59 protein-coding genes, 1 other RNA gene and 1 pseudogene (2 of these 61 cut by a window edge) are annotated in these 56,381 nt (G+C 52.5%); 13 read left to right on the top strand and 48 right to left on the bottom strand.

Annotation, left to right across the window (positions count from 1 at the left end):
- From B5E77_RS10970 to B5E77_RS10980, 3 genes are all read right to left on the bottom strand, one after another.
- A protein-coding gene (locus tag B5E77_RS10970) for a PEP/pyruvate-binding domain-containing protein (RefSeq protein ID WP_087165485.1) crosses the window boundary here: on the bottom strand, positions 1-2,392 show its 5' portion. Its footprint begins 158 nt before the window's first position; the window shows 2,392 of its 2,550 coding nt (coding positions 1-2,392); the start codon lies at positions 2,390-2,392; its stop codon lies off the left edge, out of view.
- Between the two features lie 313 nt (positions 2,393-2,705).
- Positions 2,706-5,264, bottom strand: a complete 2,559-nt coding sequence (locus tag B5E77_RS10975) for a heavy metal translocating P-type ATPase (RefSeq protein ID WP_087165419.1) — start codon at positions 5,262-5,264, stop codon at positions 2,706-2,708.
- Positions 5,265-5,302: 38 nt separating this feature from the next.
- Positions 5,303-5,611 carry a metal-sensing transcriptional repressor gene (locus B5E77_RS10980; protein WP_087165420.1) on the bottom strand — a complete coding sequence of 103 codons (309 nt, stop codon included), beginning with the start codon at positions 5,609-5,611 and terminating at the stop codon, positions 5,303-5,305.
- Positions 5,612-5,924: 313 nt separating this feature from the next.
- Between B5E77_RS10980 and B5E77_RS10985 the strand changes: the two genes are divergently transcribed.
- The 5 genes from B5E77_RS10985 to B5E77_RS11005 all read left to right on the top strand — a co-directional run bounded on the left by B5E77_RS10985 (position 5,925) and on the right by B5E77_RS11005 (position 9,727).
- Positions 5,925-6,485 carry an RNA polymerase sigma factor gene (locus B5E77_RS10985; protein ID WP_087165421.1) on the top strand — a complete coding sequence of 187 codons (561 nt, stop codon included), beginning with the start codon at positions 5,925-5,927 and terminating at the stop codon, positions 6,483-6,485.
- Positions 6,482-7,813, top strand: coding sequence for a hypothetical protein (locus tag B5E77_RS10990; protein WP_087165422.1), 1,332 nt, complete (start codon positions 6,482-6,484; stop codon positions 7,811-7,813). Before B5E77_RS10985 ends, B5E77_RS10990 begins: the two co-directional genes overlap by 4 nt.
- Positions 7,814-8,108: 295 nt before the next feature.
- Positions 8,109-8,378 (top strand): CD3324 family protein, encoded by a 270-nt coding sequence (locus tag B5E77_RS10995; RefSeq protein WP_204248046.1) that lies wholly within the window; start codon positions 8,109-8,111, stop codon positions 8,376-8,378.
- Positions 8,379-8,513: 135 nt separating this feature from the next.
- Positions 8,514-8,816, top strand: a complete 303-nt coding sequence (locus tag B5E77_RS17790) for a hypothetical protein (RefSeq protein ID WP_330394682.1) — start codon at positions 8,514-8,516, stop codon at positions 8,814-8,816.
- 284 nt (positions 8,817-9,100) lie between these two features.
- Positions 9,101-9,727 (top strand): CatB-related O-acetyltransferase, encoded by a 627-nt coding sequence (locus B5E77_RS11005; protein WP_087165424.1) that lies wholly within the window; start codon positions 9,101-9,103, stop codon positions 9,725-9,727.
- A 122-nt stretch (positions 9,728-9,849) separates the two neighbouring features.
- Here the strand turns inward: B5E77_RS11005 and ffs are convergent.
- The 17 genes from ffs to B5E77_RS11085 form a co-directional block, all read right to left on the bottom strand.
- An RNA gene (gene ffs, locus B5E77_RS11010) (signal recognition particle sRNA large type) lies at positions 9,850-10,112 on the bottom strand.
- Between the two features lie 56 nt (positions 10,113-10,168).
- A complete protein-coding gene (tadA, locus tag B5E77_RS11015; protein WP_087165425.1) occupies positions 10,169-10,654 on the bottom strand; it encodes a tRNA adenosine(34) deaminase TadA in 486 nt (161 codons plus the stop codon).
- 45 nt (positions 10,655-10,699) lie between these two features.
- The gene (locus B5E77_RS11020) at positions 10,700-11,800 is read right to left on the bottom strand and encodes a DUF6128 domain-containing protein (RefSeq protein WP_087165426.1); all 1,101 of its coding nucleotides are present in this window, start codon (positions 11,798-11,800) and stop codon (positions 10,700-10,702) included.
- 100 nt (positions 11,801-11,900) lie between these two features.
- Positions 11,901-12,788 (bottom strand): 16S rRNA (adenine(1518)-N(6)/adenine(1519)-N(6))-dimethyltransferase RsmA, encoded by an 888-nt coding sequence (gene rsmA, locus B5E77_RS11025; protein ID WP_087165427.1) that lies wholly within the window; start codon positions 12,786-12,788, stop codon positions 11,901-11,903.
- A complete protein-coding gene (locus tag B5E77_RS11030) occupies positions 12,785-13,561 on the bottom strand; it encodes a TatD family hydrolase (protein ID WP_087165428.1) in 777 nt (258 codons plus the stop codon). The genes rsmA and B5E77_RS11030 overlap by 4 nt, the downstream gene beginning before the upstream one ends.
- An 82-nt stretch (positions 13,562-13,643) precedes the next feature.
- On the bottom strand, positions 13,644-14,705 hold the full coding sequence (locus tag B5E77_RS11035) for a DUF6382 domain-containing protein (protein WP_087165429.1): 1,062 nt from the start codon (positions 14,703-14,705) through the stop codon (positions 13,644-13,646).
- Positions 14,702-15,172, bottom strand: a complete 471-nt coding sequence (locus B5E77_RS11040) for a TadE/TadG family type IV pilus assembly protein (protein ID WP_087165430.1) — start codon at positions 15,170-15,172, stop codon at positions 14,702-14,704. Before B5E77_RS11040 ends, B5E77_RS11035 begins: the two co-directional genes overlap by 4 nt.
- Entirely contained in the window at positions 15,163-15,582 is a 420-nt protein-coding gene (locus B5E77_RS11045; RefSeq protein ID WP_087165431.1) for a prepilin peptidase, read from the bottom strand. Before B5E77_RS11045 ends, B5E77_RS11040 begins: the two co-directional genes overlap by 10 nt.
- Positions 15,583-15,585: 3 nt before the next feature.
- Positions 15,586-16,329, bottom strand: coding sequence for a hypothetical protein (locus tag B5E77_RS11050; RefSeq protein WP_087165432.1), 744 nt, complete (start codon positions 16,327-16,329; stop codon positions 15,586-15,588).
- Positions 16,330-16,545: 216 nt separating this feature from the next.
- Positions 16,546-17,949, bottom strand: coding sequence for a DUF5702 domain-containing protein (locus B5E77_RS11055; RefSeq protein WP_087165433.1), 1,404 nt, complete (start codon positions 17,947-17,949; stop codon positions 16,546-16,548).
- 6 nt (positions 17,950-17,955) lie between these two features.
- Complete coding sequence (locus tag B5E77_RS11060) at positions 17,956-18,126, bottom strand: Flp1 family type IVb pilin (protein WP_087165434.1); 171 nt, start codon at positions 18,124-18,126, stop codon at positions 17,956-17,958.
- Between the two features lie 60 nt (positions 18,127-18,186).
- Positions 18,187-19,605, bottom strand: a complete 1,419-nt coding sequence (locus tag B5E77_RS11065) for a secretion protein F (RefSeq protein WP_143468624.1) — start codon at positions 19,603-19,605, stop codon at positions 18,187-18,189.
- A gap of 23 nt (positions 19,606-19,628) precedes the next feature.
- Positions 19,629-20,366, bottom strand: a complete 738-nt coding sequence (locus B5E77_RS11070; protein ID WP_087165436.1) for a type II secretion system F family protein — start codon at positions 20,364-20,366, stop codon at positions 19,629-19,631.
- A gap of 1 nt (position 20,367) precedes the next feature.
- Positions 20,368-21,594, bottom strand: coding sequence for a CpaF family protein (locus B5E77_RS11075; RefSeq protein WP_087165437.1), 1,227 nt, complete (start codon positions 21,592-21,594; stop codon positions 20,368-20,370).
- Entirely contained in the window at positions 21,591-22,556 is a 966-nt protein-coding gene (locus B5E77_RS11080) for a hypothetical protein (RefSeq protein ID WP_087165438.1), read from the bottom strand. The genes B5E77_RS11075 and B5E77_RS11080 overlap by 4 nt, the downstream gene beginning before the upstream one ends.
- A complete protein-coding gene (locus tag B5E77_RS17405; RefSeq protein ID WP_275532763.1) occupies positions 22,553-22,687 on the bottom strand; it encodes a hypothetical protein in 135 nt (44 codons plus the stop codon). Before B5E77_RS17405 ends, B5E77_RS11080 begins: the two co-directional genes overlap by 4 nt.
- Positions 22,688-22,852: 165 nt before the next feature.
- Entirely contained in the window at positions 22,853-23,044 is a 192-nt protein-coding gene (locus tag B5E77_RS11085; RefSeq protein WP_087165439.1) for a pro-sigmaK processing inhibitor BofA family protein, read from the bottom strand.
- A gap of 134 nt (positions 23,045-23,178) precedes the next feature.
- Between B5E77_RS11085 and B5E77_RS11090 the strand changes: the two genes are divergently transcribed.
- Positions 23,179-23,424 (top strand): YaaL family protein, encoded by a 246-nt coding sequence (locus tag B5E77_RS11090; RefSeq protein WP_087165440.1) that lies wholly within the window; start codon positions 23,179-23,181, stop codon positions 23,422-23,424.
- A gap of 229 nt (positions 23,425-23,653) precedes the next feature.
- Here B5E77_RS11090 and metG read toward each other — a convergent pair whose 3' ends face one another.
- Together metG and B5E77_RS11105 are read right to left on the bottom strand one after the other, a co-directional pair.
- Positions 23,654-25,660, bottom strand: coding sequence for a methionine--tRNA ligase (metG, locus tag B5E77_RS11095; protein WP_087165441.1), 2,007 nt, complete (start codon positions 25,658-25,660; stop codon positions 23,654-23,656).
- 523 nt (positions 25,661-26,183) lie between these two features.
- A complete protein-coding gene (locus B5E77_RS11105) occupies positions 26,184-27,119 on the bottom strand; it encodes a hypothetical protein (protein WP_087165443.1) in 936 nt (311 codons plus the stop codon).
- Positions 27,120-27,368: 249 nt separating this feature from the next.
- Between B5E77_RS11105 and B5E77_RS17020 the strand changes: the two genes are divergently transcribed.
- Positions 27,369-27,644, top strand: a complete 276-nt coding sequence (locus B5E77_RS17020; protein WP_087165444.1) for a hypothetical protein — start codon at positions 27,369-27,371, stop codon at positions 27,642-27,644.
- A gap of 205 nt (positions 27,645-27,849) precedes the next feature.
- Positions 27,850-28,089 carry a hypothetical protein gene (locus B5E77_RS16815; RefSeq protein ID WP_143468625.1) on the top strand — a complete coding sequence of 80 codons (240 nt, stop codon included), beginning with the start codon at positions 27,850-27,852 and terminating at the stop codon, positions 28,087-28,089.
- 92 nt (positions 28,090-28,181) lie between these two features.
- On the opposite strand, the gene B5E77_RS17795 is transcribed toward B5E77_RS16815, so the two are convergent.
- The 5 genes from B5E77_RS17795 to B5E77_RS11135 all read right to left on the bottom strand — a co-directional run bounded on the left by B5E77_RS17795 (position 28,182) and on the right by B5E77_RS11135 (position 33,529).
- On the bottom strand, positions 28,182-28,388 hold the full coding sequence (locus B5E77_RS17795; RefSeq protein ID WP_442911332.1) for a transposon-transfer assisting family protein: 207 nt from the start codon (positions 28,386-28,388) through the stop codon (positions 28,182-28,184).
- A 55-nt stretch (positions 28,389-28,443) separates the two neighbouring features.
- A complete protein-coding gene (locus B5E77_RS11120; RefSeq protein WP_087165445.1) occupies positions 28,444-31,101 on the bottom strand; it encodes an ABC transporter permease in 2,658 nt (885 codons plus the stop codon).
- Between the two features lie 13 nt (positions 31,102-31,114).
- Complete coding sequence (locus tag B5E77_RS11125) at positions 31,115-31,783, bottom strand: ABC transporter ATP-binding protein (RefSeq protein WP_087165446.1); 669 nt, start codon at positions 31,781-31,783, stop codon at positions 31,115-31,117.
- 106 nt (positions 31,784-31,889) lie between these two features.
- Positions 31,890-32,870, bottom strand: a complete 981-nt coding sequence (locus B5E77_RS11130) for a sensor histidine kinase (RefSeq protein ID WP_087165447.1) — start codon at positions 32,868-32,870, stop codon at positions 31,890-31,892.
- Positions 32,867-33,529, bottom strand: a complete 663-nt coding sequence (locus B5E77_RS11135; protein WP_087165448.1) for a response regulator transcription factor — start codon at positions 33,527-33,529, stop codon at positions 32,867-32,869. Before B5E77_RS11135 ends, B5E77_RS11130 begins: the two co-directional genes overlap by 4 nt.
- Before the next feature lie 320 nt (positions 33,530-33,849).
- On the opposite strand from B5E77_RS11135, the gene B5E77_RS11140 reads away from it, so the two are divergent.
- Entirely contained in the window at positions 33,850-34,434 is a 585-nt protein-coding gene (locus B5E77_RS11140; protein WP_087165449.1) for a 50S ribosomal protein L25, read from the top strand.
- 240 nt (positions 34,435-34,674) lie between these two features.
- Here the strand turns inward: B5E77_RS11140 and B5E77_RS11145 are convergent, their stop codons facing one another.
- The 3 genes from B5E77_RS11145 to B5E77_RS11155 are packed head-to-tail and all read right to left on the bottom strand — an operon-like array spanning position 34,675 to position 36,998.
- The gene (locus B5E77_RS11145) at positions 34,675-35,388 is read right to left on the bottom strand and encodes an ABC transporter permease (RefSeq protein ID WP_087165450.1); all 714 of its coding nucleotides are present in this window, start codon (positions 35,386-35,388) and stop codon (positions 34,675-34,677) included.
- On the bottom strand, positions 35,389-36,201 hold the full coding sequence (locus B5E77_RS11150) for an ABC transporter ATP-binding protein (protein WP_087165451.1): 813 nt from the start codon (positions 36,199-36,201) through the stop codon (positions 35,389-35,391).
- Positions 36,198-36,998: a MerR family transcriptional regulator gene (locus B5E77_RS11155; RefSeq protein WP_087165452.1), complete on the bottom strand. Its 801-nt coding sequence runs from the start codon at positions 36,996-36,998 to the stop codon at positions 36,198-36,200. Before B5E77_RS11155 ends, B5E77_RS11150 begins: the two co-directional genes overlap by 4 nt.
- Positions 36,999-37,127: 129 nt before the next feature.
- Here B5E77_RS11155 and B5E77_RS11160 point away from each other — a divergent pair, with 129 nt between their 5' ends.
- A complete protein-coding gene (locus B5E77_RS11160) occupies positions 37,128-38,912 on the top strand; it encodes a DUF885 domain-containing protein (RefSeq protein WP_162609687.1) in 1,785 nt (594 codons plus the stop codon).
- 114 nt (positions 38,913-39,026) lie between these two features.
- On the opposite strand, the gene B5E77_RS11165 is transcribed toward B5E77_RS11160, so the two are convergent.
- Positions 39,027-39,557, bottom strand: coding sequence for a spore maturation protein (locus B5E77_RS11165; RefSeq protein ID WP_087165486.1), 531 nt, complete (start codon positions 39,555-39,557; stop codon positions 39,027-39,029).
- Positions 39,557-40,186 carry a nucleoside recognition protein gene (locus B5E77_RS11170; protein ID WP_087165454.1) on the bottom strand — a complete coding sequence of 210 codons (630 nt, stop codon included), beginning with the start codon at positions 40,184-40,186 and terminating at the stop codon, positions 39,557-39,559. The genes B5E77_RS11165 and B5E77_RS11170 overlap by 1 nt, the downstream gene beginning before the upstream one ends.
- A gap of 267 nt (positions 40,187-40,453) precedes the next feature.
- On the opposite strand from B5E77_RS11170, the gene B5E77_RS11175 reads away from it, so the two are divergent.
- The gene (locus tag B5E77_RS11175) at positions 40,454-40,708 is read left to right on the top strand and encodes an AbrB/MazE/SpoVT family DNA-binding domain-containing protein (RefSeq protein ID WP_087165455.1); all 255 of its coding nucleotides are present in this window, start codon (positions 40,454-40,456) and stop codon (positions 40,706-40,708) included.
- A 56-nt stretch (positions 40,709-40,764) separates the two neighbouring features.
- Here B5E77_RS11175 and rsmI read toward each other — a convergent pair whose 3' ends face one another.
- The 9 genes from rsmI to B5E77_RS11220 form a co-directional block, all read right to left on the bottom strand.
- The gene (gene rsmI, locus B5E77_RS11180; protein ID WP_087165456.1) at positions 40,765-41,619 is read right to left on the bottom strand and encodes a 16S rRNA (cytidine(1402)-2'-O)-methyltransferase; all 855 of its coding nucleotides are present in this window, start codon (positions 41,617-41,619) and stop codon (positions 40,765-40,767) included.
- Between the two features lie 4 nt (positions 41,620-41,623).
- Positions 41,624-42,964, bottom strand: coding sequence for a putative glycoside hydrolase (locus tag B5E77_RS11185; RefSeq protein ID WP_087165457.1), 1,341 nt, complete (start codon positions 42,962-42,964; stop codon positions 41,624-41,626).
- A gap of 27 nt (positions 42,965-42,991) precedes the next feature.
- Positions 42,992-43,729, bottom strand: a complete 738-nt coding sequence (locus B5E77_RS11190; RefSeq protein WP_087165458.1) for a tRNA1(Val) (adenine(37)-N6)-methyltransferase — start codon at positions 43,727-43,729, stop codon at positions 42,992-42,994.
- Positions 43,719-44,630, bottom strand: coding sequence for a PSP1 domain-containing protein (locus tag B5E77_RS11195; RefSeq protein WP_087165459.1), 912 nt, complete (start codon positions 44,628-44,630; stop codon positions 43,719-43,721). The genes B5E77_RS11190 and B5E77_RS11195 overlap by 11 nt, the downstream gene beginning before the upstream one ends.
- A gap of 1 nt (position 44,631) precedes the next feature.
- Complete coding sequence (locus B5E77_RS11200; protein WP_087165460.1) at positions 44,632-45,621, bottom strand: DNA polymerase III subunit; 990 nt, start codon at positions 45,619-45,621, stop codon at positions 44,632-44,634.
- A 113-nt stretch (positions 45,622-45,734) separates the two neighbouring features.
- Positions 45,735-46,322: a guanylate kinase gene (locus tag B5E77_RS11205; protein WP_087165461.1), complete on the bottom strand. Its 588-nt coding sequence runs from the start codon at positions 46,320-46,322 to the stop codon at positions 45,735-45,737.
- A gap of 79 nt (positions 46,323-46,401) precedes the next feature.
- Positions 46,402-48,012 (bottom strand): aminotransferase class I/II-fold pyridoxal phosphate-dependent enzyme, encoded by a 1,611-nt coding sequence (locus B5E77_RS11210; RefSeq protein ID WP_242963704.1) that lies wholly within the window; start codon positions 48,010-48,012, stop codon positions 46,402-46,404.
- Positions 48,012-49,250, bottom strand: a complete 1,239-nt coding sequence (gene hydF, locus B5E77_RS11215; RefSeq protein ID WP_087165462.1) for a [FeFe] hydrogenase H-cluster maturation GTPase HydF — start codon at positions 49,248-49,250, stop codon at positions 48,012-48,014. The genes B5E77_RS11210 and hydF overlap by 1 nt, the downstream gene beginning before the upstream one ends.
- Before the next feature lie 149 nt (positions 49,251-49,399).
- Entirely contained in the window at positions 49,400-49,894 is a 495-nt protein-coding gene (locus tag B5E77_RS11220) for a hypothetical protein (RefSeq protein ID WP_162609688.1), read from the bottom strand.
- A gap of 82 nt (positions 49,895-49,976) precedes the next feature.
- Between B5E77_RS11220 and B5E77_RS11225 the strand changes: the two genes are divergently transcribed.
- The gene (locus B5E77_RS11225) at positions 49,977-50,219 is read left to right on the top strand and encodes an AbrB/MazE/SpoVT family DNA-binding domain-containing protein (RefSeq protein WP_087165464.1); all 243 of its coding nucleotides are present in this window, start codon (positions 49,977-49,979) and stop codon (positions 50,217-50,219) included.
- Positions 50,212-51,408, top strand: coding sequence for a macrolide family glycosyltransferase (locus tag B5E77_RS11230; RefSeq protein WP_087165465.1), 1,197 nt, complete (start codon positions 50,212-50,214; stop codon positions 51,406-51,408). The genes B5E77_RS11225 and B5E77_RS11230 overlap by 8 nt, the downstream gene beginning before the upstream one ends.
- Positions 51,409-51,435: 27 nt before the next feature.
- Here the strand turns inward: B5E77_RS11230 and B5E77_RS11235 are convergent, their stop codons facing one another.
- The 7 genes and pseudogenes from B5E77_RS11235 to B5E77_RS17665 all read right to left on the bottom strand — a co-directional run.
- Complete coding sequence (locus B5E77_RS11235; protein ID WP_140393115.1) at positions 51,436-52,257, bottom strand: hypothetical protein; 822 nt, start codon at positions 52,255-52,257, stop codon at positions 51,436-51,438.
- Positions 52,258-52,313: 56 nt separating this feature from the next.
- Positions 52,314-52,739, bottom strand: a complete 426-nt coding sequence (locus B5E77_RS11240) for a hypothetical protein (RefSeq protein ID WP_087165467.1) — start codon at positions 52,737-52,739, stop codon at positions 52,314-52,316.
- A 31-nt stretch (positions 52,740-52,770) separates the two neighbouring features.
- Entirely contained in the window at positions 52,771-54,300 is a 1,530-nt protein-coding gene (locus tag B5E77_RS11245; protein ID WP_087165468.1) for a Y-family DNA polymerase, read from the bottom strand.
- Positions 54,301-54,478: 178 nt separating this feature from the next.
- On the bottom strand, positions 54,479-55,552 hold the full coding sequence (gene ytvI / locus B5E77_RS11250; RefSeq protein ID WP_087165469.1) for a sporulation integral membrane protein YtvI: 1,074 nt from the start codon (positions 55,550-55,552) through the stop codon (positions 54,479-54,481).
- Entirely contained in the window at positions 55,542-55,778 is a 237-nt protein-coding gene (locus tag B5E77_RS11255; RefSeq protein WP_087165470.1) for a hypothetical protein, read from the bottom strand. The genes ytvI and B5E77_RS11255 overlap by 11 nt, the downstream gene beginning before the upstream one ends.
- 1 nt (position 55,779) lies before the next feature.
- Positions 55,780-56,052, bottom strand: a complete 273-nt coding sequence (locus B5E77_RS17660) for an iron chaperone (RefSeq protein WP_334293264.1) — start codon at positions 56,050-56,052, stop codon at positions 55,780-55,782.
- A gap of 180 nt (positions 56,053-56,232) precedes the next feature.
- Positions 56,233-56,381: pseudogene (locus B5E77_RS17665) on the bottom strand (DUF1905 domain-containing protein); its annotated part runs 127 nt beyond the window's last position; the annotation flags it as partial.

The following is a 56,381-nucleotide window of genomic DNA, read 5'->3' on the forward strand; positions in this document are numbered from 1 at the left end:
CCTCCTTCTCCGCAAACAGCGCCGCATAGAAGATGCCCGTCTCCACAAGATCCTGGAAGAAATGGCTGCCGTAGGACAGCTCCGGCATCAGTCCCAGCGCGGACGAGGAATACTCGCACATGACCTGAACCCTATTCAGCTCTGTAAAATGGACCGGCACGCCCAGAGAGGGCGTCGTAGTCCCGAAACGTCCGGGGCCGATCAGCATCAGATTTTTGTCTCCCAGCTTCCGGTTCAGCTCTCCGATCAGACGGGCGATGGTGTATTTCTCCTGCTCGCTCTTCCCCGCATAGCCTCTGGCGTCCACGTAGATCACATAGTCGATGGGAAGGCGCACGTTTCCGCCCATAAAATTCCCCTTCGTATAGAAAATGCAGTCGTCTTTTCCGGTAATCCTCGGAAGCTCCACCGTTTTCCCAAGCCCCTTTGTCTGCAGGGGCCGGCACTGAAGCAGATTGATGCGGAAGCTTCCGTCCCTCCGGAAGTTCGCGGTAAATTCGATATCCACCGGATAATCATATTTCCGGGCCAGGAGAGCCAGCACGTCCCGCATCAGCCCCGGAAACGGCGTATCCTTAAGAAGCTTCCGGAAGTTCAGGGAATAGGGCGGTTTCCGGTTCCGGTAGCCCAGCTCCCGCAGCCTCTGATACTCGTCATAATCCATCTGGGCGAAAATGCTCTTGTCTGTCTTGATATCCAGAGCCAGGGCGTCGTCCAGATCAATGCTCATAAACCTGTTTTCTCTGAGGTTCAGCACATCCACATAATGCTGAGAAAATTTCCGCTCGTCACCGGCCTGAATCAGGGGCGTGCGCAGGGGATCGTCCAGCGTCACAATCCGCGCATAGTCTCCGATAATCCGATCCACAGCCCGGGTTCCCAGACCGAATACCAGGCGCAGCATTCCCGCATTCATGTCGATATCCTTATCCCATACATAAAGGTTTGAGGAATTCCCCATGCCGGCCAGATGGGGGAAGAAATAATCTCCGAAATAGTCTCCCGACACCCGCTGAACCAGCACTGCCATCTGCTCATCCTTCTGAGCCAGCCCGCGGCTCACACGGTACTGGAGCGCATCCTCATTCATGGTGCTGGCATAGACCGTTTTCACGGCGTCCTCAAAGGCGCGCAGCCTCTCCTCCGGGGAGCCCTGGTTCGGACAGAAAACGCTCTCGTATTTTCCGGCGAAGGCATTCCCGAAATTGTCCTCCAGAAGGGAGCTGGAACGGACGATAATCGGCGACTGTCCATAGTATTCCAGCATCCGCACGAAATGATCCCGAATCATCTCCGGGAAGCTTCCTTCCAGAATCCGTTTCTTCAGCTCCGGCGCATAAGTAAAATACCCTTCCTTCGTCTTCTGCCTGGTCCGCAGGCTCCAGCAGCCGTTCTGCACAATATAGGTATAGAAAATGTCCGCGCCCAGATAGTAGGAATCGTTGGGCTCCAGAAGGGGCTGGAAACGGGCCGCGTCCGCCGGATCCTTCACCAGCATCCGGCGGGCCAGAAGCATACCCACGCTCTTTCCGCCGATATAGCCGCTGCCAATCTCCCGGCAGGCCACCCTGACCACGTCCTCCAGTGTAAAGTATTCCACACAAAGATCATAAATCCGGGAATTTTTCCCCACAAGAAGCTCCAGAAGCAGGCGTTTTTTCTCCTCCTGCAGCTCTCCGCTTCCACTGCGGGCGTCCGCGCAGCTCTTTACGATCTCCTCCCAGTAATCCCGCTTTGTCTCCCGATACGCCAGATTGGAAAAGAGCTCCGCCGTCTCCGCGGAGGCTGTGATGGAGACAGCCTCCTGTTCCTTCAGCAGATGCGGCAGAAACATGGTCGGCGAATACCGCTGCCACACCTTCAGCGGGTGCACATAGTAATTTCCTTCAATGTGATAGAGCTCCAGAAGCAGCTGGGTCGTCTCGCGGATCCGGGCAATCGTATCATAGGTATGGGCGTTCCGGATCAGCGCAAAATAGGCAATGGTATTCAGCTCATACAGATATGGACAGGTCACCTGAAAGAAGTTTCCAATCATCAGATCCGAATGCCAGGCATCCAGAAGAAAGGTCAGGCTGTCGAACACATAGAAGGCGTCCAGACCCGCCTCTGTGATAATATCCCGGATCTGGGAAGCGAACGCCTCAAAGCCCTGTCCCGAATCCACCTCGCAGACCCGTATTCCTTCCGTATCGCGCAGGATGGGTTCATGGGACGCAAACCGGATGTAGATCATGTTTCTCTGATCCCGCTTTGCCTGCGCGATAAAGGCATCTGTCATATACCGGTAATCTTCGATGGAATCCACCTGCCATACCACGTTGTCTCCCATGCGGAGCATGTCAATCATCTGATCAAAGCCTTTGATTCCCGTACTTGCCCGTTCATGCATTCTCTTCATCCTCCTTCTGCATCCTGTTTCTCTGAATTCTGCTCCTACGAATCCTGCTTCTGAACGAAACCGGAAGCGGATCTTCTGTGTTTCCGCGGCTTCCCTGGATTTGGGGCAGGACAGATTTTCTGCCTGAAAAAAGAAAACGGCGATCCCGGCGGACACCCCTCAGGGCATCCGCCGGAAACCGCCTCTTCGCGTTTTCTCTCTATGCACTTTTCGTACCGGCCACGCCTTCCCGCCGCCCGGTCATTCTGCGCCGTGCCGGCGGCTGGCCGGTTGGAGCGGGGTCCCCCGCCCTGGCACACCTTCTTTACTGAATACCAGTCACCTTGTAATCCTTATCCTCTACAGCCTTCTTCAGCACATCGTCCGCCACCTCAGCGTTCAGCGTCACAACCGCCGTCCCCTTTTCATGGCTTACCACAGCCTCGCTTACCTGGGGAAGCGCCTCCAGAGCCTTCTTAACCGCTGCCTCGCAGTGACCGCACATCATACCTTCAATTGTAATCGTTTTTTCCATCGTTGTCTTCTCCTTTTTTACATTTTGTTTGATTTTTTTATCTTTACTCGCGTCATGCACCTTAAACCAGTTAAGACGCAGGGCGTTTGTTACCACGCAGAAGCTGGACAGGCTCATGGCCGCCGCGCCGAACATGGGGTTCAGCTGCCAGCCGAAAATCGGAATCCAGACGCCCGCTGCCAGTGGAATGCCGATGACATTATAAAAGAATGCCCAGAACAGATTTTCATGGATATTCCGAAGAGTTGCCCGGCTTAAGCGGATGGCCGCAGGCACATCGCTTAAGCGGCTTTTCATCAACACCACATCGGCCGCGTCAATAGCGATATCAGTTCCCGCTCCGATGGCGATTCCCATGTCGGCTCTTGTCAGGGCCGGAGCATCGTTGATGCCGTCGCCTACCATGGCTACCTTGCCCTTCTCCTTCAGGGCCCGGATAACGCTTTCCTTTCCTTCCGGAAGCACGCCGGCAATGACCTCGTCCACCCCGGCCTGCTTTCCGATGGCCCTGGCGGTTCTCTCGTTATCGCCGGTCAGCATCACCACATGGATTCCCATATTCTGAAGCTCACGCACTGCCTGCGGGCTGTCTTCCTTGATGACGTCCGCCACGGCGATGATGCCAAGGAGTTTTCCATCCTTTGCGAAGAACAGCGGCGTCTTTCCTTCCTCCGCCAGCTCTTCCGCCTGCCGGCGCACGGCGTCTGTGACTTCCGCCGTCTGGCTGATGTATTTCAGATTGCCTCCGGTCAGACGGCTGCCGTCCAGCTCTCCGGTCAGGCCGCCGCCCGGCACTGCCTGGAAATCCGTCACTTCCAGATCAGACTGCACACCGCGTTCCCGGCCCGTCTCAAGAATCGCGTTTGCCAGCGGATGCTCGCTCTTCTTCTCAAGGGCATAGGCCAGGGTCAGGAACTCTTCCTCTGAGGTTTCTTCCGCCGGAAGGATGTCGGTGGTCTTCGGCTCACCGCTGGTGATGGTTCCTGTCTTATCCAGAGCAACAATCTGCATCTTTCCGGTCTCCTCCAGGGAAACCGCCGTCTTGAACATAATGCCGTTCCTGGCTCCCATTCCGTTGCCCACCATGATGGCTACCGGCGTCGCCAGTCCCAGAGCGCAGGGGCAGCTGATGACCAGAACAGAAATGGCCCGTGCCAACGCAAAGCCTATGGTCTGACCTGCCACCAGCCACACAATCAGCGTCACCACAGCAATCGCGATAACCGCCGGGACAAAGACTCCCGATACCCGGTCTGCAATCTTCGCAATAGGCGCTTTGGTTGCAGCCGCGTCGCTGACCATCTGGATAATCTGGGAAAGGGTCGTGTCCTCGCCCACGCGGGTCGCCTCACAGCGGATAAAGCCCGAGTGGTTCAGGGTTGCCGCAGATACGGCGTCGCCCGGCTTTTTGTCTACGGGAATACTCTCCCCGGTCAGCGCCGATTCATTGACCGCGCTGCTGCCCTCCAGCACAATGCCGTCCACGGGTATATTTTCCCCGGGCCGCACCACAAAAATGTCGCCTTTTCTGACCTGGTCGATGGACACCTCCACCTCTTCTCCGTCCCGGACGATCACGGCTGTCTTCGGCGCCAGCTTCATCAGCCCTTTGAGCGCGTCCGTGGTCTTTCCCTTGGAATGGGCCTCCAGCATCTTTCCGACCGTAATCAGGGTCAGAATCATAGCTGCGGACTCAAAATAGAATTCATGCATGTAAGACATGACGCCTGCCATATCGCCGTTCATCTGTGCCGCCGTCATGGCAAAAAGCGCATACAGGCTGTATCCAAAAGATGCTGCCGAACCAAGCGCCACCAGCGTATCCATATTGGGGGCCCCATGAATCAGCCCTTTGAAGCCGCTGATAAAAAACTTCTGGTTGATCACCATGACGATGCCCGTCAACAGAAGCTGGGCGATTCCGATAGCCACATGATTCTCCGCCAGCGCCTCCGGCAGCGGCCAGTTCCACATCATATGTCCCATGGACAAATACATCAGCGGAACCAGGAAACAGAGCGAGGCAATCAGCCTCCGCCGAATCTTCGGCGTCTCCGTATCCTTCAGAAAATCGTCGTCCGCTCCCGCGGCGGCGGAGACGTCTGCGGCTCTGCCGGAGCCAGCTCCGGCACCGGCGCCGGCGCCTCTGGCGCCCTTGACAGAGGCGCCGTAGCCCGCCGCCTCCACGGCGGCGATGACGGCCGCCTCGTCCGCCGTGCCTTCCACTCCCATCGAGTTTGTCAAAAGGCTTACGGAACAGGAAGTCACTCCAGGCACCTTGGAGACAGCCTTTTCCACTCTCGCGCTGCAGGCCGCACAGCTCATACCTGTCACATTATATTGTTCCATAATCTCTCCTCCTCACTCCATGCAGTTTACCATATCATTTACCGCATCAGCTTCTGAAGCACCGCTACCAGCTCGTCAATCGTCTCATCATTGCCATCCCGGATATCCTCTGCCACGCAGGTTCGGATATGATTGGCAAGCAAAACTTTATTAAAGCTGTTCAGCGCCGCGTTGACCGCTGACACCTGTACCAGTATGTCCGGACAATAGCAGTCACTCTCCACCATTTTCCGGATTCCCCGCACCTGGCCCTCGATCCGGCTCAGGCGGTTAATCAGATCCTTATATTCCTTCTCTGTACGCTCCTTCGTCTTGTGGGAGCAGCAGCATTCCTTTTGTTCTTCCATACCTGTCACCTCTTTTTTCCAGAATTCCCGCTGTGGGAGCCGCTGAATACTTCTGCCTGTACGTTCCGCTGCCGAATCGGCCGGTTCAACAGCATTTCACCGTATCATATTCCGCCGCTTCAAATACGCCCCAGGGGTATCTCTGTTTGAGCTCATTATATACCCCATCAGGGTATTTTGCAAGAGGAAATTTTATCAATTCCATTGTTTTCAGTACTGCCGTATAACGTTATAATTTATACAGAGATTTTTCTTTTTCACGCAACCAGCGTCTGTTTTTGTCGGCTTTTAGTTATAGAAGGGGGAATTTTATATGGAAGACAGCAAAATCATCGAACTGTACTGGCTGCGGGACGAATCTGCCATTCAGGCAACCAGCCGGAAATACGGACCCTATCTTTTTAAAATCGCATACAACATTCTGACCGATACCCAGGACAGCGAGGAGAGCGTCAATGACACCTATCTCAAAGCCTGGAATTCCATGCCGCCCCACAGACCAGGGCTTCTCCCGGCCTTCCTCGGAAAAATCACCCGGGAGCTGTCCATTGACCGGCTTCGTTACCGGACTCGGAAAAAACGACTGGATTCAGGATACATGCTTGCCCTTTCCGAACTGAAGGAATGCGTATCCGGCACTGATACGACGGAACAGCAGACATCAATGCTTTTACTTGCGGAATCTATCAGCTCCTATCTCCGCAGTCTGTCTCCGGAGGCGCGGAGTCTCTTTGTAGGGCGCTATTTTTATCTGGATTCCGTTCAGGAAGCGGCCGCTTATTGCGGAATGAGTATATCAAAAGCTAAAAGCCTGCTGCACCGGACCCGCAAAGGACTGAAGGTACACCTGGAAAAGGAGGGATTTCACTTATGAAAGCGGAAACCATTCTTGACTCTCTGAATTTTCTGGATGACGAAATCATTATCGAAACTGACAGACTCCGCAAAGCTCCAAGACAGGTGCGCTCCAAACGGCCCTGGCTGAGATGGGGAGCCGCCGCGGCCTGCCTTCTGGCCGCCCTGTGGATGACCTCAAAGCTCTGGCCTGCCGCCCGCCTGGAGCCCTCCCCGGCTTTTCCGGACCCTTCCTCTGAGTCTGCAGACTCTGCTCCCGAGGGAAGCACTCCCGAATCCTCAAACATCTCCGATCCCTCTCCCACGGAAGATGTTTCCGAGTCTTCCGGCCTTGCCCCGGAAGCAGGGCTTCCTGAGTTTTCAGATCCTTCGCCGGAAGCAGAACTGCCCGACCTCCCTGTCCTGACTGTCTCAGATATCTCGGCAGACGACATGGGATTTGAGGGACTTATGGCCTTCGATATCTCTGAGCTGACAAATGCCAATCCCTGGACGGAAGACGTTTCTCTTACAACGCTGCCCGTTTACCGAAACCACCAGAATTATGAAGAAAACTATTATCCGGTCGACGTCGACTGGGAGCAGATGAATGAGCTTCTGCTGGAAACCGCAGGAAAGCTTGGCATGGATACCGGCTCTCTTAACATCGCAAAGGAATCTGGCTGGTCCAATTATTTGAAAACAGAACAAGACGGAACGGTCATCACAGTATGGTCCTCTATGGAAATTCAAATAAATTTTGAACCGGCCGTATCACTTCCTGAGCAATATCATTTTACTCACTATTCTACTTATGAAGAGCTCGCGCAGGCTGCTGAGTATTTGCTCTCTGCTTACAGCCATCTGCTCGCCCTGGACAATCCCCGCCTGAACATCAGCGGAGGCGGTTATGACATTTACCTCCGTCAGAGTTATGAGCCGGAGTTTTTCGAAGCCGGAAGCAGCCTGGAAGAGGAGATCATAAATTATAATTTTTATCCCATCCGTTTATCCTGCGACGGCGCAGGACGACTGATGATCATCCGCATTTTCCGGCCCGATCTGTCAGGGAAAATCGGAGACTATCCTGTGATCACGGTTCAGGAGGCCGCCGCGCTTCTGGAAAGCGGAAACTACATTACCTCCGTCCCCTACAGCATTTCAGAAATGAAAGATGTAAAAAAGGTGGAGCTTGTGTACAAAACCGGAGATTACGAGACATATTACATGCCCTATTACCGGTTTTACGTGGAGCTTTCGGAAGAGGAACAGGAAAACGGCCTGAAGACCTACGGCTGTTATTATGTGCCTGCTGTAAACGGACGATACCTTGAGGTTGTACCTTCAGAAAGAGGCTTTTTTAACTAAACCTCCTGCCTCTCAATCCGCTTTTTCTGATAGAACGGCCTTGACGTACTCTAATTATTTTCTTATTCTAAAGGAAGATAAGCGAGAGGACGCGGTCTCAGAGATTCGAGTCCCAGAGATACGGAACACACAAAAATTTGTACAGAACAGAAGGATGTGAGATTTATGACCAAGCTTAACCAGGTACAGCTCCATGCAAAGCCAGTAATCTGCGGCGCCTGCATGGAGTAGTCATTGCCGCAGAAGCTTAATGCTGGCTTTGCCGCCTGAAGATTATCTCAAGGAGGGAGCCCGCATGAAATACATCAACGCAAAGGCGCTTCTTCCCGATGAGCTGGTCCGGGAGCTGCAGAGCTACATCCAGGGCGGATATATCTATGTCCCTGCGGATCCGGCGCATCACAGGCAATGGGGAGAAGCATCCGGCTGCCGGCAGGCACTTAAACGGCGAAACCGGAAAATCACAGAGGAGTACCGGAAAGGCTCCTCCGTGAATGAGCTGGCCGAAAAGTACTGCCTGTCTGTACATGCCATCCGAAAAATCATATATCAGAAAACAGAATAACCATCAGGGGGCTGCGGCAGCGCAGCCCCCTGGTTTTATAAAAAACAATTCGGTACCGACTGGTAGATAGAAAAACAGCTATGACAGCGGTATCATAAAGAGGAAACCACAAACACTCTGCAGGGAGGAAATCGTATGTGTACCCGTTTTGTCTACCGCGGCAGCGATGTCATTACCGGCTTCAATTTTGACATCAGCCTTGCCAAATGGAACCATCAGGTCATAAAAGAAAAGGAACGTTTTTATATCGGCATCCTGCGCCCCGACGGAATCCGTCACTCCTATCACGGCGTGAATCAAAACGGGAACGCCGGAACGCTGCTATATGTCCATGGCAGCCCAGCTGGAGCGTACCTGGAATCTCCTGATTGCATGACAATAGCCGATCTGACAGAACAGTTCATCCAGGCGCAGATTACTTTTGACGCTGCTCTCTGATTACCAACTATTCTCTGCTTGCGCCGGAAAGTACCCGCCCCTTCCTGGTGCCAGGGGACAATCGCTGCGAGAGAGCCTCACAGCTGCTGAATGGATATGGAAACCACTTCACTGTTTCCGATGCATTCTCTGTTCTGCGCGCCGTGCGCCAGGAGGGCCCCTGGGCTACCAGGGTTTCCTTTGTATATTCCGCAAAGGAGCATACTGTATACTATGTGCAGAACAACCACTTTGATCAGATTTCCCAATATAAATTTCCCTGTGCCTGAGAGAAAGGAGAATCTATGGAGCCGGAAAAGGTCTATCCCCGCGCAGGTGATCCGGACACCGTATATCTGAAACATGTCGTCACTGACCCCGGCATCACAGTCGGTGATTTCACGATATATAACGATTTCGTCCGCGATCCACGCTATTTTGAAAAGAATAATGTTTTATACCACTATCCAGTCAATCAGGATAAGCTTGTGATTGGGAAATTCTGTTCCATCGCATGCGGAGCGAAATTCCTGTTTAACAGCGCAAATCACACGCAGCAGTCGCTTTCCTCCTACCCCTTCCCGATCTTTTATGACGAATGGATGCTGAACATTCAGAATGTGACATCCGCATGGGACAATAAAGGGGATATCCGGATCGGAAATGATGTCTGGATTGGATATGAAGCCGTTATCATGGCCGGCGTTTCCATTGGAGATGGTGCGATTATCGGCGCCCGGGCCGTCGTCACCAGGGATGTGCCGCCTTACACCATCACAGGCGGTGTTCCTGCAAAAGCTATCCGCAAACGCTTTTCCGATGACGTGATATCAGAGCTTCTGAAGCTTCAATGGTGGAACTGGCCAGAAGAAAAAATCAGGCAGCACATCCCAGATATTCAATCCGGGCGGATAGACTGCCTGCTTTCCTGAAAATTTCTGAAGAATGCAGGCGCAGTCGAAAAAGCAGGCGCGGGCAGAAATCTGCCCGCGCCGTCTACAGCTGCAAAAGGGCTTCTTTGCCCTTTCTTATATCAATTTGGTTTATTTTAAATCCGCGCATTCTGCTTTGAACCATGAACAGAGCCGTTACCTCTGCAGCCGGCTCGGCCCAGGCTGCCTCGCGGCACACAGGAGCTTCCGCTTAGGGCTGCTTCATTCCTGACCTGACCCGGTTCGCAGATTCCTGTTGCGCAAGACCCAGGCGTCAGTGCTGCTTACAGAGGGCTGCACAATGTTCATTAAGTCCGGGGCAGAATATCACCCCTGCTGTAGCGGATTGCAGGTACAGGGCACCGCTAATTCCCCGGCTGCGCGGAAATTTTATGACAAAATGAAACTGTTGTTACAGTATATCCTGTTCCAAATTATTTGTCAATATTTTTCTGCCGGCGGAGCTGCTTCCTTTTTCCGCCGGAGCTCTTTAAAAAATTCCGTCAGCATCCTGCCGCATTCTTCTCCAAGGACCCCCCGCTCCACCTGAACCTGATGGTTAAACTCCGGCATTTCCAGAAGATTGAGCACGGAACCTGCGCATCCCGCTTTGGGATTCATGGCCCCTATCACAACACGTCCCATCCTGGCCTGCACGATAGCCCCAGCGCACATCTGGCAGGGCTCAAGCGTAATGTACATCGTACAATCCTCGAGTCTCCAGTCTCCCGTTTTTTTGCTGGCTCTGCGGATTGCATTCAATTCTGCGTGGGAAAGCGTGTTCTTGTCCGTATTTCTGCGGTTATAGCCTCTCGCTATGATCTTATCGTTTTGCACAATCACACAGCCGATTGGTACTTCCATCAGCGCCCAGGCTTTTTTGGCCTGGCGCATCGCCTCTTTCATATATTTTTCATCTGCTGTCATTTCTGCTCTACCTTTTCCTCCGTGCCATTCTCCTGCCTGCCGCCGCTATTTCAGCAGCCGGCACCAATAGCCGAAATTTTCGCCCTGCCCATCAGGCCCCTTCATCACCTTAAATTCCTCAAATCCAAACATAGACGCAAGCATCTGCTCCTTCTCATTATAGATTCCCGGAACACCTATGTAATAGTCTACCTGCGACTCTGTCTGTCTCCGAAGCAGAAGAAGGTGGTGGTGCTGATAAAATCCATGGAGCAGAAAGCTGTTATTTCCCAATCCCCACTTATCCCTTGGAATCCGGGACAGCTCACGGTTTCCGAGACGAATTCCCAACAATACGCTCCCGCTTGCATCCTGGTAGCGGACGGCAGGAAAATGTGAAATCAAGTACTCCCACTGCCTTCTCCTGGGATCCTCCGGCATGCCGGAAGCTCTTTCCGGCTGTCCTCTCTGCGAGCCCTGCTCTTCCAGACTTGGACGGACAGCTGCCATCTGGGCCGCCTGAATTGTCTGCTGTGTTTCCTGGACTATCTGCCGCTCTGTTTGGAATGCCTGCCTGTCCGTCTGAATCGTCTGGCGTTCTGCGCTTACTTCCGAAATTATCTCCGGAACATTTTTCCGAGAAGTCTCCGGACGCTCAAACGCTTCTCTTCCGTCCTCCTTTTTTCCAGGAGCTCCGGCATCCCGGTCCCCCCTTCTCCCTGTATGGGTTCCAATATTCTTTTCTGAATTTTCTTCCACACGAGCCAGCCTGGCAGACCTCTCAAGGGGTCTAAACCGCCCCACATCCACCGGATAGTCGTCCCACTCCGCGGCAAACACACGGTTCTCCCCTTCTATATAGATTCCCCGGCTTTCGTCCAGGCTGAAGGCCCCCATCAGGCTGTCCGTCTCTGTGACGCCATTCCATTCAAGCGCCCCGTTCCGGCTTTCCAGCTCTCCCAGATACTGCCCTTCCAGCCGCTCCTTTCTCTGCGTAAAAACATAGACACGGTACGGCCTTTGCCTGTGTGCATAAAAGCCTTTCACATGAACCCAGATTTTACATTCGCCGCCCCGGGCGTTTACCTTTACGAAGCCAGTATTTTCTCCCTTTTCTCCCTGATCATATCCGTAAATGTAGGAGACAAACCGTTTATAGTCAGACAAAGAATCCCTCCCTTTCTCTTATTTACTAAGATATTCTATGCCTGACCTGTCCTCTTCATTCCAGAATCTTTTTATTCTTTTCCATCAGCCATCCGATTCTTTAAACCGAGGCGTCTGCTTTTTTTAACCGGTTGCTGAGCTCGGCAAACTGAGAAAGCTCCATCGTCTCTCCCCGCACTCCCGCGCCAAGCCCCATTTCCTCCAGGATCGCGGCTGTCCTTTCTTTGGGTATCCGAAGCTCGGGCGCATTACAAAGCCCGTTGACCAGTGTCTTTCTGCGCTGGTTAAAGGACGCCCGTATAATCTGAAACATCAGCTTTTCATCCTGTACCCGAACCGGAGGCTTCTCATGCCTTGTGAGACGAATTACAGCCGAGCCCACCCGCGGGCGGGGCATAAAACAGTTCGGAGGCACATTCGCCACAAGCTCCGGCCTGGCATAATACTGAACCGCCAGTGATAACGCTCCGTAATCCTTGGAGCCCGGCCCCGTCTTCATTCGATCTGCCACTTCCTTCTGCACCATGATCGTAATGCTGTCTACCGGAACATGATTTTCAAAAAGACCCATAATAATCGGCGTCGTGATATAATAAGGAAGATTAGCAACTATCTTGACCGGCTTTCCTCCGTTCTTCTCTTCCGCAAGCCTGGTCAGATCCACCTTCAGCACATCCTCGTGAATCACCGTCACATTATCATATCCGCTCAGAGTATCCTCCAGAATGGGAATCAGCGCATCGTCTATCTCTATCGCCGCCACTTCCCTGGCCGACGCAGCCAGATACTGGGTCAGTGTGCCGATGCCGGGACCTATCTCGATTACAAAATCATCCTCTGTTATTTCTGCAGACCGGATAATTTTTCCCAGCACATGCTCATCGATCAGAAAGTTCTGTCCAAACCTCTTTTGAAAGACAAATTTATATTTATTCAAAATCTCTATCGTATTCTTTGGGTTTCCCAGCGTCGGTACCGGTCTGCTCATAAGCCTCTCCCCTGAAAATAAAGTTTTCTGGCGTTCTCGTTTGTAATACGGATTACTTCTTCTGTCTCCATCCCCTTCAGCTCCGCAACAGCAGCCGCCACATAGGGCAGATTCAAAGAGGAATTACGCTTTCCCCGATAAGGCACCGGCGCCAGATATGGGCAGTCCGTCTCCAGAAGAATCCGTTCGGGAGGCAGCATCTTCACAACCTCCTTCAGCTTCTTTGCGTTTTTAAAGGTCACAACTCCTCCGACACCGATATAATATCCCATATCAAGGTATTCCCTCGCTATCTCGGGCGCATAGGAAAAGCAGTGAATCACACCGCGAAGCTCCGGTGTGTGTGCCTTTTTTATTTCTTCCAGTGTATCAGCGCAGGCGTCCCGGCTGTGGACAATAATCGGAAGCTCCAATTCTTTTGCCAGCTCCAGCTGTCTCTGAAACCAGTATTTCTGAGTCTCATGATTTTCCTTATCCCAATAATAATCCAGGCCTATTTCTCCTACCGCCACTGTTCTGGGATGACGGCACTGTTCCTTCAGCCAGGTAAAGCTTTCTTCATTCAATTCCCCCACTTCGCTCGGATGAACACCTGCCGCCGCATAAATAAAATCATAGCTGTCTGCAAGTGCAAGCGTCGTCTTCACCGACTGCAGGCTGGCGCTCACATTCACAATATATTCAATTCCCTGTGCCCGGCACTCCTCAAGGAGTTCCCTGCGGTCCGGATCAAAAGCTTCGTCGTCGTAATGCGCATGGCTTTCAAATATCATAGCTGCCCTCTCTTTTCCTGAATCTCTTTTTCATTATACAGAACCAGCTCCCAAAAATCCAGTACCGCTTTCGCCTGATTTCTCACCCCTCTACGATATACCTCACATCAGCAAATCCCACACGGTCTCCAGGCCGGAGCCGCGCTTTTTCATTGACTTCAAGACGTCCGCCGTTCAGAAAGGTTCCGTTCGTGGAATTGAGATCTGTGAGATAATAACAGTCGTCTTCCCTGGAAATCCTCCCATGTATTCTGGAGATTCCCCTGGCTTTCAGGCAGGCGTCCACCGCGTCCTTTTTCTTGCCAATCAGAAAGCTGTCCTTCGTAATCCTGAGATCCGGAAAAGCCGCGCTTTCACTGCGCAGAAACAGCCCGGGTTCCCTGATTTTTGACAGAAACGAGGTTCCTCCCTCCGCCTCTCCTGTCCATTCCGGAGACGCTGCATCAAAACATCTTTTCGGCTCACGTTCGCGGATACAGTCCTCCTCCAGAACCGTCTGACCCCTTCCATCGTAATAAAGAATCTTTTTCTCCATCGCTTCGGACGGACACATTTTATCTTCTCTGCAAGGCTCCGCCTGTTCCTCCTCTGTCTGCTCCCCGGCTTCTTTTCCCTCCTGCCAGCTTTCCAAAAGCTTCCCCAGAGACGGATTTTCCTCTCCGGCAATCCTGTAAAACTCATAGCCCAGCGTAACGGCTCCGGAATCCTGCCGGTCCAGCCGGTCTAAAAGATACTCTGCCAGCTCCAGAAGCTCCTTTTCCGGACTCTGCTTTTCCAATGGAAAAAAGCAAAAAAACACTGTCCATTCATCCGGATCCAGATAAATATACTCCGGCGTCAGCAGAAGGCGTTCCACATCCAGCAGATACTCGCTGCAGGCTCTTACTGCCTGCCAGATTCCATCAAGCAGCTTCAAAAGCTCCTGAAGATTCAGCCTCTTTCTCTCCAGTACCAGGCTCAGGCTCTGCCTGGAGGTAATTTCATAATAGAAAAAAACGCCCCTGTCAAAGCGGCTCAGCCTGCATTCCAGAAAGCCCGGTATTTTATTTTTCAGCAGCATACCCACCTGATAATTTTCCTGATACTCCTCCTGTTCCAGAACCAGCCAGTTATGATCGAGCTCTCTTTTATATGACGTTTTCACCCTCCATCACTCCTATTCTCCTGAACTAAATTGTTAAGTCTCCTGCTGTTTCTGATAAAATTCACAGGATTCAGCCTTTCTGCCGTCTCCTCCTCCCTGGCCCTCAGGCCTCCCAGAAGAGAGGTATATCCCTCATAGCAAACAGATACCGTGTTTCCTGTCACCTCCGCAGAGGCTTCTCTCAGCTCCAGAAGCAAAAGCTTTTCCTCGGCCAGGCCTCTGGCCTGGACGGCAAGCCAGCCTTCCAGATGCTCCTCAGTCTCATATTTTCTCAGGGCTCCCTTTCCCGCCAGCTCTGCTGCACAGGAAGCCAGAACACTTCTGTCATGCAGATAAAGGCTTAAGATAAAAAAAGCAAAAATAATAAATATCAGAACCGGAAGGAGCAGTGAGGCCTCCACCGTAAAGCTGCCACTTTTCCACTCTGCCGTCCCGGCACTTTTTCCAGATTTCTTTTTTATTTCCATACCATTCTCCCCAGCTGAGCCAGACAAAGGAAGGGAACGAAAGGAAATTTCTGCTTCCACCGCACCTTTCCAAAAATCAATCCCGTTCCGAGTACGGCCGCACACAGCAGAGAGCCAGCCATAAGAAGACTCAGATTCTCTGTACCTCCCAGAAGGATTCCTGTCACACAGAGCAGAAGGCCGTCTCCAAAGCCAACCGCTCCCCTGGTAACTGCTGCGGCGGCCAGCACCAAAAGCCCTGTGCCAGCTCCCGCCGCCGCTTCTACTGCCTCCTGATACGGAAACAGCAGATTCCAAAGCAGCCCCGCTGCCGCAAATATCCCAAGACTCGGGAGGCTCACCTCGTGCCGCCGAATATCAGTCCATGAATTCCACACCAGAAGAAGAACCGTACAATATTCGTTCCACATCTTTCATCCTCCACATACCGAACAGGGCGGACAGCCCCCTGTCTCCCAGATCCGGACTGCGCGAATCCCCCGAATCAGGGAAGGACAGTTCAGGCTCTGATGATACCGGTTCCCGTCTTCTGTCAGAAACACCGTCTGCGTACCCTCTTTCCAGCAGCGCTCACAGGGATAATATTTCGCTCCGCCTGAATTGCGAAGCCCACCCACCTGATTTAGCCCGGTCTGCTGAACAGACAGCTTCAGATAACGGCATCCCAAATCTCTGTGGTAGACAGTTCCGTAGTCCGTCATATAGACAATCTCGCTATTCTCCGTCTCCTGCGTTCCGTTCCTTCCGGAAAAGCCCGTAAATCCCCGGATCGTCCTCTGCTCTGATACCAGAATCGGATGAAACCATGACAGCCCCGGAGGCAGCACGACCTGAAAGGAGGCGCGCAGGGTAAGAACAGAGGTCTCCTCATTCCAGGCTGTTCCCAGAAACGAAATGCCGTCTTCCCCTCCCCTTATAATCTGTGCTGACAGACGTCCGTCCAGATACTCTTTCACCTGGCTCCGCCCGTAAAGGCCGGCCAGAGCCGAAGGCGCCAGACCGCCGACATTCTCTGAAAAATACGCTGCCTGAGACACTTCTCTCCCCGTGTCTGTCAGTGCCCTCCCTATCTCCGCGCGAAGCTGTATCAGCAGAAACAGATACAGGAAGGCTGTCAGCGTAAACAAAAACAACGGAAAGACAAGCGCCGCTTCCACGGTCAGGCTGCCTTCTTTTTCAAAAGAGGCGCACCGTGATGTTTTTTCGACACAAGGGCCAGAAAGAGAGTTGTCAGATTTTTGTTTTAGAATGGAGGCTCGTCGTCCTGCCGCTGCCTGGAGAGCTTTGAAATTGATTAGACACACCCCTGTACGAAAAAACATCACGGTACGCCCCTTTCTTTTCCGCATTGATATACTCCTCGAAATTCCGCTTTACCATTCGTAAGCAATCCAGCGCTCTGCCGAAAGCTCCTGTGCGCCTGCGCACACCGTACGCATCCAGAACGCATCCGCGCACTGGTCCATATAAAACCACTGCCCGTCTGCCTGTTCCCGAATCACGCCTTCTATCGCGTCGAGACTTCTCATCATCTTGCTTTCCCGCCCGGTCAGAGTGAGCAGAATCCCCAGATAATCCTGATACAAAAGTCCGCCCGGATCCTCCTGCTCATCAAATTCAGACAGAGAGCTCAGCTCCAGAGCCCCAGACAGAGACAGCTTCCACGTGGAACTGTCCTTATGAAATGCCGTGCGTTTCCCGTTCAGCAGCATTCTCACATCCAGTATGCTCTCTGCAAAAGCCCAGGCAAGCAGAAGCACATGCTTCATAGCCTCTACAAGCCCCGGAATCATAGTGGCTCCCACCAAAGCTGCCGCCAGCGCCGCACACTCTGCTGTCTTCGCCGAATCCGAAAGCAAATATACATAATTCATTCCCTCCCGTATTGCCAGAAGCCGCCCGCAGACGGATTCCAGATTTGCGATATCAGAATCCTTTCCGGCTATCAGATATTCCAGCTGATAATCAAGCCAGGCGCCGCTCTCCTTTCCCTCTGCAAGATACTCTGCTGCATCCGGAAAATGCTCCAGCAGATAAGCCAGGAAAAACACATCATTTGCCGCGTTCGCTGTATGGCGCCCCCGCGGTCCTGCGCCAGAAAGAAGAAACCGGGCTGACGGAGCCGCGCTCAGCTCCGCCTTTTTCCCAGACAACCTCTCCGGAGCCTTTACCACCAGATTTAAAATGCTTGTCTGCTTCAGACTGTTCGTATTCGAAACCGGATCCGGCGTACTTTTTTCCTCCTCTTCCTCCCGCCTTTTCTTCAGTTCTTCCAGATTCTGATTTTCTCTCGCATCCGCCTGCGCATAGCTGGCCTCATTTCCGGAAGCCTGATTTCCGTACTCCTCATAGCTTTTCAGCCTCTGCAAAAGAGAAGCCCCTGTCTTCTGCTTCATATAGGCGACCGCCTGCTCATAATAGCCTGTCCCCCTTTCGTCAGTCGCCCGGGCATAGTCCCATGTCTCAAGTGCCAGAGCTTCTCCGGAAAAGAGATTGGCGTCCATAAATTCTGTCAATCTCTGATTCAGATAGTCCGTATCCTCGGCTCCTCCCCCGTAGCTCAGATCAAGATAAAAGAGACCGTAAAGCTCCAGAAGCTCTCTGTGATATTCCGAGAGCACAGAATACTCAGCCAGCTCCAGCGCTTCCTCCATCCGGCTTCTGAGCATGGCGCATCGGGCCGATGTAAACGCGGCCTGAAAAAAGAACAGCAGCACTGCCAGCATCAGGCTCACAAAGACTGTGATCTCTCCACGCTTCCACATCCTTGCGTTCATATGCTTTTATACCAGCCTGCTCTGGCTCGTGATTTTGTCAAAAATATCGTTTACCAGAGATGTCAGCTGGCTTTTAAAAATCAGCACGAGCGCAATCAAAACCACCAGAATCAGTATCATCTCCACCGTCCCGATTCCGTCCTCTTCCTTCCAAAAACGAACCCACCAGTTCTTCATATCTGTCCTTCCTTTCCCGCCTGTACGGCATGTATTTTTATCGCTGCAGGCTTCCTCCAGTCATATCTGCATGGACATAACTGCGGGAACCAGAATCAAAAGCATCACCACTGCCAGCATCATAACCATGGGAAACAGAAGCCGCGTAGACGTCTCCTCCCCCTGGCTCAGCGCACAGTCCTTTCTCTGCTCAAACGCCTCCCCAATCTCTGCGTTCAGTATCTGACTTAAGCCCTTGCTTCCTCCCCGCAGATTCTGTTCCAGCAGCGCTGAAAGCTTCAAATAGCACGGAAGCCTGCACCGTATTCCAAAATTTTCATACGCCTTTGCCTCCGCGACACCGCTCTGCATCTCATAGCAGGCCAGCGCCATTTCCTCATAGGCATAACGAAGCTTTATCTGTCCTCTGTCCCGTTTCACCTGATAATCCTTTACAATCATCTCCCAGGCATTCCGGATCGCCGCTCCTGCTCCCATTAAAAGCACAAGCTTGCTTACAATCCTGGCATAATCCCGCTGCATCTGCCTGTCACGGTCCAGCGCCTGCTTTCGGAGCTCCCTGTCCTTTCCAAGATACACGGCTGCCACAGCAAACAATGTAAGCGCAAGAGCAGCTCCTGCCTGGGAAGCGGGCACCTCTTCCCAGCTGACCGGACGCCCGTCTATCTCTTCCGGAAGCCTTTTCATTGCCTGCTGGCTGCTTTCCTTCTGGGAAGCGGCTATCGCTTCGTTTACCGACTGCTCCCATTGTTCCTCCTCCGTGAGAAGCGGCGGGTACACCCGGGCTGCCGCCCGGTAAATTTTCTCCTCCTCACCGCAGGTCAGCCGGGCTGTCAGCTCTGTCAGGCTCCCCTCCTCCTTCAGCTTCTCCAGCCGGAGGCTTCCGTCCAGATTCAGCGCCTCATAATGATCCAGCTCCCATTCTACTTCAATCGGAGTCCCCTCTATCTTCTGAACCAAGTTCAGATCGCTTCGTACTTCTTCCAGGGAGGTATTGGTTCCCAAAATATAAGATTCCATATTTGCAGCCGCTTTCTCCAACAGCTCCCGGCTTTCCTCCCGGGTAAGCTCCCGCGGCTCTACCTCCACCATAACGTTCTCCCCGGCCTTATCCTCCGTGCTCAGCTTCAGCCTGCGGGTGTAGCTCCTTTCTTCCCTCGGAAGAAGACAGCCTTCTGTCAGCAGCGTCTGACTGCCCGCGGTCAGAAACAGCAGCAGACTGACTGCCAGGCCTCCGATCAAAACCTGAATCATCAGCCTTGTCTTTTCAGCATAGTAGCTCTCCAGCCTGTCCCCAACGCTTCTGTCCGTACTGAGCAGTCTTAAGTTTTCTTCCACCTCCAGCCTTCCCGGACATTTTCCGCCAGTTTTTCTGAATATCCATCGGATTAGCCTGCGTAAATTTCCTGCTGTTTTCTCCGTTTTCTCCTTTTTCTCTCTGTCCTTGTCCCGATATTTTCCTGACGTCTTTTTTTCCATATCAGTTCTCTCCATACCGCCGGTCAAATCTCTACCTCCAGCATACGCCTTCCCAGATATCCCGCTGCCAGGTAAAGTCCCAGGCAGCCTGTCATGACTGCGGCTCCCGCCAGATTCCCGTACGCCGGGTCCAGAAACCCAGGGCATCCAATCCTCAGGTAAAGCACCATGGCAAAGGGAATCACATTCATAATTTTCTGCTCATATCTGCGGGAAGCCAATACAGAGGCCACCTGCCGCTCCGTATCCACAGTCTGGGAAATTGTGCGGGCGGTATCCTTCATAATTGCAATCAGATCCCCGCCGCTCCTTTTCCCAACTGCAAAGATCTCGGCAAAGGTCTCCGCTTCCTCCAGGCCGCTCCGGAGCGCAAAATCCCTGATTGCCTCTTCCACCGTCTGGTTGGCATCCAGCTTTCGCTGCATAGCCGCCAGCTCCTGGACCATGTCGGCCTTTTCCGGATATATCAGGCGCAGATCCTTTCCCGCTTCCCGAATGGCATTCTCTGCCGAATATCCTGCCGCAAGAGCCGCCGCCATTCCCTGCACCGCATCCTTAAACTGCAGCTGAAGCTTTTTTCTGCGCTCCTTCGCAAGCTGCTTTCCTTTTTCCCGAAAATACCAGAACGCTGCCAGAGGAAACATGATAAGCGCCCAGGGGGAATTGTAGAAGCAGAATGCTGTAATGCCTGTGAGAACCCCAGCTTCCAGACCATACCTGACCTTTTCCCTTCTGCTGAAACGGTAAATCCTGTAGTCCACCTCACCAGCCTCCTATCCCTGCTGCTCTCAGCTTTTCCGAGTGGAGCAGTCCGTCCTTTTTCCTGAGACTTCCCTGAACCTTGCTCCTGTCCCCGCCCTCCTCCTGAAATTCAAAAAGAGAATGCAGGCAGATCTCCCCTTCCCGGATCCCGTCCGTCTCCACAATTTCCAGTACCTTCCGGCTTCCATCACGCAGTCTCCCCAGATGCACGATCAGGTCCACCCCCGAAGCAATCTGTCTCCGTATGGCCGCAAGAGGCAGCTCCATTCCCATCAGCACCATGGTTTCCAGACGGGAAAGCATATCCCGCGGGCTGTTGGCATGGCCTGTGCTTAAGGAACCGTCGTGGCCTGTATTCATAGCCTGAAGCATGTCTATCGCTTCCGCGCCCCGTACCTCTCCCACGATAATCCGATCCGGCCGCATCCGCAGCGCCGTGCGGATCAGATCCCGGATGGTAATCTCCCGTTCCCCTTCCAGGTTCGCCATGCGGGCTTCCATGGTAACCAGATTCTGTACCCTGTCCAGCTGCAGCTCCGCGTTGTCCTCTATCGTGATAATCCGGGCTGTCTCAGGAATAAATTCCGAAAGGGCATTTAAAAACGTCGTCTTGCCGGAGCCTGTCCCGCCGCTTACAAAAATATTGTATCCCGCTCTCACCGCGTCCTTCAGAAAGTCCACTGCTTCCGGCGTCACAGAGCCCCAGGCTGTCAGCTGCGCAATTCGAACCGGTTCTGCCGGAAATCGCCGGATCGTGACAACCGGACCGTTCAGCGCGATCGGATCCAGCACAATGTTCACTCTGGAGCCGTCCGCCAGCCTGGCATCGGCTATGGGGCTGGCCCTGGATACGCTTCGGTTGCAGAAGCTTACAATCTGCTGCACCACATCCTCCAGCTGTATTCTGGAAGAAAATTTTCTGTTCCATCGAAAGAGCCTTCCTTTTTTCTCTATGAAAATATCCTCCGGGCCGTTCACCATGATCTCCGTCACCTCCGGATCCTCTATGAGCTCCTGCAGGATGTCCAGCCTGCGCATGGCATTAAACAGCTCTCTCTGCATCTGAAGCTTTTCTTCCAGAAGAAGATAGCTCTCCTGGCTCTGGCGCAGAATCTCTTCATCTATCAGCGCCCGTACCTCCTCGTCCTGAAGCTCTCTGGACAAATCCAGCCTGTCCTGAACACGGTTCCTGAGCTTTCCCCGAAGCTCCTCCCAGCCTGCTCTCACAGTCCGCTCCACCTCCTGCCTTCCGCTTTTGCCAGAGCCTCCGGCCCATCGAAGGCGGACAGCCGGAGCTTCTTGGTCTGCTCCATGATATGCTCCATGGAAAGAAGGTTCAGTGTATCCTCATACTGCGCCATTTTGGCCCGGGCCATTTCGTCCTCCTCCGTCGGCGTATAAATGAAATCACAGCGCTCCAGAAGCTCAAACAGGCCGTTGACCATACCGCTCAAATCAAGGATCAGCACCTCGTAACGGCTTTCCCGCTCAAGCGCCTCCAGAAGGGCCTCCCAATCCTCCAGGCTGATATGGCGCAGCTCTACGGGAGAGCGCAAAGGTGGAATATAGTCAAGCGCGCCCAGCTGCTGAATCACACTTTCCAGCTTGCAGGCAAACGCCTTCTTTCCCTGCTTTAGAAAATACATCAGCTCCGACAGTGTCCACCCGTCCCCATACGGATACAGAGCGGCAAACCCCGAATATTCCTCCATATTCAAATACAGTGTCCTTCTGCTCTTCGCCACCTCCTTCCCGAGGGCCAGCGCAAAGCCTGTCTTCCCGGTCCGCCCAACCGGCGAATAGATGCCGATTTTTTCCATCTGCGCTGTCCGTAAGGTTCTGCCAAGCGCCCTGGGAGCCTCCTCCGCGTACAGCTCCATCGCCTGACGGAGAATCTGCGTACAGGACTGATATTTATAGATTGCCGGATACCCTTCCTCCTTCCTGTATTCCTCTTCCGACAAAAGAATCACCTTTCCAAAGCCGCTGCTTTCGGAAAGCTGCGGCAGGCACTCCTCCGACAGGAGAAGAATATCGATCGGATGCTCCTTCGTATAAGCCATAAGCTCACTGCAGTCTGTAAACCCATGGACAGAAAACAACGGATCCCTCCGCGAATTTGCAAACGCCGCAAATTTCTCCGCATACCCCCGCTCTCTGCCGCATACCGCTATCTGTCTTCCCTTCACCCAAGGACTCCCATACAGGTATACAGCAGCATTGCAGCTACAAGGCTTACCGACAGCTCAATCCCAAGAAGGCTCCCCGCCAAAAGCAGAAATTTCGCATTTCTTTTGTAAAACCGGGTAAAAGAAATCAATAAAACCCTCCTCCTTCCATTTCGTTTCCAAACAGGAATTGTGGTTTGAATCAAACCAGAGACACAGGCTGCGCCGCTTCCGGCATCAGCCAGATATAAGAAATTTCTTGATCGATCGTAGGTAGAGTATAGCCTTTATTTCCAAATTTGTCCATTGTAAAAAATTCACAAAATTCCAAACGCCGCAATCCCGTAAAGCAGGCCGAGCCCGCTGATTCCAAGGCTTCCGACTGTCAAAAGGGTCAACACGTTAAGCCCCACAAAAACAGAAATGTTCTGGGAGATCAGGATTGCATTGATGATCTGGATTCCAATTGCGCCAAACACCATACGAAGCAGAAAATTTAATACTTTCATGATATTGTCCTGCTTTTTTTATTATTTATATTGTCCATTCATCCAATATATTCTATTTTTTAGTATAAATCCCAATCCCGCGGCCTATACTCATATTGTAGCAAACCAGATTTACAGAAAACGGGGGTTGCAGCATGGCCATTTTTAAGAAAGAACAGACGCAGAAGCCGGCCGGGGAAGCCTCATCCTTCACCCGCCGCCAGCTTCTGGAAGACCTTTATCTTACGAAAAACGCTCTGGACACCGCCTACGCAAACTTCGAGGCGGTCGTGGATCCGGATCTGATCGACTGCTATACCTATGAGATTTATTCTGTACAGAAGCGCTATAAGTTTCTGCTGGAGCAGGCAAAACAGATGGATCTGCAGACATTTTTCTAGGGCGCGGGAAACCGCAGCAGTTATCTGTCCCTTAACTTTACGGATATACATTGTCTTTTCCGGCGGGGATCCCTTTGGCTCCCCGTCCTTTCTGCCTGTCAGCTCTTCATGCTTTTAAGCGGTGTTACCAGGGCATTTCCCCTGCCATCCATCAAAATATCCCCATCCAGGCCTGTGCTGTAAGCTGCAAATCTGAATGGGGATATTCTATTCATCTTCTGATTCTGTTCTAGCAGATCTCTGCTCCCGCAGGCATATCCTTATCCGGCGTCATCAGTGCCAGATTGCCGTCCGCGTCCTCGGCGCAGAGCAGCATTCCCTCAGAGAGAACTCCAGCCAGCTTGGCAGGCTTTAAGTTTACCACAACCATTACCTTCTTGCCGACCATCTCCTCCGGCGTATAATGCGCCTTGATACCGGAGACAATCTGCTTTACCTGGCTGCCGATACGCACCTGAGAGCACAGAAGCTTCTTGGACTTCTTCACCGCCTCGCAGACAATGATCTCACCCACCTGGAACTGCAGCTTGGCGAAATCATCATAGGTAATTTCTGCTTTCGGCTCAATATCAATGACTGCCTTTTCGCTGTCCGCTCCGGCGTCTGCAGAAGCGCCCTCACCTTCCGCGCTGTCTGCTGCAGTACCTGCTGCCTCTGCCGCAGCCGCTCTCTTCGCCTCTACCTTTTCCAGCACCTCATTGACGTCGAGACGGGCAAACAGAATCTCCGGCTTATCTGTCACCTTCGTTCCTGACTGGTACAGTCCAAACATATTCATTACCTCAAGGGAACGCTTCTTTGCACCCAGCTGAGACAGAATCTTTGCGGAAGTCTCCGGCATGAACGGCTCAAGCAGGCTGGCTCCGATGCTGATGCTTTCCACCAGATTATAAAGCACGGTCGCCAGACGGTCCTTCTTGCTCTCATCCTTTGCCAGAGCCCAGGGCATTGTCTCATCAATGTATTTGTTGCAGCGCTTGAACAGGGCAAAGATCTCGGTGATCGCATCTGCCACGCGCAGCTCATCCATTTTGTCAGAAGCCTTCTGAGCTGCAGCGACTGCCGTTTCACGAAGCTCTCTGTCCACCGGCTCGATCACGCCGGTATTATTTACGACACCGTCAAAATACTTGTTTGACATGGAAATCGTACGGTTTACCAGATTTCCCAGGGTGTTGGCCAGCTCGGAATTGATGCGCTCCACCATCAGCTCCCAGGTAATCACTCCGTCATTGTCAAAGGGCATCTCATGCAGCACAAAGAAACGCACCGCATCCACACCGAACATCTCTACCAGATCGTCCGCGTAAAGTACATTGCCCTTGGACTTGCTCATCTTGCCGTCGCCCTGCAGCAGCCACGGATGACCGAACACCTGCTTCGGCAGCGGAAGATCGAGCGCCATCAGGAAAATCGGCCAGTAAATGGTATGGAAACGGATGATATCCTTTCCAATCAGGTGCAGGTCTGCCGGCCAGTTCTTCTTGAACAGATCGCTGGATTCCCCGTCGCACTCATACCCGATTCCGGTGATGTAGTTTGTCAGCGCGTCCAGCCACACATAAACCACATGCTTCGGATCGAAGTCTACCGGAATTCCCCATTTAAAGGAGGTACGGGATACACAGAGATCCTGCAGGCCCGGAAGCAGGAAATTGTTCATCATCTCATTTTTCCGGGATACCGGCTGAATAAATTCCGGATGCTTATTGATATGGTCAATCAGGCGATCCGCATATTTGCTCATACGGAAGAAATACGCCTCTTCCTTCGCCGGCTGCACCTCGCGGCCGCAGTCCGGACACTTGCCGTCCACCAGCTGGGACGGAGTCCAGAAGGATTCGCAGGGCGTACAATACAGCCCCTCATAGGATCCCTTGTAAATATCGCCCTGGTCATAGAGCTTCTTGAAAATCTTCTGCACCTGCTTCTCATGGTAATCATCCGTCGTGCGGATAAACTTATCATAGGAGGTATTCATCAGATCCCAGATCCGCTTGATTTCGCCGGCTACATGATCCACAAATTCCTTGGGCGTAATGCCTGCTTCCTGAGCCTTCAGCTCAATCTTCTGTCCGTGCTCGTCGGTTCCTGTCTGGAAGAACACATCATATCCCTGCATTCTCCGGAAACGCGCAATCGCGTCCGCCAGCACAATCTCATAAGTGTTTCCAATATGCGGCTTGCCGGAGGTATAGGCGATCGCCGTCGTCATATAAAATTTCTTTTTCTCCATCCTTGCTTCCCTCTCTTTTCTCTTCAAACTGCGAATAAATACTGCAACAAAATTCCGTCTACGGGCTTCTCCTGTGATACAAAAAACCCGCCTTCTCTGTTTCCAAAGAAGACGGGATATTCCCGTGTTACCACTTCCATTCGCCTGCCCCTCACGGGAACCGGCCTCTGCGGGTACGGAACGCCAGGAGCTGCACCGCCGTCAAAATCCTGCCTGCTGCCCGGCGCTGCCGCCGGTGTCTGCTGCGTCTTTCCTGCATCCTTATACCCTTCCGCTGTAACAGGCGGCCCTGTCACGTCTTATCGCAGAATTTTTATGTCCTGCGTTCATCCGTGCCGCTCAGAAACCATCTTCAGCTGCTTTGCCTTCATCCCTCTCAGCGTTCGGGAATTCTCTGTAAAAAGCGCATTCAGCTTACTCTTTTCTTCATAGCGTTTGCAGTAAATATGCGGTTTTTCATATAAATGAGCGTAACACGCGAGGGTAGCTTTGTCAAGCCGTTTTCTGTTTCAGAGTTGCTCCTTTACTTCTCTGCTTTCGCATATTTTTCAAAATACTGTTCTGCCTGTTCCGGCGTTAGTGAAAATCTGCGTTCCAGCTTGGAAAGAATCCTCTCCCTGGACACCTTTTCTTCCAGATTGTCCAGAATAAATACACAGATTCCTTCCTCCACTCCTTCTTCCCGGGATTGTTTCCGCAGATATTCTCTCTCCGCCCTCTCGTCATACTCTGTCAGCAGCATCTTACGCACCTCCATTTTACTTTTACTCAGAATATCCGATAATATTCCTCGTTCCATGCAGGCATTGATTCCCTGTTCCACAGCGTCCTCCAGCACCATCCCCGCTCTCAGGTTGCGGCGGATCTCTTCTATGAACTCAGAATAATCCTTAAGCCTGCGGCAGCGCTCCATGATTGCCTGATTATGTCCGTAATTGATATTCAGTACAACAGCCCTGCACTCCAGACTGGGAACTTCTCCCTCTACTCCCTTAAATGAGTCTGACAGCAGAAGCTGCGTTTGATCAGGTTCCTCTTTCGTACCATTGTAGAATACCACATACCTGGGAAACGGCAGCGGCAGCCTTCTCCCCGTTCCGGTCAGACGGTATCCGTTTTCCTCCAGATACCGCTGGTACAGCTCCGCAAAATACAGAAGTCCCCGCAGGGGCATATTTTCATTCCATGTACTCTGATGCTCATACAGACTCATGGACGTATCCAGAAGAAAAGACATATCATTTTTCATCCCCAGATAAAGCACGTCCTCCAGCGTATTGACTTCCAGTTCTTCTGCATCGTGATAATCTGTTCCGTTTATCGCATTGTAAAGCTCCAGCAAATCCTTTTTGTCACGAAAGACAAAGCGAAACAGCCTGTCCTTGTATTTGCGGTTTATCTTCTGTGCCGTTTTGATTTTGTACCGCTTATCTGACACCCGGTTGGTTTCTCCTTTCATTATACGTTTTCCGTAACCGTCCTGCAAGATCAGAAAACAGCAGTCATAGGCATCAGCTCCTTATTTTTTACTTCCATTTTGGGAATCAGAAAACAGAACTGTTTTCCTGTTCAGATAGAAAATTTACGATATAAGAATAGCACAGGCAAAAAGCGTGCGCAAGATTTCCTTCAAAAATATATTGTAAATATTTTTCATGCGCCACGGCAAGGTGCAGGCCCATGTCAAACGCCCGAGAGCAGTTATACTGTGCAGAGAAGCCGGCAGCGGACCCTGATTTCCAGCGCAGGAGATATCACGTTCACACATACTCTGTATAAGGATAAAAATGGAAAGCCCCGGTGTCTGCTGGATGAACGGATCCGGCTTCCGGACCGGGAAAGGTTCACCCCTGCTGCAGAAGCAAAAGTGTTAAATGAGGCAGAAGGATGGAGAAGAGCAGGGACGTTTTATGGGAAGGCCTATCTTTTTGAAGGGAAAAAAGAAGCTGCCGACACGGATCAAAAACCATTACGCCGGAAGTGAGCGGGCCGTGGAAGAATATAAACTTCAAAAAACGAACTTTCAGCTGTATGATTGAGAAAATGAATCTGGAACCATTTTGCTTTAGGAACAATCTCTTTCACGTCAACTGACAATTTGTTTACTTCATCATCTCATAGAAAGGACATTGATATTCAGTCATATAAATGGTAAAATACAACTATAAAAATGAAGGGTGGTTTTAGCTATGGCATGGGATGGACGTTATGAAACTTCGCATTATAACACAGCAGATTTGGTTGAAGATTTACTGAATTACATTGATTATGGCATTGTCAGTGCAAAAGAATTGCCAGGTGGTGGAGTAGAGGTCATGGAAGAACGTCCAGATGGAACAACACGCCTTAATGTATACTTCCCTAAAGATAATGGAAAACACAGTCATCATTGGGTAGATTCGAATGGAAAAGTCTATCATAGAAAATAAATAATAACCGGGCGCAGACAGCCACAAAAGACTGCCTGCGCCCTTCTTGTGTAGATGCGATTTTGGTATCTGTTACAGTGTGGAACACCATTTTAAGGGGATAAGGTATAAAGCCCTCTCTGGAAAAAACAGCTGTCAGAGCCGCACTCGGTATACCTCTTCCTGGCCTCGGTCTGGTAAAGCTCCGCATATTCCCTTTCCGCCAACGCGCCCCCTTTGGAAAGGGTGCGCTTTTCAAGCTCCCGCATTTCCGTGTCCATGTAAGGCAGCGCGGCGTTTATGTTCCCTAAGCTGCTCACGGCTCCCCTCATGGTAACTGCTCAAAAGGTTCCTTTCTTCCACCCGGAAATCTAATCACTCTGTCCGCAGCCGCTCTACTACGGTGTGCTTTTCTGACGCCCGGCTAGTCAGGATAGGAATACCTACCCCAAGGAGGGTAAACAGAGGAATCACCAGCAGGAAGGGTGTCAGCTCCAGATGGTAGGTGAAGAACCAGAACAGTCCCTCGATGGCCCGGAAGGCCACCGGACCCAGCGCCACAGTCAGAAGCAGAGCCAGTCCTGCTGCGCCCAGGGCGTACAGCAGACCCTCACATGCCAGCATGGCGCGCAGCTGTCTGCCCGTCATGCCCACGGCCTGAAGCACTGCCAGCTCCCGGCGGCGGGCAATGATACCGGTGAGAATGGCGTTAAAGAAATTCAGCACTCCGACCAGCCCCACAATGAAGCTTAAGACTCCACCCAGCATCAGGAACATGGACCGCATACTCTCAAACTCCCCGGCATAGGTAGTCTTACTCTCATAATCCATTTCCGGGTTTACATTTTCCGTGTAATCCGCCAGAAGCTCCTCCATGGCTCCGTTAGCCTCATCGGTAGTATCAAAGGCGTAGTACATGACGCTGTCTGTGCCCGTATCCTGGACAAAGGTCTGATCATTCAAAATAAATTCATCGGATCCGTAGTAGCGGTAGCTTAAGGCAGAGGGCACTGTCACCAGGGCAGCTACAGTGTATTCCACGTCCCGGTACTCCACGGGCCGCTCTGCATAGTCAGCCCCGTCCGGCACATCCTCATAGCTTCCATAAGCCTCTCCGGTGTCCGGGTCATAACATTCTGTTTCTTCCACATACCGGAGCGTGACCGTATCTCCAAGCTTCGCCCAGTGGCTGTCTATGTCAGCATTGCCATAATCGTCCTCGCTGTACACAGCGGCAATGGCACGGCTGCCCGGCTCATAGATGGAGGAGAGGTCTCCTTCCAGCACGGTCAGATGGTCGAGAGCAAAAGCGCTCATGCCGGAAATCTGAGCATTGGCGGCCAGGAGTCCCTCTTCGTTCTGATCTGTGAGGCGGATCAGATTATCCAGCTGTTCCGGAGTGTAGAAATGCTGGTTCATCTGACGGAAGTAATCCTCAGTGATATACTCCAGCACCTGAGAGGTCTGTCCATACACCATACCTTCGCCGGTGATGCCGCCCTGGGCCCGAATCTCGTCCATAGCCGCCTGGGGCACGCCCATATCGTCTGAAAAAATAAGGGCGCCGGTCTGGAATTTGGCGGCGTTTGCCACGATAAAGTCGCTGGCGGTGAAATTGGACACATACTTATCCATATCAAAGCCGCTGGTGAAGTTTACAGTTACGGTGAGCAGCACTACGGCGAGGGAAAGGGAGAGGATGGTCACGGTCGTCTTGCCCTTGTTTCGTCCCAGATTGGCCCAGGCCATGGTAAAGGGATTGACTCTGCGGGCCCTGCGGCTTTTCGCCCGGCTTCCCGCCCGGCCTTCCGTGTAACGCACTGCTTCCACCGGAGAGACTTTTGCCGCCATCCGTCCGGGCCGCCGGCAGGAGAGCAGCACTGTGATCAGGGCAAACAGAGCCGAGGCGGCAAAAATCAGTGGGTTCCCGGAGGTGAGCGTCACCACGCCGTCGAGCCGGGCTGTGATCGCCGGCGTCAGCCGTCCGCCTATGAGCCAGCCAATTACCAGACCGATGGGAATACCGGCGGCGCTTAAGACAAGAGCCTGCAGGCGGATGATCCGGCGCAGCTGCCGTGGTGTTGTGCCGATGGTTTTTAAAAGACCATAAAACCGGATATCTCCGGCGACGGAAATCTGAAATACATTGTAGATAATAAGGTAGCCGGTAAAAATAATGAGCAGGGCTATGACGATAATTGCCAGGAACACAGTGGGGTCCATGCTGTCAGACATCCGGGCTCCGGTATAGCCCCAGTTGACGCCGGTGTTGATGTAGTTCTCCCCCTGTGTCTCACTCTGATAGCCGTGATTGGCTAAAATCTGATTCAGATCCTGCTCAATGCGACGGGAACCGCTTTTCAGCATCAGGTCCATATTCCAGGCGCCGGTCATGCCGTCGGAAGGAGCGTTCGGATCCACGCCGCATTCCGAGAGGATTTCATTTACGCGGCTTTCGGGAATCAGGATATGATTTGCCACGATAGCTTCATCGTATTCCCACCAGCCGGAGAGAGTAAAGGTCTGCGTGGTGGTATGTCCGTCCACGGGAAACGTAAGGGTGAATTCCGCTCCGATTTCCGGCTCGATTCCCAGAAGCTCCAGCACATGGGTGTCGGTGGCAGCCTGGTTTGTGCCTTCCTGGGGCAGTGCGCCGTCTACCGGATCACAGTACATCCAGTGGGCTTCGTTGGCGTCAGCGTAGCTGACCTCCACATGAGATTTGTTGAAAGGGGCGTCTGTGGGCATGCCGAGAAAGCGCCGCAGGCCCCAGGCATCGATCAGAGGATCGTCTTTCAGGGCGTCGAACTGCTGCTCCGTCAGGTATTTAAAGCCTCCATGGGACCAGCCCCCTACCTGGCGGAAATTGGATTGCTGGATGCCTTCGTTGATGGAGAGGGCAATGGTAAACAGGCTGGTGAACAGCACCGCTGTCAGAGCAATCGCCGCCACTGCAATCAGATTCCGGGTACGGCTGGCCTGCAGACTCTTCCAGGCCAGGCGCCGGATACACTTGCTGTTTTTGACTTTCATGTGTCCCACCCCCTTACCGCGTCACAATCCGGCCGTCCTCAATGCGGACGATGCGGTCGGCGAGCTGGGCGATTTCCTCGTTATGCGTAATCATAACCATGGTCTGGGCGAATTTCCGTCCGGTGACCTTCATCAGGGACAGCACATCCTGACTGGTGCGGCTGTCCAGGTTTCCGGTGGGCTCATCGGCAAGAAGAATGGCGGGCTTAGTGGCCAGGGCCCGGGCGATGGCCACCCGCTGCTGCTGACCGCCGGAGAGCTGGCTGGGCAGGCTCTGAAGCTTCTTCTCCAGCCCCAGCGCCGCAATGACCTCACGGACATAGTGCTTATCGACCCTGCCGCCGTCCAGCTGAATCGGAAGAACAATATTTTCATATACCGTCAGTACCGGAACCAGGTTGTAGCTCTGAAAGACAAAGCCGATCTTCCTCCGGCGGAAGATAGTCAGCGCCTCGTCCTTCAAAGAAAAGATATTCTTTCCGCCCACGGTGACGGAGCCGGAGGTAGGCCGGTCCAGTCCTCCAAGCATGTGGAGCAGAGTGGACTTTCCGGAGCCTGACGTGCCCACGATGGCCACAAACTCTCCGTCCTCCACGCTTAAGTTTACCCCATCCAGGGCTTTTACCAGCGTATCCCCGCTTCCATAATATTTTTTCAAATCCTTGGTTTCCAAAATTGCCATAGAACGATACCTCCACGAAAAAGTCTGCACTGTCTTTCGACAATACAGACTTTACCACAGCAATCTTTCCAGGTCCTTTCTCAAATCTAACAGAATGGAAAGATTCTTACCTTTTGTCTTTCCCCTGAACTGGCGAAACGATGCGCGTCTCAGGCATCCCGGCTCCGGCCTTTTCCGGATTCGCGTTTTCTCTTGGCAGATACAGAGAAAAAACGCAGCCTTTTCCGGGCTGGGAAGCCACTTTGATGTATCCGCCCTGTTTCGTCAGAATCTCCCGGGCCAGATAGAGCCCAAGGCCCACCCCTTCTGCGGTGCGGGTACTCTCCCCCCGGAAAAAGCGGTGAAAGATTTCTCCCTGCTCGTTCTCCGGAATGCCCGGGCCGGTATCTGCCACATCCACCCGGCAGAAGGAATCCAGCATCTGGGCAGAAACAGTCACTGTCCCTCCGTCAGGGGTGTACTTTACGGCATTATTCACCACATTGCCCAGCGCCTCACCTGTCCAGCGCGGGTCAAAGGCAGCGCTGCCCTGAAAGGGTAGGGCTGTAAGTGTGATCTGCTTGGCCTGCGCCGCGTGTTCCTCCTGTTCTGCGGCTCCGAAGAGGAGCGGGCCCACCGGATTGGGCGCCGGCACCGGAGCCACGATGCCCGCTTCCAGCCGCGAGGTCTTCACCAATGCCTGAATCAGAAAAGACAGCTTCTCCGCCTGCGTGATGAGAGCCTGGGTCTGTTCCCGCTGCTCCGGCGGCAAATCGCTTTCGGAAAGCAGGGAAGCATACAGCAGCAGATTGGCAATGGGCGTGCGGGTCTGGTGGGAAATGTCGGAGATAAGAGCTTTTACTGCGGCCTGTTCTCTCTCCACCGTCCTTCTGGCGGCAGCAGAGCCCCGGAGGAACCGGGCCAGCCTGCTTTCCAGAGCGGACAGCTCCGTCTCGTCAAACACATCCTCAGAAAAGCCTCCGGCAATGGCCCTGTCCAGCATCCGGTTCAGTTGACGGAGCGTACGCCGTCTGGCCGACCACTGCCATATACCAAATCCCATGCCGGCGGCTGCCAGAATCAAAGCACACAAAGTCAAAGCAGTCATCTGCACACCTCCCAGGTATAGCCCATTCCATACACGGTCTTGATCGGGGCGTCACCCAGCTTGGCGCGCAGTCTCCGAACCGCCACAGACAGGGCATTTTCGTCCACAAACTCGCCGCCGTCCCATACTCTTTCCAGAAGCAGATCGCGGGGCAGGGTGCGGCCCCGGTTCTCCACCAGCAGACGCAGCAGCCTCTGTTCCGTCTTGGACAGCTCGATGGAAATCCCATCCCTGGAAAACTCCAGGCGGGAGAAATCAAAAAGAAAGCCGTCCAGCGATACCCGGTCCTGAGAAGCGGAAGCGGATCTCCGAAGCTGGGCGTTTACTCTTGCCCGCAGTACCGCCAGCGAAAAGGGCTTGGTGATATAATCATCCGCCCCGGCCTCCAGGCCGGTGACTTCATCAAGCTCCAGGTCATTGGCTGTAAGCAGTATGACCGGCGTGCAGTCGCCCCTCTGCCGAAGCTCCTTCAGCAGCTCGATCCCGTTTCCATCGGGCAGATTGATGTCCAGAATCAGCAGGGAAAAGGGCTGCTGCAGCGCACGCTCCGCTTCCCGGCATGTCTGTGCCAGCGTAACCCTGCATTCCGGTGTTTCCAGAGCCATGGCAATCCCCCGGCCCAGAGCTTTATCATCCTCTAAAATGAATATATTTTCCATATGAATTCTTCCTCTGTCTTTCTTCGATTATTATACTCGAAGAAGCTGGCTGTAGCAAACGCTTTCCGGCTGTGTATTTGCTTTCTGTTGTATTTGGAATGCTTTTTAAATTTCCAGTTTTATTCCAGATATATAGATAAAATAATTTTTTATCTATTTTTTATACTTTTTTAAGATATTTTTCCCAAAATATCTGACTTCTCCCTTGACACAGGGTGCTATAATAGGACTGTAACAAGGAAACGAACACTTAACAATACCTGTTTGTTCTGCAAAGTGGAAGGCTGCTAAGCGATTCAGATTTTTGGAGGAAAAGATAAATGAATACTTTAAAAGCTGAAAAAAGAGACATGACAACAAAAGCCAAGAAGCTCAGACGAGAAGGATATGTAACGGGCGTAATCTACGGCCGTGAAATGAAAGAGTCCATTCCGCTTAAAATGGAGAAGCCTGCGGTAGAGCGGGTTCTCAAGACAGGCGGTAAGGGCAGTCAGGTGATGCTGGAAGTAGACGGCCAGACCTATGATGCTCTGATCAAAGAGATTGACTACGATTCTTTAAAGGGACAGCTTCTGGAGGTTGATTTCCAGGCGCTGGTAAGCAACGAAAAGGTACACTCTGTAGCCGAGATTATCCTTCTGAACCATGAAGCTGTTCAAGAGGGTGTCATCCAGCAGATGCTGCAGGAGGTTTCCTACCGGGCGCTGCCTGCAGATCTGGTAGACAAGATCAAAATAGATGTAAGCAGCATGAAAGTAGGCGATACCCTGAAGGTAGAAGATCTGGAAATTGCAAAGAATCCGGAAATTGATCTTCAGACACCTCTGGATGCGGCAGTTGCCACTGTCATTGAGGTCCGCACTGCTCCTGCCGAGGACGAAAGCGAGGAGGCTGCTGAAGCTTAACAGATTTCAGGCACCAAACATTCTTTATACGAAAGGGCATGGCCTTTTGCCAACGCCAGATAAGGAAGTATTTATGCAGGGGGTACGGTGTAACTCAGTAAAATGGGTTACACCGTACCTTTTTGTTATGCTGCAAAGCGGAAGTCCTGCGGATTTTCCTGTATTTCCTTCATCATAGCAAGGATTTCGTGTTCGGTAGGAATGTCTATCATGCGGTATCCGGATCGTACTGGCTATTTGCTATTCGCCGACCTTCCGAAGCAAAATACCACACACCACAACAGCGATTGCCAAAAGCAGCAGCAGCGGAAGCAGTGTTGCAAACTGGAAAGCAGATTCTGTCATCAGCCTGTATCCCCAGACTGCCGGAAATATCCTTCCTGCGGCTTCCAGTCCCTTGGGAAGCAGTTCGGCCGGGAACATAATCCCGGAAAGCATGATGGAGGGCAGAAATACCAGAATGGAAACCATGGAGGTTTTGGCCTGGTCTTTTACCGCCAGTCCAATCATACTTGCAATACTCAGCGACACTAGGATAAAAACCGCAAGCCAGATAAAGTATGCCCCAGGATTTTCCGGAATTGCGGCATCAAAGACAGGCGGCGCGGCAAGGTAAAGGAGCACACTCATGATAAACAAATGGACAAACGCCGAAAGATTTGTCAATACAAGACCAAGATACAGCGGAACGCCATTTGCTTTGTACACTTTTTTTATGTCTCCGCCGTAAATCTCGACCAGGGAGGGCGGCAGGCCAATCAGCGCTCCCATCGATACGCCAAATACCGTCATGGACTGAATCAGGGTTTTTCCTGCCTCTGGCATCACAGCTGTAAAAATGCCGCCCATAATTGCAAAAAATAAAAGCGGAACCGCATAGCAGGTAATGAGCAGGGTTTTGCTCCGTATATCCATCTTCCACTGCAGAGCTGCTCCATAGAAAAAGGCTTCCATTCATCCTTCCCCCTTTGCGATTTTCATAAAATGCTGCTCCAGAGAGCCGCGGTCTACTTTAATATCCGAAATGCTCACACCCTTTTCCCTGTACTGCACAAGCAGCGCAAGCAATGTTTCCCCGATATTCTCAGACGCATATTCCTCCGTTCCGGCTTCCGTCTGAACTGTAATACGGTAATGCTTCCCCACCCTTTCACCAAGCTGCAGGGGCGTGCCGATAAACGCAATCCGTCCTTCATTCAAAATGGCAATCCGGTCGCACAGGCTCTCTACCTCCGCCATGTCATGACTGGCCAGCACGATTGTCTTACCCTGCGCCTTCAGCTTCCGGATTTGGGCATGGAGCGAAACTCTGCCCTCCACGTCAAGCCCCGCAGTCGGCTCATCCAGGAAAAGAATATCCGGATCCCGGGTCAGTGCAAGAGCCAGATGAAGCCGCCTCTTTTGTCCTGTGGACAGCTGATAATACTGCTTCTTTGCAAGCTCACGGATTCCAAGAGCGTCCAGCATCCCGTCCGCCGGCACGGTTTTATTCCATTTGGAAAACAGTCTGACCGCTTCCATGGCCCTGATATGCTCCGGCATGGAAGCCGACTGCAGCTGAATCCCCGTTTTTCCATGGATGGACACACCGCCGCTGTCATAGCTTCTAAGCCCCTCCACACACTCCAGCGTCGTTGTTTTTCCCGCACCGTTCACACCGAGCAGTGCGAAAATTTCTCCCTGACGCACGCAGAAGTCCAGTCCCTTCAGCACAGTATGGCTTCCATAGCTTTTCTTTAATCCCCGGACCTGTATTGCATCCATCACTCTGCCCCTTCCTGAAACGGATCTGTTCCCAGTCTTGTAAAATAGACGTCCAGCGCCTGTTCCGCATAGCTGCCTGCAAGCTTCTGCTTTTCCTCCCATTTCGGACTGGCCTCTATCAGCTGTCCAAACTCCATCAGCCTGGGAAGCAGGCTCATATCACCACCGGTAAACTCCGTGATCATGGCCCAATATTCCTGCGCAAACTGCTGTCCCTCCCTGCTGTCTGCAGGAATCCCTGCCTCCCGGAGCCGCACAGCCTCATCCTGAAGCTGCAGAAAGCGCTTCATAAACACTTTCCCGCTCTCCTGATCAAACCGTCTGCGGATATGATCCAGGGTATCATTGTCAAAGTGTTTAATCAGCCAGTAGAAATCATTTTTCATCTGCAGGTTCACAATGATATCCGCATATTTTTTGAAGTCGACAGACTGCATCTGAAGCACCTCTTCCCGGAGTGTGTTAAGCTCTCTTAAGGACTCGGAAAGGCTTTCTATCTTCTGCCGGACCAGCCCGGCCTGCTCGGCCAGGATTTCTGCCACCTCTTCCGGAGTGTCAAGCGAAATCAGCCGGTTCCTGATATCGCTCAGGGAAAAGCCCAGATGCTTAAGCGACAGGATCTGATGAAGCTTCACCAAATCCTTATCTGTGTAGAGCCTGCGGCCGCCTTCGCTTACCGCGGACGGAGAAAGCAGGCCTTCCTTGTCATAATGCTGCAGGGTACGCACAGTCACGTTCATTTTTTTTGCGACCTCGCCCACAGTCATATAGCCCTCTGGTATGGCCCTGTATTTTTCCATTGCTGCATCACCTCTTAACAAAAGTATATCTCATTACGTTACGTCACAAGCAAGCCCTGATTTTTACCTGGACTTTAATTACTGCTTTCCTCATAAGATCCAGTAAGATTTTTTCAGGTGAACAGAACATTGAAATTGATAAAAACCCTGTCCGAAAGGATCCGAAGATCCCCCAGAATCCTTCCGTTTCTCTTCCTCCTGCTGATTCTCCTGCTTTGTGCAGCTTTTCTTTATCCGGCTCTGCGGGGAAAAAGGGGCCAGACGACAGACGAAGCCTTTCGAGCCTTTACAAACGAGCTTTTTCTGTCGAACGTCTCCTCCAATACGCTGACGCTGCACTATACTCTGGCAGATCCGGCGGCTGCAGGCGTAAAGAACGCTCCCGTCTCCTTCGGTGAATACTCCGTATCCGCAAAAAAGCGTTCTGCTGCCGCCTTGGAAAACACGCTGGAGGCTCTGTCTGAGTTTCCGAAGGAAGAATTATCTGCATCGAACCGCCTGACCTGGGACATTCTCCGGGTACAGCTTCAAAACGAACTGGCACTCTCAGAGTACCCCTATTACGAAGAGGTTTTAAGCCCGCTTCTTGGAACCCAGGCCCAGCTCCCTACCCTGCTGGCAGAATTCAGCTTTACGTCCCGGGAGGATATCGAGGATTATCTGGCTCTTCTGGAACAGCTTGACAGCTATTATGAAAGCCTGTTGGACTACGAGCGTGAAAAGGCTCAGAACGGCCTGTTCATGTCAGACGAGGCTGCAGACGCAGTGATCGCCGGGTGCCGGGATTTTATCTCCAATCCTGGGGAGCATTTTCTCCTTTCCTCTTTTGAGGAGCGTCTGGAACAGGCCGGCTTTTTGTCCGAGGAGGAGAAGAAGGCCTACATAGAAGCCAACCGTGCCCGCGTCGTCGGTCATGTGTTTCCCGCTTACGAGCTTTTGATCCGGGGACTGGAGGAGCTCAAGGGCAGCGGAGTGAACCCCTGCGGCCTCTGCTGCTATCCCGAAGGCGCAGACTACTACGAGGCTCTCGTCAACTGCACAGTCGGATCTGGCCGCAGCATGCAGGAGATCAAAGAACTGGTCGACGCGCAGATTCTGTCGGACACCCGGCTGATGGCAGATATTATCACTGAGAACCCCAGGCTTCTCACGCAGCTGTCCCGCTCTGTCGAATCCCAAAGCCCGGAAGCCATACTGGAAACGCTCCAGGAAAAAATCAAAAAGGAGTTCCCGGCAGTCAACCAGGCCTCCTGCACCGTGAAATACGTGCCCGCGTCCCTGGAAAATTACGTGAGCCCGGCCTTTTACCTGACACCGCCCCTGGATCAGATGAATGACCATGTCATCTACATCAACCAGGCTTCCGGCTATGACAACCTGACGCTCTTTACCACCCTGGCCCACGAGGGCTGGCCCGGCCATCTGTACCAGACCCTTTACGAAAGCTCCCTGGAGCTCGATCCGGTCCGGAATATTTTTTATTTCGGAGGCTATGTGGAGGGCTGGGCCACCTATGCCGAGCGGTATGCCTATCGCTTCACTTCGCTGGATTCCAGCTCTGCGGAGCTTCTGGCTGCCAATTCGTTTCTTCTCTTAGGCCTCTACGCCCGTTCTGATATCGGAATTCACTACGACGGATGGAAGCCGGAGGATCTGGCAGGATTCTTAGGAGGCTTCGGGATCCACAATGAAACTGTGCTGGACTCCATTTACCAGGCTATCGTACAAAATCCTGCCAATTATCTGAAATACTATCTGGGTGCGGCAGAGATTCTGGATCTGAAGGCAGAGGCTCAGGAAGCCTTTGGACATCACTTCACTGTCAAAGATTTTCATGAGTTTATTCTGTCAATCGGGCCCGCTCCGTTTTCCGTCATAAGGGATTATCTTTACGGCTGGACAGGAACAGACTGAAAAGTCCCGGGACCCAGGCGCATCCCGGGCCGCACAGCGGCGGGGCGCAAAAAAGCTTCCTTTCTGCGCCCCGCCGCCCGCTCCTTTTCCCTTTCCGGCCATTACCCAAAAGCTTTATCCTGTCATCATCCCGGCCAGAACAATGCTCGCCGCCACGCCCACCAGCGTCGCCAGCAGCGCCCCGGCCAGCGTATATCTTGTCTTTTTCACCTTCGCCGTCATAAAATACACGCTCATCGTATAAAAAATCGTCTCTGTACATCCCATCAAAATGGAGGTCGCAAGCCCCAGGTAGGAATCCGTTCCATATTCCTTAAAAATATCCAGGGCAAGCCCCGTAGCCGCCGAAGCAGAAAACATTCTCACAATCGTAAGCGGAACTAATTCTGAAGGAAAACGGACTAATTCTGTCACACTCCCCAGCGTTTCAGCCAAAAAATTCAGAAATCCGGACGCCCGCAGCACACCGACTGCCACCATAAGCCCTACAAGCGTAGGCATAATCTGAATTACCGTCTGAAAGCCGTCCTTCGCCCCCTTTACAAAGTCATCATAGATGGGGCGCCGGGCAAGGAGTCCATGGGCCACCACATAGAGAATCAGAAACGGAACCAGCATATCGGATATGTAGAGAAGAATCTGAATCACTGTTTCCACGGCTGCTTCCTCCCATCCATCAGTTTGCAGAAGATCACCGCTGCCACTGTGCTAAGCAGCGTAGCCGCTATAGAGGGCGCGATCACCGCTGCCGGATTTACGCTTCCGTACTGGCTCCGATAGGCGATGATGCTGACTGGTATCAGCTGCAGTGAAGAAATATTCAGAATCAAAAAGGTACACATCTCATTGCTGGCGGTTCCCTTCGGCACAGCCCTTCTTCCGCCCACCGGGCGGGCTTTTCGCTCCTCCTCCAGCCCCTTCAGCTCCTCCATGGCCTTCAGCCCCGCCGGCGTAGCTGCCCATCCCAGTCCAAATACATTTGCGATGATATTGGTTGTGATATATTCCCTGGCCTTGTGCCCTTTGGGAAGTCCCGGAAACATAAAGCTGATAAAGGGCTGAATCTTCTTTGTGGCACGTCCGATGACGCCGCTTTTCTGAGCAATTTCCATCAGGCCCACCCAGAGAGACATGACGCCCGTCATGGTGATGCATAAGGTCACAGCTTCTTTTGCAGAATCGATTGCCGCCGATGTGATTTCCGGAAGCCTTCCATGAAAAGCTCCATAGACAATGCCAAGCAGAAGCATGGCTCCCCACAGGTAATTTAACATACTGCAGATCCTTTTTATCTCATTTTTACAGTATATTTCCTGTGATTTTCTTCTATGTTCTGTTTTTCATCCCAGATTTTTGTCAGATTTTGTCTTTTTCTCTCCCCTGTTTTTTCTCTCATTTTACTATATATTCCTTTGTGACCCAAAATTATCAATTTTCCAAAATAAATTCTGCATATTTATTGAAATTTCTATTGGAATCTTGTCGGTTTTTTGTTATACTAGGGGTTATCAAGTGTTACCATCATATAAGGAGGAGAAGCAATGAAGAACACCGGAGTAGTCAGACGGCTGGATGAACTCGGACGTATCACGCTTCCAATGGAATTACGTAAAGTATTCGGCATTGAAGAACGCGATTCTCTCGAGATCTATGTTGAAGATGACAAAATTATTTTAAAGAAGTATGCACCGACGGATATTTTCACTGGAGAACGCGAAGATCTCATTGAATACCATGGCAAACTGGTTTCAAAGAAATCTATCGAAGAATTGGCGAAGAAAGCTGGTTTAATCTAATAAATATCCGCAAAGAAACCGGCAGCCATTAATTTTTTGATGGTTACCGGTTTTTCTTAACCATTCTTTTCCTCTGAAAGCAGCGCCTGGTAAATCTCTCTTCTTGACACGCCCCGGTCCCTGGCGGCCAGCCGCATGGCTTCCTTCCTTGCTATCCCCTGCGCCTCGTACATACTGACATGCTCCTCAGGCGTCATTTCTTTCCAGGCGTCCTGTTTTTCCTTTTGGAGCTCTTCCGCCGTTTTTCCCTCCAGCACAAGCACACATTCGCCCCGCGGTTCCTCCGTCTGATAATGTGCCAGAGCATTTTCCAGATCTGTCCGGAAGATTGTCTCATGCTTTTTTGTCAGCTCCCGGCAGACAGACATTCTGCGGTTTCCCAGAGTCTCCAAAAGCTCTTCCAGTGTCCGCACAAGTCTGTGGGGAGCCTCATAGAGCACAATGGTCCGTGTCTCGTCCTTCAATCCCTCCAGAACGGTCCGCCGCTCCCTTTTGTCCGAAGGCAGAAAGGCCTCAAATGCAAAACGCCGCGTGCCAAGGCCCGAAAGCGTCAGCGCAGTCACACAGGCGCAGGCTCCCGGAAGAGCCGTCACCGTAATTCCGGCTTCCGCACACATCTTTACCAGCTCTTCCCCCGGATCCGAAATTCCGGGCATCCCCGCATCTGTGATCAGAGCGATATTTTCCCCTTTCTGAAGGCGGGCTACCAGCTCTCTTCCTTTTTCAAACTTATTATATTCATGATAGCTGGTCATCGGCGTGTGAATCTCAAAATGATTCAGAAGCCGGATGCTGTTGCGCGTATCCTCCGCCGCAATCAGATCTGCTTCCTTCAGCACCCTGACAGCCCGAAAGGTCATATCCTCCAGATTTCCGATGGGAGTCGCACACAAATATAAGGTTCCCTGCATTTTTCTACTCCTGCTCTTCTTCCGCCGCGGACACAGGCGAAGCTCCCTCCTGAGCCTGGGACTTTTCCGCGGCCTCCTCGGCCGCTTTTGCTTCCTCCGGGCTCAGCAGCCCGTCCGCTGTATAGGAACACTTTGCGTTCCAGAGAAGCCACTCTGTGCAGCCGCTGTCGTAAACCGCCTGGATCTGCTGGCGCAGCTGCTCTGGGCCGTAATCCTGATACACGTCCAGCCAGGTCGCTGTAAAATCCTGAAGCCATGGCCGGACCTCCGCCTTTTTTGTCTCCTCCGGGATCCCCGCCAGGCTGTCTGCAGAAGCCTGAAGGGCGGCCCGTATGGTCTCATAGGGCTGCAGATCCGGATGCGCCAGTCCATATACCCCGTCATTGTAATGAGAAGGATAAATCATCGGGCAGATATAGTCCAGATGCTCCGCCATTGCCTGGTAATCCTGCCCTACAATCAGCGCATCCTCCTCATTGTCGATCACGGTGCCGAACACATCCGCCGACACCTTCACCCCAAGAGGAGAAAGGGTCTCATAAGCGAAAGCTGTAAATTCCGTAATCACATCCGTCTTGGACCTTTCCAGAGCCTCTTCCCCATAATCCGCTTCCTCGTCTGTAATCTCCGTCGGAAAACGGATATAGTCAAACTGTATCTCATCAAAACCGACAGAGGCTGCCTGCCTCGCCACAGCCATCAGATAATCCCAGACCTCACGGCGGTAAGGATTCACCCAGGCCAGCCCGTTCTTATCCACAAAGACGCCGCCGTCCCTTCTCTGAATGCAGAGATCCGGGCGCTTCGATGCCAGAAGAGGATCCTTAAACGCCACAATTCTGGCAATCAGATAGACATTCTTCTCTTTCAGCCTCTGTACCAGCCCCGGCAAATCTGTGATATAGTTCACATCCGCCCCCAGCTCCTGAACCATGGGCTCTTCCATCTTATATGTGACGATCCCCTCATCGTTTTTAATATCGATCACCATGGCGTTCAGCTCGCTGTCGTCCGCCAGCTGTATCAAGTTCTCCATATTGGCATGACCTGCAAAGGGGCCTGTCACATAAATTCCTTTCACTGGTCCCTGCTCCTTTGCCGCCTCCTCTGCAGCCTTCTTCAGCACCGCTTCCGTCGCCGCCATAAGCTGGCCGGAAGCGGTTCCCGGCTGTTCAGCCTCTGGGGACTCTGCCTGTTCACTCTCTGAATCTTCCGGCTGTTCAGCCTCTGCGCTTTCCGTCCGCACCTGCTGAATCTCCGAATCTATGGATTCGCTGCTTCCACAGCCTGCCGCCAGAAGGCCAAGCACCGGCAGAAGCCAAAGACCTGCCATCCATTTTTTCATTGCCCTTTTCCTCAAATTCTCTCCCCATCAATACCCGTAAATATCGTAGATTTCGTCCGTATAGACGCCGGGCTCCCGATACACAATCAGCGGCTTTTCTACAGTCATCCTTGGCCTGCCTCCCCGGCACGCCTCCAGAAGCACCATGTTCGGCTCCCGATCCACGTAAGGGTACACCAGCTGCATTCTCTTCGGCTCCAGCTTATATTTTCCCAGCGTCATGATAAGCTCTGCCAGACGGAAGGGCCTGTGCACCAGATAAAAACGGCCGCCGGGCTTCAAAAGCTTCGCGGTTTCCCTGGCGACATCCTCAAAGCTGCAGAGAATCTCATGGCGCGCAATCGCTTTGGGAAGCTCCGGATTCTTAAGGCCGTGCTGATCGGTCATATAGGGCGGATTGCAGGTAACTGCGTCAAAGGAGGCCGCCCCAAATATGGAAGCCGCCTCCCTGATATCGCCCTTCACGATGGAAATCGAATCTGTCAGGTCATTCAGCTCCACGCTGCGCCTTGCCATATCTGCGCTTTCTTCCTGAATCTCAAGACCTGTAAAATCTCTTCCCTTCGTCTTTCCACGCAGCAGAATCGGGATGATTCCCGTACCTGTTCCCAGATCCAGGACTCTCTCCCCCTCCTTCACCCTGGCGAAGCCAGAGAGAAGAACCGCGTCCATGCCGAAGCAGAACCGGCCGGGATTCTGAATGATCCGGTATCCGTTCCTCTGCAGCTCATCGAGCCGCTCTCCACTTTTCAGCTCAGTCATCATCCAGCTTTGATTTCCTCTCCTGCTTTTCCAGAGCCTCCAGCTTTTTCAGCTCCTTGTCAGAGACGCCGCCCTTTTCCTTCTTCTTTCTCGGGCGGAATTTCAGCTCTTCTACCGGATACTCCCGGATCTCCTTCTCATCCCCATCCAGGGTGACAAGCACCTTCACCTTCTGACGCAGCACGTTGACACTCTGAACCTCACCCTTCAGTCCATCGGCTGTGGTCACATGATCCCCGTTTCCAGGCAGGCGGCTGTTCAGCTCCTCATAGGTCTCCTGCTCGTGCTTCAGGCAGCACATCAGGCGCCCGCAGACACCGGAAATCTTTGTAGGATTCAAGGACAGGTTCTGCTCCTTGGCCATCTTAATAGATACCGGGACAAATTCTGATAGATGCGTATGGCAGCACAGGCTTCTTCCACAGATTCCTACGCCCCCCAGAATCTTTGTCTCGTCCCGGACTCCGATCTGGCGGAGCTCAATCCGGGTACGGAATACGCTTGCCAGATCCTTAACCAGCTCCCGGAAATCGATCCGCCCGTCTGCAGTAAAATAAAACAGCACCTTATTGTTGTCAAACGTATATTCTGCCTGAATCAGCTTCATCTCCAGGCCGTGCTTCCGAATCTTTTCCTGGCAGATACGGAAGGCTTCCTTCTCCTTCTGCCGGTTGGCCGCCTCCCTCGCGTCATCCTCCGCCGTCGCAATCCGGATCACCGGCTTTAAAGGCTGCACTATCTTCTTGTCATCTACCTCTTTTGTCCCGACCACGACGCTTCCATACTCCACGCCCCTGGCCGTCTCTACAATCACATGCTTCCCTCTCGGGATATTCAGCTTTCCGGGAGAAAAATAATAGATTTTTCCCGCAGTCCGGAATCTGACGCCTATGACTCTTTCCATACTAATTCTCCTTTATCGTCAGCATGAGAAGCTCAATCGTCAGCTCAAAGCTCACGTTTGCTTTGAGACGCGTCTTGGCCTTCTCCAATGCATTTAAAATATGCTCCAGCCCCTCATAGGAGCTCTTCGCCGCCTGGGCGCTGATATAATTGATCTCATCCGAGAATACAAGACCGTCAATCTGCCTGGTGGCTTTAAACAGCAGCACGTCGCGGTACCAGAGCGCCATCAGATCCAGATAATCGTCGATATCCTCCTTGTATTTGACTGCCTCCCGCACTGCCTCTGTGACCTCATAGATCTCCATGTCACGCAGATGGCGCATGAGGTGAATGACCTCGTCCCGAAGCTCCGCGAAATGCTCGGACTGCGCCAGACGCTTCGCTTTTCCTACGTTTCCTCTCGCAAAGGACGCGCACACATCTGCCTGATAATCAGGTACATGCAGCTCCTCCATCAGATACTTCCGAATCAGCTCCTCCTTCACCGGACGCAGCTTCAGCGTCACACACCGGGAAAGAATCGTCGGCAGAAAGCTCTGAGAATTCTCAGTCAGAAGCAGTATGATGCCATAAGCAGGCGGCTCCTCTATGGTTTTAAGCAGGGCGTTCTGCGCCTGCACCGTCATTTTTTCAGCCTCGTCCACAATATAGATTTTCCACGGGCTGCTGTAGGGACGGATCAGGATATCTCCGCACAGCTGATCCCGGATATCGTCTACGCCGATAGAATTTGGCTTTTCATGGGTCACGCGGATAATGTCCGGCTGATTCAGGCTTTCCGCCTGAATGCAGGAATGACATGTCCCACAGGCTTCTGTACCGCCTTTCTCGCACTGAAGGGTCTGGGCGAAAGCCGAAGCCAGAAGCATCTTCCCGGATCCTTCTTCTCCGTCCAGAATATAGGCGTGGGACACCTTATTCAGACGAATCGCATTCTGTAAATGTTCAATAATCTGTTCATGTCCAATGATTCCTGAAAATCCTGCCATATACTCTCCCCTCCTTTGTCTTAGTCTGCCTGCAGCGCAAAATCTCCGCTTCGCCGAGTCTGCGCCAGTTTCAGTATAACACAATTTTTTTAGAAAAAACAGTCTTTTTGCACTTACAGGCTGCTTCGGATAAAGGAAGTTATTTCCTCTATACATTCTTTCAAATCCCGGTTGCAAAACCGCTTTTCGATTCCGGCTGCCCGAATCCTCTCCTCTGAGAAATCCTCGCTGTCCGCAAGGAACCTTCGGCAGAGTTCCGCGTAGCGGGGCTGCTCCTGAGCCCGTTCCCGGTCAAGCGCCCGCTGCAGGCGCTCCCCGTCCTCCACCTCAATGTAGATGGGAACCACCCTGTCCGCTCCGTAATATTTCCGCACCGCCTGAAAAGACTCCAGCACACCCACCGTGATATAATTGTGCCGCTGCAGATCCGTCGCTTCCGTATCTGCGGTGAAATATTTCCAGACTCCATGAACCGTCTGATAGGCCCGAAGCTCTATCACCCTTCCCTCTGCCTCAAGGCGTAAAAGCCCCGCCTCGTCTGTAAAATGATACTGTACACCGGGCGTCTCTCCCGCACGCATCGGGCGCGTCGTATACAGCACCAGGGATTTAAGCTCCAGCTCCTCATTTTCCAGAAGACTCTGAAAAATCGTATCCTTTCCTGTGGAGCTTTTCCCGATAATATAAAATAATTTTCCCATTTCCTTGTCTCTCCCTGCGCACTCTCAGAACAGCCACCGCCTGCAGCCCTTTTTATGGCCTTGCTGCTCTTTGGCTGTTTTAAAGCTTTATAACCTGCAGCTGGTTTCCATCCTCCAGCCCATGTACGGTAAAGCCCTCCTCCAGCCATCCTTCCATTCGGGCAGCCGCTTCCTCTGTAACTACTTCTCCCGGTACAATCAGTGGAATTCCCGGCGGATACAGGTACACATACCCTGCCGCCGTCCGCCCGGCGGCGGAGGAAAGAGCGCAGCGCTCTTTCTCCTGCTCTGCCGCCCTGGCGGCCGTCATTCCGAAGGGCAGCCGGGGAAGCCCGGCTGCCTCTGCTGTCCGGCAATCCGGATCCGGATTGCCCGCGCGGCCCTTTTGTCCCTTTTCTTCTGTACTTTCCTGAAATTCCCTGTCCAGATCATGAAGCGCACGGCTGAGTCTCTTAAAGCCTTCCTCTGTGTCCGCGATACTTGCGATCCCCACCACGTAGTCCGGCGCGCTCATCTCCATCTGCAGATGATACCGTTCCAGAAGAAGCTCCGAAAGACGGCTGCCCGTAATTCCCGCCTTCCTGGTAGAAATCAGGAGCTTGCTTCGGTCAAAATCCCACGCGGCGGCTGTCTTTTTCCCTCTGCCTGTCTCCGGCCTCTCCTCAGCCTCTTCCGCGATATTATTTCCTGCCAGGTCATCTCCTGCCAGATACAGCGATTTCAAATCCCGGCAGCCTTCACGAAAAGCGGAAAGCAGCCTGATATGCTCCCCAAAAAGCTCTTTTCCCCTTCTGTCCAGCAGATCCACGCAGGCATCGATAGACGCCATCAGCAGATAGGAGGGGCTGCTGCTCTGATATATGGAAAGAAAGCGCCGGATCCTCTCTCTGTCCGCCAGCTTTCCCTGCATATGGAGAAGAGCCGTCTGCGTCAGCGCCGGAAGCGTCTTATGAACACTGTGAATCACCACGTCCGCTCCTGCGCTCAGCGCATCCTCCGGAAAATAACCGGAAAACGGAAAATGAGCCCCGTGAGCCTGATCCACAATCAGCGGCACTCCGTACCTATGGCAGCTCTCCGCAATCGCCCTCACATCCGAGCAGATTCCGTCATAGGTGGGCGAAGTAATAATCACTGCCTGAATCCGGCCGTCTGCTTTCATGGCTTTATCCACATCCTCCGGACAAATCGCGCCGTTTATCCCCAATGAAGAGATCTGCTGTGGATAAAGATATTCTGCTGTCAGATCCCGAAGCTCTGCGGCGTGATATACAGATCTGTGGCAGTTCCGCGCCATCAGAATCCGGCCTCCCCGGCAGGTACATCCAGATATGGCGCTTAAGATCCCTGCGGTACTTCCTCCCACCAGAAAATGCGTTTCCTCTGCCCCGTACAGCTCTGCGGCCCGTTCCTGCGCCTTCGTCAGAACCCCATCTGTCTCCGGGTGATGAAGATCGTCAAAACCGTCTATTTCCGTAATATCGAACCGATAAGGATTCTCAAAGTCTCCCAGGATTCTTTTGTGCCCCGGCATGTGGAAGCCGTAATAATCAGAATCACTGTATTCCCGGAGCTTCCGGTACAGCGGACCGCCGAAGTCTCCGGAACGACCGGTTTTCATCCCCCCGGGAGCTCCTGCTGCCAGAGCTTCACCAGATTCTTTTTCAGAATGTTCTCTTTTCTGTGTCATTACACTTCCTCTTCCTTCAAAAGAGCCGCCATCTCTGGAAATGGCTGAAGGCTCCGCTCCAGAATTCCTTTCATATAAGCGATAAGAATTCCATAATTCGTCATGGGCACTCCCTGGGCCGCCGCCTCCTTAAGCCGGTACTGCATTTCCTGCTCATTCAGCATGCAGCCTCCGCAGTGCACAATCATGTGATACTCCTTCAGGTCACGCTCAAAACCGGTGCCTGAGGTAAACACGAACTCCGGCTTCTTCCCGGTATAGTTCTCTATCCACCGGGGCAGCTTTACCGTGCCGATATCGTCGCACTGGCGGTGATGGGTACAGCCTTCGGAAATCAAGATCTTATCCCCATCCCGCAGGGTCTCCAGCGCCCTCGCTCCCCGCACTGCCTGCTCCAGATTTCCCTTATAGCGCGCAAACAGAATCGAAAATGAAGTCAGCAGAATCTCCTCCGGCGTATCCCTATCCGCCAGATCAAAAACCTGGCTGTCTGTAATCACAAGCTTCGGCTGTCTGCCCAGACGGGAAAGCGTCTCCTTCAGTTCCTTTTCCCGGACCACCACGGACACAGCCCCGCTCTCCAGCACATCCCGTATCGTCTGCTGCTGGGGCAGGATCAGCCGCCCTTTGGGCGCCGCCTTGTCTATGGGCACCACCAGCACCACCAGATCCAACGGCTCCAGAAGATCTCCTGCCAGCCTCTTTTCCCTTTTTTCAGGAACCATGCGGGCCAGTCTTTCCTTCAGCTCCTGGATTCCTTCCCCAGTGCGGGCGCTTACCCAGATACAGGCTTCGTTCTCTGAATCCTTTCTCTGTTCCAAGGCATCCGCTGCTGTTCCTGAAATCAGATCACATTTATTAAAAACGACCAGATAGGGAAGCTCTCTTTTTTTCAGCTCCTCTTCCAGCCGTTCATCCTCCGGGCTCATCCCGGCGCTTCCATCCACGATCAAAAGAGCGATATCCGTCTTGCGAAGCACATCCAGCCCTTTCTGTACGCGGAGCGCCCCCAGCTCTCCCTCATCGTCCAGACCCGGCGTATCGATCAGCATGACCGGTCCCAGAGGCAGCAGCTCCATCGCTTTATAGACAGGGTCTGTGGTCGTACCCCGAACCTCTGATACGATAGCAATATCCTGATTTGTAACCGCGTTAATCACGCTTGATTTTCCCGCATTTCTTTTTCCGAACAGGCCGATATGCACCCGCTCGGAAGACGGTGTCTGATTCATCCCCATCTTTTCCTGCCTCCTTGCGCCAGCCAAGCTGATTTTTCATGTCTACACAATTCTACCATGGGCCCTTACAAATAGCAAGAAACGCCGGAAATACGCAAATATTTCCGGCTTGTTCTTATAATAAGAGTGATTGAATGATTTTTTATATTTCAGGAAAATCCCATCCGCAGTCTCTCATACTCCTTTCGGATTTGGCTGAGCGTCTCTTCATCCAATTCTGACAGTAATTCGCCCAGACACTCCGCCGGATTTTCCACAGGCTCCCCGTCCAGCTTCAAAGTTCCTGTCCTCTCCCCATACAACACGGCTGCCGCTGTCACCTTTTCCAGCGCCGATGTGTCGCATTCATACTCCTTCATAATCAGGAGCGGCGCAATCATGCGCTCTCTTGGCCCCAGCTTGCGCTGTACATCCCGGGCGTTCCGCTCTATTGTATCCCGGATACTGCGATTCTGAAATTTTCGCACGGCACGGGCAGAGAATTCTGCCTGCTCCATTTCTGTGATGCCATACCGTCTGGAAAGGCTTTGGTTCAAAGACCGGCATACCTCTTCCATTATCTGTACTACAGCCGGATCATTCGCAGCCTCCGCATAATCTGTATAGCCCAGAACGGCTCCAGTTGTCCATTCATATCTTTTCACTTCCATTTACCCTTGACGTTTTCGTTCCCCAGTGGTATGATTAATCATACAAATTATATTTATCATACTTTTGGAGGCATTTATGAAATTCACAGACGGAAAGTACGCATGGATGGTCAAAATCGGAGAAAAGGGACAGTTTGTAATTCCAAAAGAAGCCCGAGAAATCTTTGATTTCCAGCCCGGCGCAGAGATCCTGGTATTGGGGGATGTAAAACGGGGAATCGCCATTCTTCCCATGGAACAGCAGGAACAGTATATTTCAAAAATATTTGCAGACATAGAGCAGGCAGATTCCGATCAGCAGGGAGGAACAGATGAGTAAAATCGTATTTTTCTGCATACCGGCCTACGGGCATACCAATCCCACCTTAAATGTGGTGAGGGAGCTTACTGCCCGGGGACATCAGGTATGGTACTATTCTTATGAAGCTTTTCGTGAACGGATAGAAGCTGCCGGAGCAGTATTTATTTCCTGTGACGGATATGGACCGGAACAGAGTCTTTCACCGGAAGATACCGCCCGCGTGGGCCGGGATCTGGCTTTTTCCATGCAAATTCTTGTGGACACCACCCTGGCCCTTGACGCAAAGGTTTGTTCCGATATGGCCCGCCTGAAACCCGACTGCATCGTGGCAGATTCCATGGCCGTATGGGGAAAGGCCGCCGCCATGAAGCTGGGCATCCCCTTTGTATCTTCCACTACTACCTTTGCCTTTAACCGTTATTCCTCAAAAATCATGCCTCAAAGCCCTGGACAGATGCTGAAAATGCTTCTGGCTCTCCCCAAAAGCAGCCGTCTCATCCGGCGTCTCCGGGACAAAGGCTATCCTGTCAAAAATGTCCTGGATATCCTCCAGAACGACGCTTCCACCCACACTATTGTCTATACTTCTCCCGAATTTCAGCCCTGCGCCGAAACCTTTTCAGACAGATATGCCTTTGTGGGGCCTTCCGTCCGTCCTGCGGCTGAAGAGATCCGGAAAACCCGGGATATCCTCATCTATATCTCCATGGGAACCGTAGTCAATGACCTGCTGCCCTTCTACCGGGACTGTATCGCCGCTTTCTCAGATATGGACTGCCAGGTGATTCTGTCTGTCGGCCGCCTGGTCCCCCCGGAAGCCCTGGGAACGCTGCCGGATCATATTTCCGTCTTCCAAAGCGTCGATCAGATCGCCGTACTGGAAAAGGCGGACCTGTTCCTTTCTCACTGCGGCATGAACAGTGTCAATGAAAGTCTGTATTTCGGAGTTCCGCTGGTCATGTATCCCCAGACTTCCGAACAGCAGGGCGTGGCGGAAAGAGTCTCTCAGCTGGAAGCAGGCCTGAAACTGAAAAGAGCAGACCCGGCCTCCATTTCCGAAGCCGTCCGGAAAATACTTTCCGAGCCGAAATACCGGCGGAACGCCTGCCGGATCGCCGAAAGCTTCCGGAAATGTCTCGGCGCCAAAGGAGCCGCAGACAAAATCCTGCAGGTCTGCCGGGGAGAAAGAAGCGCCGTTTCTCCTTAAGTCTTTCCTCTCTGCCCGTTCCCATTCTCATCGCTCAGAAGAGCAGGCCTCCAGATACTCAAAGCATCCTATCAGCTCCCGGTAATTATTGTAGCCCTCCCGGATATGAAGGGTCTTTCTGCAGATGCGCCTGCTCTTTCCCTTCTCGATCACGCATTTTATGATGCAGTGTCCTTTCTTCTTAATGATTTTTTGAACCTCCAGAATTCTCCAGCAGTTATTTTTATTCAGCTGGGTGTGCAGGAAAGAATTTCTCGCCAGCAGCTCCTGGCTCTGCCGGCGGGATCGCTCGCCCATCTCTATCATCTTCAGCGCGGCTGCGGAACCAAGAAAGTCGTTTACAGCCTGAGCAGCTCCCGCCGCCTCGTTCTGGATAAAGATCCGGTACAGATCCCCGTCGCAGAGCACATAGGACACCATATTTCCGCCATAATTGAACTGATTTACAAAAAGGTACACCATCGCCGCTATGACTATCAGCATAGACAACAGAAACCCTGTGGAATTGCCAAAAACAGAATCCCAGATTATGCCGCCTGTCACAGCCAGCGCAGCCGGAACCATGATAATCAGGCAGCCGTACTTCATCATCTTGCCGGAACCATTTTCATCATGAAATACCCCGCGGGTAAAGTGAATTCCATACTCCGCCAGTTTTTCCGCCTTATGAATCTCCTCCAGCAGCAGCTCGCCTTCCCGAAGGGCCTGCTCCTCTGTCAGAAACCATCTGCGCCCGAATCTTACCTTTCTTCCGTTTTCGTCCAGAATCAGCGCCCGGTAATGTTCATTCTGATACTCCTTTATATACTTACTTTCTGTGGAAATCGTATATTGCTTCTTCTGCTTCATATTCTCTGTCCCCTCAATATATTTTTTATTACAGGTATGTCCGGCGCCTGCAAAAATCAAATCCGGATCTCGATTACACAACTGATCTCGATCTCCGTCCCGTCTTCCATAATAAGCTCCTGCCTGCAGGCATCGATCCTCCGAATCCGCCCGGATGCTTCCCGGTAAGAGCCTCCCGCCTTCTTTCTGTCCGGCACAAAATATGTGATCCGCACTTCCGGCCTCTCTCCTTCGCCGGCCGGCCCGCAGGCCATCTGAAGCTTATAGTCCAGCTCCGCCCGCTCCTCTTCCGAGAGATCGGGTTTCTGTTCTGTCAGCCTGGCCTTCTCCCGGACCGCGTCCCCGTATCCGGTCAGGGCCGCGAAGGGGGAAAACTGCGCGGCCCGGTCCGTCATGGACATCTGCGGATGCCGGGAGGAAACGTGATGGGGCAGATGGATCATATCCTCATACTGCCGTTGTTCTTCCTGCTTTGTACTCATACTGCATCCTCCCTCTCCTTTTTTAGTCTTTTCAGGCCCTGTGCCCGCCTATCTGATTGTTCCGGTCCCTGGCTGTGGCTCCTTCCTCCAGATTCATGCCTTTCAGAATCGCGTTCTTGCCGAATTTCTTCTTGATATCCAGCATGGCGTGCTGAAGCTTCTTTTCCCGCTCAGCCTCCGCCCGCTCTTCTTCCTTCTGTTTCTGAAGAGCCGCGTAGTCTGTAAACAGATCCAGCTGCTCAAATCCCGTCTCCATCTTTTCTTCCGCTTCTTTTTCCGGCAGCACATGATTGGCCGATATGCTCAGCCGCCGCACCAGAAGCTCCTTATCCACAATGCGCTCAAAAAGTCCTGTCACTGCCTCTGTAAGCTGGCGGGTCGAAGAAGTATAATTTTCCAGATTCACCGTGCCGTGGGCGTGCTTCGGTATGGCTCTCCCGTACCGGTCCGTCTTAATCTCTCCCTTGTATTTTCCGCGCAGAACAGGATCTCTCAGATTGTCGATATCATACCCCACCGTCAGAACAAGCTGGTTGGTTACAAGCCCCTTTTCCACCAAATCCAGCGCCAGCATATCCGCCATCTCCCGCGCTACCAGTTCTGCCTTTTCAAATGGGTAGGGGCACTGCAGCACCTGACCGGAAATAATGCTGCTGCTCTCGGGCTTATATGCCTTGATATCCGCTATGGTACAGGGCTCCCATCCCCAGGCATGATCAATGAGCAGCTCCGCGTTGACGCCGAACATGCCATACAGCAGGTCTTCATTGTAATAATCCGAAGCCTTTCCCAGAGAACAGCGGGCGATATCTCCCATGGTATACAGTCCTTTTTCCTCCAGCTTTTTCGCGTAACCCGGTCCTACCCGCCAGAAATCTGTCAACGGCCGGTGGGACCAGAGCAGCCGCCTGTAAGACAGCTCATCCAGCTCGGCGATGCGCACGCCGTTCTCATCCGCCGGCACATGCTTGGCCCAGATATCCATCGCCACCTTGCAGATATACAAATTCGTCCCGATTCCTGCTGCCGCCGTGATCCCCGTAGTGTCCAGCACATCCAGAATCATCTTCATAGCCAGCTCCCGGGCCGTCATCCGATAGGTTTTCAGATAAGCAGCCGCGTCGATAAATACCTCGTCAATGGAATAGACATGCATGTCTTCAGGCGCAATATATTTCAGATAAACTTCATAAATCCGGGCGCTGATCTCCATGTAGCGCGCCATCTGCGGCGGCGCGACCACATAGTCCACCGCCAGCGCAGGGTCTGCCTCCAGCTCCCCGCTCTGACAGGAGGAGCCCTTCAGTACGCCGCCGGGCGCCTTCTGCCGGCGCTTCGCGTTGACCTCCCGGACCTTCTGCACCACTTCAAAGAGCCTGGCCCGCCCGGAGATGCCGTAAGCCTTCAAAGCCGGAGAAACTGCCAGACAAATGGTCTTTTCCGTTCTGCTCTTATCTGCCACCACCAGATTTGTGGTCATAGGGTCCAGCCCCCGTTCCATACACTCCACGGAGGCGTAAAAGGATTTTAAATCAATGGCTATATAGACTTTTTCAGACATGGTTTCCGCCCTCCGCGCCGGTATTTTCGAACGCATGTTTGCTTTATTCGGATTATACCACATCCAGAAAGAAAAGAACAGTCCCTGCAGAAATTTTTTCTTCTTCTCTGCAGGGCAGCCTTTCTGTTCGCCCGTGCCTCGTTTCAGCAGCGATTCGCGGGCTCATCTTTTTTCAGTTCTATTTGAAAATATGAATCACGCCCCGGTCATTGAGATTTTTCACAAGCGAAAGTGTAATCGGAAAGCCGAACAGGCCGATCAGGCCGAAAAACTGCAGGCCAAGCAGCATGGAAAGCAGCGTTACCACCGGATGGAGCCCCACCTGGTATCCCACAAGCTTCGGCTCAATGATGTTCCGGATCACAGTAATGATAACGTACAGTATCAGCAAGCCAACGCCCAGCACCCATTTTCCCATAATCAGGCAGATAATGCCCCAGGGAATCATGATGCCTCCCGTACCCAGTACCGGCAGAATATCAAAGACCGCGATGCACGCCGCGATCAGAACCGCCCCCGGCACCTTCAGAACCGTCAGCCCTATGGAGAGCTCTGCAAAGGTAATGCAGAGAATCAGGGCATAGGACACAAGACATTTCAGCAGTGTTCCGACTACATAGCCGCGCACCTCCTCAAGTCCCTGCTTCCCCCGCTCCGGAAGCTGGCGCAGAAGAAAACCCGTTACTTTTGGAAAATCAATTGCCAGAAAAAAGGTGACAATAATCGTAATCACAATATTCAGAAACAAGCCCGGCACCGACGCCGCAATGCCGGAGATATAGGAAATGATCCGCACAGACCCGTTGGTCACAAAACTGCCCAGAGAGCCCAGGGCCGAATTTACGTTGTCGCTCAGCGCCGCTACCACGGCAGGGTCCAGCTCATCCAGCCGGTTCTGGAGATCCGCGAACAATGTCTCCAGAGCAGGCTCCAGCGTATTCCTGTATAACTGCGGCAGCTCCCGGACCGTCTCCCACACAAACATCAGCACCCTAAGCCCCAGAAAGCCAAACAGAACCGCCGCCAGCAGATAGAACAGAAGCGTAAGGCCGATGGCAGGAAGAACCCGCTTTCCATTCAGGCGCTTCGCCAGAAACCGGATCGGCCGGTCCAGCAGAGCCGCGATCAGAAACGCCATCACAAAAGGCAGGACCACCGGAAGCACGTATTGAAATCCGACCAGCATCAGCAGAATCACCACTGCCCAAAAGCCGATTCGGATCAGAAACCGTTTCTGAGTTTCAATGTTCATAGGTCTCCTCCCATTTTTTCGTCCACAGGCGGAAAAACTTCGCCATCAGCGGAATATATGTCACCAGAAATATTGCCATACCTGCCCCATACACCGCTTTTCTCTTCTCCTTCGGAACCTGCATTCCCACCATCAGTCCGATGGAAAACAGGCAGAATTTCAGGAGGGCAAGTGTTTTCCAGCTGCTTTCCTTACAGTATCTGTCAGCCACATCAAACAGCTTCATGTTATCTCTGCTCCTTTCCGCACCACTGTGCAATCTCTCTAATCAGTTCCAGGGGCAGCGCCCTGTCGTAAGGAAACTGAATTGCCCCTTTGCTCGTCTTATACTCTGCAAGCCTGTCCGCAAACGCCTCCACCGCCTGGGGTCCCGGATAAAGGCCCACATGCTTTTTAAAAGCCGCAAACTGGATGAGATTGTATTTCTTCCAGTAAGTCGGCATACTCCACGAAATCTTTTCCACTGCGTCGGGCAGTGCGCCCTTTATCACCTCATTCATCCTTCTCAGGTAACCCCGGGCCTGCTCCGGCTGCCGGGAAATGTATTCCTCAATTGTCTTCGGGGCTTCCCCGCAGTAATGATCCTGATTTCTGTTCTTAAATGTGCGCCCGCACTTCGGGCATTTCCACAGCTTCTTTTCCCGGGGCGCAGCGGAATCCACGGACTCGTCCGTCCCGGCTTTCACCGTGACCGCAATCCTGTCGCCAGGCTGCTTTCCGATCTTATTCCGGATATCCTTCCGGATTCCGATGATATAGCAGACGGAACCATCCTCATTTTTTACGCCCATGTTCACGATGCTCCCGGAATATGGTTCGCCGTCAAAGG

This window comes from Lachnoclostridium sp. An131 (assembly GCF_002160825.1).
Lineage (GTDB): Bacteria > Bacillota > Clostridia > Lachnospirales > Lachnospiraceae > Laedolimicola.

What these genes read in the sequence shown, in the direction of transcription:
- metG (WP_087165441.1), bottom strand. Translation starts at nt 25,660, where the DNA reads ATGGAGAAAAAGAAATTTTATATGACGACGGCGATCGCCTATACCTCC.
- B5E77_RS11055 (WP_087165433.1), bottom strand. Translation starts at nt 17,949, where the DNA reads ATGAACGCAAGGATGTGGAAGCGTGGAGAGATCACAGTCTTTGTGAGC.
- B5E77_RS11175 (WP_087165455.1), top strand. Translation starts at nt 40,454, where the DNA reads ATGAAGAACACCGGAGTAGTCAGACGGCTGGATGAACTCGGACGTATC.
- B5E77_RS11030 (WP_087165428.1), bottom strand. Translation starts at nt 13,561, where the DNA reads ATGATATTTGAAAGCCATGCGCATTACGACGACGAAGCTTTTGATCCG.
- B5E77_RS16815 (WP_143468625.1), top strand. Translation starts at nt 27,850, where the DNA reads ATGGCATGGGATGGACGTTATGAAACTTCGCATTATAACACAGCAGAT.
- B5E77_RS11240 (WP_087165467.1), bottom strand. Translation starts at nt 52,739, where the DNA reads ATGAGTACAAAGCAGGAAGAACAACGGCAGTATGAGGATATGATCCAT.
- B5E77_RS11105 (WP_087165443.1), bottom strand. Translation starts at nt 27,119, where the DNA reads ATGAAAGGAGAAACCAACCGGGTGTCAGATAAGCGGTACAAAATCAAA.
- B5E77_RS11230 (WP_087165465.1), top strand. Translation starts at nt 50,212, where the DNA reads ATGAGTAAAATCGTATTTTTCTGCATACCGGCCTACGGGCATACCAAT.
- B5E77_RS11135 (WP_087165448.1), bottom strand. Translation starts at nt 33,529, where the DNA reads ATGGAAAATATATTCATTTTAGAGGATGATAAAGCTCTGGGCCGGGGG.
- B5E77_RS11060 (WP_087165434.1), bottom strand. Translation starts at nt 18,126, where the DNA reads ATGAAGAACTGGTGGGTTCGTTTTTGGAAGGAAGAGGACGGAATCGGG.
- B5E77_RS10980 (WP_087165420.1), bottom strand. Translation starts at nt 5,611, where the DNA reads ATGGAAGAACAAAAGGAATGCTGCTGCTCCCACAAGACGAAGGAGCGT.
- B5E77_RS11040 (WP_087165430.1), bottom strand. Translation starts at nt 15,172, where the DNA reads ATGGAAATAAAAAAGAAATCTGGAAAAAGTGCCGGGACGGCAGAGTGG.
- B5E77_RS11120 (WP_087165445.1), bottom strand. Translation starts at nt 31,101, where the DNA reads ATGAAAGTCAAAAACAGCAAGTGTATCCGGCGCCTGGCCTGGAAGAGT.
- B5E77_RS10995 (WP_204248046.1), top strand. Translation starts at nt 8,109, where the DNA reads ATGAAATACATCAACGCAAAGGCGCTTCTTCCCGATGAGCTGGTCCGG.
- B5E77_RS11205 (WP_087165461.1), bottom strand. Translation starts at nt 46,322, where the DNA reads ATGGGAAAATTATTTTATATTATCGGGAAAAGCTCCACAGGAAAGGAT.
- B5E77_RS11225 (WP_087165464.1), top strand. Translation starts at nt 49,977, where the DNA reads ATGAAATTCACAGACGGAAAGTACGCATGGATGGTCAAAATCGGAGAA.
- B5E77_RS11130 (WP_087165447.1), bottom strand. Translation starts at nt 32,870, where the DNA reads ATGACTGCTTTGACTTTGTGTGCTTTGATTCTGGCAGCCGCCGGCATG.
- B5E77_RS11125 (WP_087165446.1), bottom strand. Translation starts at nt 31,783, where the DNA reads ATGGCAATTTTGGAAACCAAGGATTTGAAAAAATATTATGGAAGCGGG.
- B5E77_RS11090 (WP_087165440.1), top strand. Translation starts at nt 23,179, where the DNA reads ATGGCCATTTTTAAGAAAGAACAGACGCAGAAGCCGGCCGGGGAAGCC.
- hydF (WP_087165462.1), bottom strand. Translation starts at nt 49,250, where the DNA reads ATGGGGATGAATCAGACACCGTCTTCCGAGCGGGTGCATATCGGCCTG.
- B5E77_RS11155 (WP_087165452.1), bottom strand. Translation starts at nt 36,998, where the DNA reads ATGGAAAAATACAGGGCCATACCAGAGGGCTATATGACTGTGGGCGAG.
- B5E77_RS11140 (WP_087165449.1), top strand. Translation starts at nt 33,850, where the DNA reads ATGAATACTTTAAAAGCTGAAAAAAGAGACATGACAACAAAAGCCAAG.
- B5E77_RS11190 (WP_087165458.1), bottom strand. Translation starts at nt 43,729, where the DNA reads ATGATGACTGAGCTGAAAAGTGGAGAGCGGCTCGATGAGCTGCAGAGG.
- rsmI (WP_087165456.1), bottom strand. Translation starts at nt 41,619, where the DNA reads ATGCAGGGAACCTTATATTTGTGTGCGACTCCCATCGGAAATCTGGAG.
- B5E77_RS10985 (WP_087165421.1), top strand. Translation starts at nt 5,925, where the DNA reads ATGGAAGACAGCAAAATCATCGAACTGTACTGGCTGCGGGACGAATCT.
- B5E77_RS11170 (WP_087165454.1), bottom strand. Translation starts at nt 40,186, where the DNA reads ATGTTAAATTACCTGTGGGGAGCCATGCTTCTGCTTGGCATTGTCTAT.
- B5E77_RS11085 (WP_087165439.1), bottom strand. Translation starts at nt 23,044, where the DNA reads ATGAAAGTATTAAATTTTCTGCTTCGTATGGTGTTTGGCGCAATTGGA.
- B5E77_RS11245 (WP_087165468.1), bottom strand. Translation starts at nt 54,300, where the DNA reads ATGTCTGAAAAAGTCTATATAGCCATTGATTTAAAATCCTTTTACGCC.
- rsmA (WP_087165427.1), bottom strand. Translation starts at nt 12,788, where the DNA reads ATGAGCAGACCGGTACCGACGCTGGGAAACCCAAAGAATACGATAGAG.
- B5E77_RS11195 (WP_087165459.1), bottom strand. Translation starts at nt 44,630, where the DNA reads ATGGAAAGAGTCATAGGCGTCAGATTCCGGACTGCGGGAAAAATCTAT.
- B5E77_RS11185 (WP_087165457.1), bottom strand. Translation starts at nt 42,964, where the DNA reads ATGAAAAAATGGATGGCAGGTCTTTGGCTTCTGCCGGTGCTTGGCCTT.
- B5E77_RS17660 (WP_334293264.1), bottom strand. Translation starts at nt 56,052, where the DNA reads ATGAATGAGGTGATAAAGGGCGCACTGCCCGACGCAGTGGAAAAGATT.
- B5E77_RS10975 (WP_087165419.1), bottom strand. Translation starts at nt 5,264, where the DNA reads ATGGAACAATATAATGTGACAGGTATGAGCTGTGCGGCCTGCAGCGCG.
- B5E77_RS17790 (WP_330394682.1), top strand. Translation starts at nt 8,514, where the DNA reads ATGTGTACCCGTTTTGTCTACCGCGGCAGCGATGTCATTACCGGCTTC.
- B5E77_RS10990 (WP_087165422.1), top strand. Translation starts at nt 6,482, where the DNA reads ATGAAAGCGGAAACCATTCTTGACTCTCTGAATTTTCTGGATGACGAA.
- ytvI (WP_087165469.1), bottom strand. Translation starts at nt 55,552, where the DNA reads ATGAACATTGAAACTCAGAAACGGTTTCTGATCCGAATCGGCTTTTGG.
- B5E77_RS11235 (WP_140393115.1), bottom strand. Translation starts at nt 52,257, where the DNA reads ATGAAGCAGAAGAAGCAATATACGATTTCCACAGAAAGTAAGTATATA.
- tadA (WP_087165425.1), bottom strand. Translation starts at nt 10,654, where the DNA reads ATGACAGCAGATGAAAAATATATGAAAGAGGCGATGCGCCAGGCCAAA.
- B5E77_RS11210 (WP_242963704.1), bottom strand. Translation starts at nt 48,012, where the DNA reads ATGACACAGAAAAGAGAACATTCTGAAAAAGAATCTGGTGAAGCTCTG.
- B5E77_RS11065 (WP_143468624.1), bottom strand. Translation starts at nt 19,605, where the DNA reads ATGGAAAAAAAGACGTCAGGAAAATATCGGGACAAGGACAGAGAGAAA.
- B5E77_RS11200 (WP_087165460.1), bottom strand. Translation starts at nt 45,621, where the DNA reads ATGGCAGGATTTTCAGGAATCATTGGACATGAACAGATTATTGAACAT.
- B5E77_RS11145 (WP_087165450.1), bottom strand. Translation starts at nt 35,388, where the DNA reads ATGGAAGCCTTTTTCTATGGAGCAGCTCTGCAGTGGAAGATGGATATA.
- B5E77_RS11255 (WP_087165470.1), bottom strand. Translation starts at nt 55,778, where the DNA reads ATGAAGCTGTTTGATGTGGCTGACAGATACTGTAAGGAAAGCAGCTGG.
- B5E77_RS11045 (WP_087165431.1), bottom strand. Translation starts at nt 15,582, where the DNA reads ATGTGGAACGAATATTGTACGGTTCTTCTTCTGGTGTGGAATTCATGG.
- B5E77_RS11005 (WP_087165424.1), top strand. Translation starts at nt 9,101, where the DNA reads ATGGAGCCGGAAAAGGTCTATCCCCGCGCAGGTGATCCGGACACCGTA.